This window comes from Vibrio sp. 10N.247.311.13, assembly GCF_041467595.1.
GTDB classification, from domain to species: Bacteria; Pseudomonadota; Gammaproteobacteria; order Enterobacterales; family Vibrionaceae; genus Vibrio; species Vibrio crassostreae_C.
In genome coordinates, this window is the sequence record NZ_JBFSUX010000038.1 from 1 (window position 1) to 44,842 (window position 44,842).

A 44,842-nucleotide genomic window follows, 5' to 3' on the forward strand; every position below is an offset into this window, starting at 1 on the left:
TGGTGAGAGATGAGCGCTAAACAGACCCAGCTTCGGCTGGGTTTTTTATTGCCTGCAATTTGGCGAAGGTGTATTTGAAAAAGTGCAATGTTGGTAAGCAGGAGCAAAAGCGAGATTCCCTATCGCGTTCGTTCCTCACTGTAGGGAATGACGGGGTTGGGTTGTGGAGACTGTATAGCTGCTTTGGCAAGGTTAGATCGAGTAAATAATTACTCAGATTCAAACAATAGTTTTCAATCGTCATTCCAGAATCGAGTAGAACGAGGTATCAGGAATCTAGTTTTTTGAGGAAGGAGTTTGTTTCGTTCTTATCTACCACTGTAAGGAATGAAGAGTGAACCATAAGCCAGTGAGGTAATTAACCGTCATCCCAGAATCGAGTAGAACGAGATATCAGGGATCGGCTTTGGTTTTTATGTGCAAGGCGACACTTATAAATGAGCGAGGATACGAAACTTTAGCGAATGTCGCCCTATTAATTGAAGCCCGATCACACTTTTCTTTGTTGTTGAAAAGAATACGAAAAAAATCGCATTTTTTATTAAAGCTTCTAATTAAGGGGCCGTTAAAGGGATTGAGAGAAATGATATGTACCAATGTAAGGTGAGAGAGACACTGGTGCATAAACAAATTGACATGTATTTGTGTGAGGTGAGAGTCACATAAGTGCATTAAAAAATGCCTAAAGGAGATCAACTATGGCGATTAATGTAAACACTAATGTGTCTGCAATGACGGCTCAGCGCTACCTGAATAGCGCGGCTGAAGGTACTCAAAAATCAATGGAGCGTTTGTCTTCGGGCTATAAAATCAATAGCGCAAAAGATGATGCTGCAGGCCTACAAATCTCTAACCGCTTAACGTCGCAAAGCCGTGGCCTAGATATGGCTGTGAAAAACGCGAATGATGGTATCTCTATTGCACAGACAGCTGAAGGTGCAATGAATGAGTCAACCAACATTCTGCAACGTATGCGTGACCTTTCTCTTCAATCTTCAAATGGTTCAAACAGCAAATCTGAACGTGTTGCGATCCAAGAAGAAGTCTCTGCTCTGAACAAAGAACTTAACCGTATTGCTGAAACAACTTCTTTTGGTGGTAACAGGCTTCTTAACGGAACTTACGGTAGTCAATCTTTCCAAATCGGTGCAGATTCTGGTGAGGCGGTAATGCTTTCTATGGGGAACATGCGCACCGACACTCAAGACATGGGTGGTAAGAGCTACGGCGTTACAGAAGGCAAAGATGCTTCTTGGCGTGTAGGTGCGGGTGCTGATTTAACAATCAAATACAACGATAAGTTTGGTGAAGCGCAAGAGCTATCTATCTCTGCTAAAGAAGGCAACGATATCGAAGAGCTAGCAACTTACATCAATGGTCAAAGCCAAGACGTTAAAGCGTCTGTGGGTGAAGGCGGTAAACTGCAACTTTTCGCTTCAAGCCAAAAAGTTGAAGGTGATGTTGAGTTTGGCGGCAGCCTTGCGGGCGAACTAGGTATCGGTGCTGGTAAAGACGTTACCGTTAACGATATCGACGTAACTTCTGTTGCAGGTGCAAACGAAGCAGTATCTATCATTGATGGTGCTCTAAAATCTGTTGATAGCCAACGTGCTTCTCTAGGTGCTTTCCAAAACCGTTTTGACCATGCAATCAGCAACTTAGACAACATCAACGAAAACGTTAATGCGTCTAAGAGCCGTATCAAAGATACCGATTACGCGAAAGAAACAACGGCAATGACGAAGTCTCAAATCCTACAACAGGCGAGTACTTCTATCCTAGCTCAAGCAAAACAGTCACCATCAGCAGCTCTAAGCTTATTGGGCTAAACTTACCTCGGTAAGTAGCGGTAAACTCTACTCTGGGTAGAGTTTTACTGTTTGGCTCATAAAGGAGGGAGGGAGAGTGTTATGGAAATATCATCCAACGCATCGAACATCCAGCCTTATGGCTCACCTAATGGCATTAAAATTGCAAGCGATGAAGGTAGTAGTGCGTCGAGTATTTCGCGACTAAAAGAAGCAACATCTTATGACAAGGTAGATAAATCGAAAGAGGAAGCTACCGAAGCGGCGATTCAATTAGCTCAACATAGACAAGAGTTAAATGATGAAGAGCGAGTCAAAATGGTGGAGAAGGTAAACGAGTTTATCTCCTCTCTCAATAAAGGTGTGGCTTTTAAGGTCGATGAAGAATCTGGGAGAGATGTGGTTACCATTTATGAGACCACAACCGGTGATATTATTCGCCAGATCCCTGATGAAGAAATGCTTGAAATTCTAAGACGCCTAGCAGCCCAAAACTCGAATAGTCGAATATTTGAGGTGAAGGTTTAAGTCGTATTATTGAGGTGATTTAATGAGTTTTGGCCCAATGGGGATTTCGTCTGGCATGGATATCAATTCCATGGTCAGCAAAATTGTTGATTCGGAGCGTGTACCTAAACAGCAACGAATCGACAATGAACGAACGCGAATCGATACCAGCATTAGTGCCTATGGAAGACTCAGAGAATCCCTTGATTCGATGAAAAACCTGATGACAAACTTTCGTCAGGAAAAAGCTTTTGCTGTGCGAACAGTGGAAAGTACCGATGAAGCGCTTGTCTCTGCAACCGCGACTACCGAAGCGATCGCTGGCAAATATGCCATCGATGTGTTGCAGCTTGCCCAAAGCCATAAAGTGGCTTCTGATGTACTGTCAGAGGACATGAAATTTGGCCCAGGTAAGCTGCAGGTTTCGCTTGGTGATGACAGCTTTGACGTGCAAGTTGGCGACAGATCGAGACTTATCGAAGTTGTTCGTGGTATCAACGGTGCAGATAGCAACCCAGGCGTTCGTGCATCTATTATCAACGATGTCGAAGGTCCAAGACTTATTATTGCCTCGAACCAGTCTGGTTCAGATCAGCAGATCAGCATTAATGTTGAGTCAGATGCTGCCAATCCCTTAAAAAAACTCGAATACAAAACGCTTGAAGAACGTGTTAAAGCGCTAGAGAAAGCGCGCGTTGCTGCTCAAGATATTCTAGCTCTAACCCCTGCAGGAAAAGCCGTTGAACTCATCGATGAAGTGATCGCTAGCGATGACCCAAATGCGAATGAAACACTCGATAAAGATGGCAATATCATCCCAGCAGCCCAAACCGATTCTACTTCAGATGTTGACGGAGACTCTAAAAGTCTCAGCTACGGTGAGCAAGCAGCCGCCGACGGCCAAGCCGCCCTAGACGCAGCTCAAGCGGCAAAGTCTGTGATGCCTGAAGATAATATCCCTGGCTGGACTGAAACCGCGTCAGGTACGCTTTTAGATTCTTACTACACACCAGAACTTGAGCTTGATGAAAAAGCGATAGAGAAGGCACCCGATGTGCCGGGGTGGTCAAATGCTGCCTCAGGTACTCTGACCGATTCATACGTGACACCGAAAGAAGCCCAACAAAAGCTTGAGGCTGAGCAAGCGCGTATCGAAGAGAAGATTTCACAAGAAAAAGCGGAGTTGGCTGAGAAAGTTCAAAAAGGCGAACTCACCGCAGAGCAAGCCAAGAAAATTGAGCGTGCCAAATTAGAACCCGAAGAGCGCGAGCTCTTAGAGAAGGTCGATAAAGCGCAAGCAGATCTTGAACAAGCACAGCAATCTTTTGATACCTATAGTGGAATGACTGAAGTTCAGGCTGGCCAAGATTCTATGGTTGTCCTAGATGGTGTTGCTCAACTCTCTAGTAATAACAATGTGATTGAAGATGCCATTGAAGGTATTGATATTACGGTGAAAGGAAAAACGCCAAAAGATAAGCCGCCGGCAGAAATTGGTGTGGAGTACGACCGTAACAGTGTTCGCCAAGATATCGAATCCTTTGTGAGCTCTTATAACCAGTTCTATCAAGTGTCGAAAGACCTCGCGGGTGTTGATCCAACGACTGGTCAAAAAGGCCCGCTCTCTGGTGACAGTACAGTGCGTAACGCCGACTCCCGATTGAAAGGGGTGTTCTCATCAAGTATCGAAGGTGCGCCAGACAATCTAAAGTCTTTGACTGAATTCGGTATCACCACCACAAGACAAGGCTCGCTAGAAATCAACTACGATATGCTTGACCGTCAACTCAACAATAACTTTGATAAGTTGGGTGAGTTCTTTGGTGGCAACAACGGTTTCGCCAAAAAAGTGGAAGATGCGATTCAAGGTATCACAGGTATCACGGGTTCAATCCGTACTAGAGAAAAGAGCTTGGTCGAGCAAAACTACCGTTTGGTTGATGACCAAAGCGCGCTCGACCGCCGCATGGACAGCCTAGAGAGCCGTACCCACTCTAAGTTCACAGCCATGCAAGATGCGACCAGTAAGATGCAATCTCAGCTGGGCAGTATGATGAATGCGTTGGGCTAATAGATGAATAGCCAGCTACAAGAGCTTTGTGAACTCGATCAACTAATTATCTCTAAACTGGAATTTAGTGAAATTAATGCTGAAGAAATAACGCAGCTTGTCGATAACAGAGAACAGTTATTGCAAAACGTGCTTCAAATAATCGACTCACATCCCGACGTTAAGCAAAGTTCTGAATGGTTTGAAGCCATTACCAGAACCAGAAAATTAGTCGAATTGATGCAGTCTGAGACGAGTCGAGTAGGTAAGACCCTACATAAATACCGTCACGGCGCTAAATCAGTTCAACAATACAAAAAGTTTTTATAGAAGAGGTTTACTATGCGCGGTTCTTTACAGGCATATAAAAAGGTATCAGTGGATAGTCAGCTAACGGCTGCCTCACCGCATAAGATTGTACAAATGCTAATGGCCGGTGCTATCGAGCGTTTGATTCAAGGCAAAGCGGCAATGCAAGCAGGCAACATCCCAGTGAAAGGTGAGCGACTTGGTAAGGCTCTAGATATCATTATTAGCCTACGTAGTTGCCTATCTATGGACGATGGTGGCGATATTGCGAAAAACCTAGATCAACTTTATGAGTTCATGATCACGCAAATTTCTGCGGCAAATCACAAAAATGACCCACAGCCTATTGATGATGTTATCGATATTATTCGCGAAATTAAGAGCGCTTGGGACCAAATTCCGAACGAATATCACAACTTGACGTCCGCTGACGTAGGTATTTAAAGAAAAATTGCAGTTTTAACCAATCTCATATCCCTTAATTGGTTGGTTGCCTTATTTTTTTAATCAAATAAAATAGAAGCCATTAGATAGCCTAATGGCTTTTTTCGTTGCTGATTTCCTAAATTTGTCCACGTAGACCATAATCATTGATACTTTTCTCTGTTTTATCGATTACGTCGCTCACCGTTTTTCTGCATCGCACCAAAATAAAGGCAATAATTCCTACTTATGCAAGGTTTGGCAAAACTGCTTGTCGTCGATGATAACGCTCAAGATCTTCACAATTTAAGCACAATATTAGAGTTTGTAGGAGAGAGCTGCGAAGTAATCAGCTCTGAACAAGCACGTAAAGTTGACTGGTCACTACAGTGGGCCGGCTGCATTATTGGTACCATTAAAGGTAAAGGCTTCAACGCATTACTGAATGAGAAGCTTGTTCACGCCAATCACATCCCTTTACTGGTGATTGGCAAAAACAATCACCCGGTTGACGAGTTGACTAACTATGTTGGTGAGCTTGAACTTCCTCTTAACTACCCGCAATTAAGTGATGCATTAAGACACTGTAAAGACTTCTTAGGCCGCAAAGGTGTTCAAGTTGTGTCTTCGGCACGCAAGAACACCCTGTTTCGCAGCCTAGTAGGACAAAGTGCTGGCATTCAAGAAGTACGTCACTTAATTGAACAAGTCTCTTCTACGGAAGCGAACGTGCTGATTCTTGGTGAATCTGGTACAGGCAAAGAAGTCGTAGCGCGTAACATTCACTATCACTCTAAACGTCGTTCAGGGCCTTTTGTTCCTGTAAACTGTGGCGCGATTCCACCTGATTTGCTTGAAAGTGAACTGTTTGGTCATGAGAAGGGCGCATTTACTGGGGCGATTACCGCACGTAAAGGCCGTTTTGAATTGGCTGAAGGTGGCACACTGTTTCTTGATGAAATTGGCGATATGCCGATGGCGATGCAAGTTAAGCTGCTACGAGTACTGCAAGAGCGATGCTTTGAGCGTGTAGGTGGCAATAGCACCATACAAGCTGATGTTAGAGTGATTGCGGCAACCCACCGCAACCTTGAAGATATGATCGACGATGATTCGTTCCGTGAAGATCTTTACTACCGCTTAAATGTATTCCCGATTGAAATGCCGGCGCTTCAAGATCGTAAAGAAGATATTCCACTGTTGCTTCAAGAGCTGATGACTCGAATGGAAGCGGAAGGCAGCATGCCTATCTGTTTCACGGCTCGTGCTATCAACTCTTTGATGGAGCATTACTGGCCAGGTAACGTTCGTGAACTAGCGAACCTGGTTGAACGAATGGTTATCTTGTATCCAAACAGCTTGGTTGATGTGAATCACCTGCCAACTAAATATCGATACAGCGATATCCCTGAGTTCCAGCCAGAGTTTAATAGCTTTGGATCTGAAGAGGAGCAAGAGCGTGATGCACTTGCTGACTTATTCTCAGAAGATTTCAGTTTTGATCAGCAAGATGATATTGCCGACAATGCTAATGCGCCTCAAGAGTTACCGCCAGAAGGGGTTAACTTGAAAGAGCTACTCGCGGATATGGAAGTGAACATGATTAACCAAGCCTTGGAAGCGCAGGGTGGCATTGTTGCCCGTGCTGCAGACATGCTTGGAATGCGCAGAACCACTCTGGTTGAAAAAATGCGGAAGTATAATCTACAGCGATAGAGCTCAGATTCGTGTTCAGCGATATCAAATTAAGACGGGTGTTGAGTTAAAGCATCGTTTTGGTTGAGAGAATAGAGAGGGCATAGTCGAGTTGTTGCTTGCTTAACTATGTGATAAATATAGCAAATAGCCTGACGCGTGTTTTACGTGTCAGGCTGTTTTAGTATTTGAGGCAAATTTTTGACATGCACGGATCTAACGAATCAGAAAATCAGTCACACCTAGATTCAGTTGAACAGCAGGTTGAGCGCTATAAGCAAGTGCTTGATGTGATGCCAGCAGGTGTCATCTTGTTAGATACTCATGGTGAAGTAAGGGAAGCGAACCCAGAAGCGCACCGAATTTTAGGTGTGGAACTGGTGGGCGAGAAGTGGTTTTCGGTGATTCAAAGTGCCTTTGACCCTAAAGACGATGATGGACATGAGATCTCACTGAAGAATGGGCGTAAGGTTCGTTTGGCTATTTCAGCTTCTACCACGGGTCAACTTATCTTGATTACCGACCTGACAGAAACTCGTCTTCTACAGTCTCGCGTGAGTGATCTTCAGCGCTTGTCGTCGTTAGGCAGAATGGTAGCCTCGTTGGCGCATCAGGTTCGTACGCCACTTTCTAGTGCGATGTTGTATGCATCAAACCTTGCCGCGCCGAACCTGCCGCCAGCAACAAAAACGCGCTTTCAATCTAAGCTTATGGATAGATTGCATGACTTAGAGAAGCAAGTGAACGACATGCTGTTGTTTGCCAAAGGTGGTGACAACAAAGTCGTTAAGCCATTTACTGTGGCTGAATTGATCACTGAATTTCACCCTATGGTGGAAGCGGCATTGAAAACTAACCAGATTGATTATTGCCAAGAAGTTGAGGGCGAACAGACTCAAATGTTCGGCAACGCCAATGCTATCGCCTCAGCGTTAAGCAACCTAGTGTTGAACGCGGTTCAAATTGCGGGTAAAGAATCGCAGATTGATGTTTTTTTTAGGCCCGTAAACGGCGAGCTTAAGATATCAGTGCAAGACAGTGGCCCCGGCGTACCGAAAGAGCTTCAAGGTAAAATTATGGAACCCTTCTTTACCACTCGTTCGCAAGGTACAGGTCTAGGTTTAGCCGTTGTACAAATGGTCTGTCGAGCACATGAAGGCCGACTGGAATTGATATCAGAAGAAGGGGACGGCGCATGCTTTACTATGTGTCTACCGCTGGAAAGAAGCGCTTCTTCTGAAGACTAATAAGTTTTAACTGAATTTACACTGGAGAATCCTATGGCTCAAAGCAAAGTGTTAATCGTCGAAGATGATGAAGGTCTACGCGAAGCCCTTGTCGATACTCTCGCGCTTGCTGGCTATGAATGGCTGGAAGCGGATTGTGCGGAAGATGCTCTGGTAAAATTAAAATCGAACTCCGTTGATATTGTCGTATCTGACGTGCAGATGGCGGGCATGGGTGGCTTGGCGTTATTGAGAAACATCAAGCAGCATTGGCCAAATCTACCAGTATTGTTGATGACAGCGTATGCCAACATTGAAGACGCCGTTGCCGCAATGAAAGAGGGCGCTATAGACTATATGGCAAAGCCATTTGCGCCTGAAGTACTGCTCAATATGGTGAGCCGTTATGCTCCGGTAAAATCGGATGATAATGGCGATGCCATCGTTGCCGATGAGAAAAGCATCAAGCTAATGATGTTGGCTGATAAGGTGGCTAAAACCGATGCTAACGTCATGGTGTTGGGGCCAAGTGGTTCTGGTAAAGAGGTCATGTCTCGCTATATTCACAACGCTTCGAGCCGTAAAGACGGTCCGTTTGTTGCGATTAACTGCGCCGCGATTCCAGATAACATGTTGGAAGCAACACTGTTTGGCTACGATAAAGGCGCGTTTACTGGTGCTATTCAAGCTTGTCCTGGTAAATTTGAGCAAGCTCAAGGCGGTACTATTTTGTTGGATGAGATCAGTGAAATGGATCTTAGCCTACAAGCAAAACTACTGCGCGTGTTGCAAGAGCGCGAAGTTGAACGTCTTGGTAGCCGTAAGAGTATCAAACTGGATGTTCGTGTTCTGGCAACCAGTAACCGCGACCTAAAGCAGTATGTTTCTGAAGGGAATTTCCGTGAGGATTTATACTACCGCCTGAATGTATTCCCAATTTCTTGGCCTCCATTGTGCGAGCGTAAAGGCGATATTGAGCCTTTAGCCAAGCACTTAGTTGAGCGCCACTGCACCAAACTTGGTATGCCTGTACCCGTTATGTCAGCACAAGCGATCAGCAAACTCGTCAATTATCCGTGGCCGGGCAATGTTCGCGAATTAGACAATGTGGTACAGCGTGCGCTAATATTGAGCGAACAAGAGAACATCTCTGGTGAGCATATCCTTCTTGAAGGTGTCGATTGGCAAGACGCAAGCAGCCTACAACAAATCGTCGAAGGCAGTGACGTAGCTGCGCCAGAAATTAAGCCTATTGCCGAAGCAAACCCAATCAATAAAATCGCGGCTAGCAGCGAAGGGTTAGGTAATGAGCTTAGAGATCAAGAGTATGCGATCATTCTTGAAACCCTGATTGCATGTAATGGCCGACGCAAAGATATGGCTGAAAAACTGGGCATTAGCCCTCGTACACTGCGTTACAAGTTGGCTAAAATGCGCGATGCTGGAATAGATATCCCAAACTGAGGATAGATTAGTAGTGTCAGCTTTCTGACTAGTGTAATACGATATCTAGTCAATTAAATGTGTGGCACGCTAATTGCTCTGTCAATAATATAGCTAAATAGATGGTCATAATTTTGACTCCTGAGGTAGTAGATGAGAATAGATGGTTTACAAGGCGAAATGCAGGCAATGATGGTCGAAGCTGCCAGCGCGCGTCCCGCAGCAACGGGGCAAGCGGTCGGTGCAGATTTTGGCAACATGCTGACTAATGCCATCAATAATGTGAACTCATTACAAAAGACCTCAGGTGATCTTCAAGCTCGTTTTGATAGTGGCGACCAAAGCGTATCCCTATCGGACGTGATGATTGCTCGTAATAAATCTAGTGTGGCTTTTGAGGCGACGATCCAAATTAGAAATAAATTGGTCGAATCGTACAAAGAGCTGATGAATATGCCGGTATAAATTGGGTAGTTAAATAGTGGCAGATAATAGTCAAACAACAGATTTAACCGTAAGCGATAGCAACGACCATGCACTTATTGCAGGCTCTGAGCTAGACGGAGAAGGGCAAAATCCCGATCTAGGTGAACGCAGTTCATCGAAGTTCGATATGGCTGTCGGTGATCTTGATTTACTTCGTCAGGTCGTCTTAGTCCTTTCTATCTCTATCTGTGTAGCGCTGATTGTGATGCTGTTTTTCTGGGTAAAAGAGCCAGAAATGCGTCCATTAGGGGCTTACGAAACAGAAGAATTGATCCCCGTTCTTGATTACTTGGATCTGCAAAAGATCCAGTACACGCTTGAAGGCAATACCATCTCAGTACCGGCGAGTGAGTACAACTCATTAAAGCTTAATATGGTACGAGCGGGTTTGAATCAAGAGCGAAACGCGGGTGATGACATCCTCATGCAAGACATGGGTTTTGGTGTATCACAACGTTTAGAACAAGAACGCCTTAAATTAAGCCGCGAAAGACAACTTGCCAAAGCCATTGAGCAGATGAAACAGGTGCGTAAAGCTCAGGTTTTATTGGCCCTGCCGAAGCAGAGTGTTTTTGTACGTCATAATCAAGAAGCCTCTGCTTCTGTATTCCTAACTCTAAAAACAGGTACTAACCTCAAGCAGCAAGAAGTTGATTCTGTTGTGGATATGGTGGCAAGTGCCGTTCCGGGAATGAAAACCTCACGTATTACGGTGACCGATCAGCATGGCCGATTGTTGAGCTCAGGCTCTCAAGACCCTATGTCAGCGGCGCGCCGTAAAGAACACGAGTTAGAGCGCAATCAAGAACAAGCGCTGCGTGAAAAAATTGACTCTATCCTTATTCCTATTCTTGGGTTTGGTAACTACACCGCTCAGGTTGATATTCAACTCGATTTCAGTGCTGTGGAGCAAACCAGAAAACGTTTTGATCCGAATACACCAGCGACTCGAAGTGAATACACCTTAGAAGATTACAACAACGGCAATACGGTGGCGGGTATTCCGGGTGCATTGAGTAACCAGCCTCCAGCGGATGCCTCAATTCCACAAGATGTGGCTCAGATGAAAGACGGCGCGATGACAGGTCAAGGCTCTGTTCATAAAGAAGCGACCCGAAACTTTGAGCTAGACACCACCATCAGTCATGAACGTAAACAGAGCGGCACGGTTAACCGCCAGACGGTTTCTGTTGCGATCAAAGACCGCCAATCCTTGAACCCAGATACGGGTGAAGTGGTTCATACTCCAATCCCGGCGAGCGAGATCAATGCGATTCGCCAAGTACTGATTGGCACGGTGGGCTTTGATGAAACTCGTGGTGATTTGCTCAACGTATTAAGCATGCAGTTTGCACCTCAAGTAACAGATGTTGTTGCTGATGTGCCAATCTGGGAGCATCCAAACTTCAATGATTGGGTTCGTTGGTTTGCAAGTGCCTTGGTTATCATTGTGGTGGTGTTGGTACTTGTTCGCCCTGCAATGAAGAAACTGCTTAACCCAGCAGCAGACAACGATGAACAGATGTACGGTCCTGATGGCATGCCAATTGGTGCCAACGGCGAAACCAGCTTAATTGGTGGTGATATTGAAGGTGGTGAGCTGTTTGAATTTGGTTCAAGTATCGACTTACCAAACCTTCATAAAGACGAGGACGTGCTGAAAGCAGTACGTGCACTTGTAGCGAATGAACCAGAGCTAGCAGCTCAAGTAGTTAAGAATTGGATGGTAGATGGCTAACGAAATAGTTCCACAACAAACTGAAGGCGGTGAAGTGCTTGATGTCTCTAGCGTGGATATCGGCTCTATCTCAGGCGATGAGCGCGCTGCGATCTTGTTGCTCAGTTTAAATGAAGAAGATGCTGCTGGTATTATTCGTCACCTAGAGCCAAAGCAGGTTCAGCGTGTGGGTAGTGCGATGGCGCGAGCTACAGACCTATCCCAAGAGAAAGTAGGCGCTGTGCACCGTGCTTTCTTAGATGATATTCAGAAGTACACCAACATTGGTATGGGCAGCGAAGACTTCATGCGTAATGCGTTAGTTGCTGCTCTGGGTGAAGACAAGGCGAATAACCTTGTTGACCAAATCCTTCTCGGCACAGGTTCGAAAGGTTTGGATTCGCTTAAGTGGATGGATCCTCGTCAGGTGGCGAGCATTATCATCAACGAGCACCCTCAAATTCAAACTATTGTGTTGTCGTACCTCGATGCCGATCAATCGGCTGAGATCCTGTCTCAGTTCCCAGAGCGAGTTCGTCTGGATCTGATGATGCGTATTGCCAACCTTGAAGAAGTTCAACCTTCGGCGCTTGCTGAACTGAATGAAATCATGGAGAAACAGTTCGCGGGTCAAGCGGGTGCTCAAGCTGCCAAAATTGGTGGCCTGAAAGCCGCGGCTGAGATCATGAACTACATGGACAACAACGTGGAAGGCGTCTTGATGGATCAAATCCGTGACCAAGACGAAGACATGGCAACACAGATTCAAGATCTGATGTTTGTCTTTGAAAACCTTATTGAAGTTGATGACCAAGGTGTTCAACGACTACTACGTGATGTTCCACAAGATATTCTACAGAAAGCACTTAAAGGTGCAGATGAAGGTCTACGTGAGAAGATCTTCAAGAACATGTCTAAACGTGCTGCCGATATGATGAGAGACGATATTGAGGCGATGCCGCCAGTCAAAGTCTCTGATGTTGAAGCGGCTCAGAAAGAGATTTTGGGTATCGCGAGGAAGATGGCAGACAGTGGCGAAATTATGCTGTCTGGTGGCGCCGACGAGTTCCTTTAATACAGAAATCTCAAAAGCCCCACACTGTTGGGGCTTTTCTTTATCCAATCTCGAACCACAGATTAACTCAGTTTAACTGCTTGAATTCACAATACAGTTAAGCCACTCATAGATAGGTACTGATATGTCAGGTGATAGAAAACGCGGCTTCCTTCGCCCTGAAGAAGATAATACGGTTGCCCAACCTCAGAAATGGGGGCTGCCTGACTACACCTCTGACGTGAGCAAACAAGCCAAAGAAACCGCTTTTAACTACGACCCTAGTTGGATGCCAACGGTTGAAGAAGCCATTGAAGATGAAGAGCTGGTTCTGACTGAAGAGCAAATCGAGCTGATTAAACAAGGCGCTTATCAGGAAGGGCTGCATCAAGGCCAAGAGGCGGGCTTTAAGCAAGGCTATGAAAAAGGCAAAGAAGAAGGTTTTGCTGCCGGTCACGAAGAAGGCAACGAAGCCGGCAAGCTTGAAGGCGTAACCGCGGGTCAAGAGTACATTCAACAGCAGGTGGCCGTCTTCATGGGGCTGGCAAACCAGTTCGCTCAACCATTAGAGTTGATGAACGCTCAGGTGGAGAAGCAATTGGTCGACATGGTGCTTACCATGGTCAAAGAAGTGGTTCATGTTGAAGTGCAAACCAACCCACAAATCATATTAGATACCGTTAAAGAATCGGTAGAGTCGTTGCCGATTTCTGGTCACGCAATCACATTGAAACTCAATCCGGAAGATGTGGCGATCATTCGCTCTGCGTATGGCGAGACTGAATTGGACTGCCGTAATTGGACGCTGGTCGCAGAGCCAGCACTCAACCGTGGTGATGTACAAATTGAAGCGGGTGAGTCGAGCGTTAACTACCGCATGGAAGATCGTGTAAAGAACGTTATTCAAAATTTCTGCGGCGCAAATCGTCACCAAGGTCATGAGTAATGCTTGAGTTAGCGAATCGTCTCAGTCAGTACAAAGTCGAGGGGCTAAAATCGCGACCAATTGCCTCTGGTAAATTAGTACGCGTTGTTGGCTTAACGCTTGAAGCGACCGGCTGTAAAGCGCCAATCGGCAGTTTGTGTTTAGTCGAAACCATGTCTGGTCAGATGGAAGCCGAAGTCGTCGGTTTCTCTGGCGATAACCTATTTTTGATGCCGAGTGAGCAAATCACCGGGATCTTACCTGGCGCTCGCGTCACGCCAATGACTACCGAAAGTGGTATCCCTGTTGGAATGGAACTGCTCGGTCGAGTGATCGACGGCGTAGGTAATCCACTCGACGGTTTAGGTCCAATCTATACAGAGCAACGCGCTTCATTTAATGCGGAGCCAATCAACCCGTTAGCTCGTAAACCGATTTCTGAACCACTCGATGTCGGCTTGAAAGCCATTAATGGTTTGCTAACCGTGGGTAAAGGGCAACGTATCGGTCTGTTTGCTGGCTCTGGTGTCGGTAAATCCGTAACTCTGGGCATGATGACTCGAGGCACAACTGCGCAAGTAGTGGTCGTAGGCCTAATCGGTGAGCGTGGACGAGAAGTTAAAGAATTTATTGAAGAGATTCTTGGTGAAGATGGCCGTAAGCGTTCGGTTGTTGTTGCCGCTCCTGCCGACTCATCACCATTGATGCGCTTAAAAGGCTGTCAAACCGCGTTGGCTGTCGCCGAGTACTTCCGCGACCAAGGCTTAGATGTTCTGCTACTCATGGATTCATTGACCCGTTTTGCTCAAGCTCAGCGTGAAATTGCTCTGTCTGTGGGTGAGCCGCCAGCAACCAAGGGCTATCCGCCATCAGTCTTCGCTAAGCTTCCTGCGCTGGTGGAACGAGCAGGTAACGGCAATGATGAACAAGGTTCTATCACGGCTTTCTTTACCGTGTTAACCGAAGGCGATGACTTACAAGATCCGATTGCGGATGCGTCGCGAGCAATTCTCGATGGTCACGTTGTGTTATCTCGTGAGATGGCCGATGCCGGTCACTACCCAGCGATTGACGTTGAGAAATCCGTCAGTCGTGTTATGCCGCAAATCACCACTGAAGAACATGTCTTGATGTCGAAAGCGGTAAGGCAAGTGCTGTCTATCTGCCGTAAAAACCAAGATTTGGTGTCGATTGGAGCTTACAAACCAGGAACGGATCCAGCAATCGATAGTGCCTTCACGTTGAAGCCAAAACTGGATGAGTATTTGCAGCAGAAGATGAAAGAGACCGTTCCATACGATATGTGCGTCAATATGTTGAAACATGTATTGGGTGGCTAACGGGTGAATAAGGTTAGTCATGGATAACGCATTAGAATTTTTGCTCGATCAAGCCAAAGATCAAGAGAACCAAGCGGTACTTGCGCTCAACAAAGCGAACTCTGAGCTGCAAGGTTACTATGAGCAAGTTGCGCAGATTGAAAAGTATCGACTGGATTACTGTCAGCAGCTCGTTGACCGCGGTAAGGCTGGCTTAACGGCGAGCCAATATGGTCACTTGAATCGCTTCTTAACTCAGTTGGATGAGACATTATCCAAGCAGAGAGAAGCCGAGCACCACTTTAAAAATCAAGTCGACAACTGCCAAAACTACTGGATGGAGTTACGCAAAAAACGTAAATCCTACGAGTGGTTGATGGAGAAAAAGCAGAAAGAGAAAGCAAAGCTGCAAGATCGAAGAGAACAAAAGCAAATGGATGAGTTTTCGACTCTGTTATACAGCCGAAAGAAGATGTGATCCTAAGCCACGAATGACGTCAGTGCTGTTCTCTATATTGTGAAAACCGAACTTATAGGCATGTTTCTTGCTCCGTTTTATATAAAATTGCGCGTTATGCCCACCAAAGGCATGAAAAGCATCCGACTTTCTTTTTGTTGCCTGATTCATGGCAGCAAAGCTAGTAGATAGAGCTTGTATATATGAATGTTAGTCTTTCCTCAAATTCAGCGACCAACAAAATGTCATCGTTGTTGGACACCGGTTCTGCCTCTTCCAAGGTAGAAGAAACCGGCGACTCTAAAGGTTTCTTTGAGTCCTTTAAAGAAGCGCTCGGCTTTGAAGAAAGTGACAGTAAAGTCGCAACAAAAGACACAGAAAGCACTGCGAAACCTGATACTAAACAGACATCTACCGAAGGTGAAGCGTCAGCCGAAGCGAACAAAGGTGATTCCGCTGAATCAAAGGCTACTGACGAAGTGAGCGAAGCGCAAAGCAAGCAAGCAGCTTCAGAAGTAGAAGGCGAGAAAGCTGCTGATAAAACATCAGCAGAGGCTGCGTCTGGATCTGAGGCTCAGCTCAAAGCCAATTCGGGCACTGATAGCACTGTCGCTGATAAGACTGTTGCAGATAAGGCAGATGGTAAAGATGCGCAGGATACGACTAACGAGTCTAAAGAACATATTGCTCAATCCCAAACTCAGGGTCCATCAGCGGTAGATGGTGCTACGCAGGCATCGCAAGCCAATGCAGCGATGAGCGAAGGCAATAAATTGCTTGGTCAATTGGATGAGGCAAACAAAACCCTAAATCAAGCGCCAAACGGCAAAGGCTTGCCTCAGCAAGGTCAGGTAGAACAAGCCCAAGGTAATATCACCGGTGCTTCTGTTGCAGGAGTTTCCGTTACGGATAAGGTGACACAACAAGCTAAGGCTGCAAATCAGGAGAAGAGCCTTGAAGTCGATTCTGAAATCGCTGTACTTACCGGAGGTAAGGGTGTTTCTCAGCTAACTGATACTGAAATTCGACAGTTGATGGATAAAGGCGTCACTCCAGAACAAATTGAAGCCAGTATGAGCCGAGAGCTGAGCCAAAAGAATGCAGCTAGTGCGGTTGCTGCCGAGCAGAGCCAAGCATTGTCAGCCGTGGATATTGAACTGGCAAAGCAAGTAGATGCCCATACCAAAGCGCTAAACCAATTGAATGGACAAATCGAATCAGAGCAGTCTGTTGTCGATAGCTTGCTTGATAAGCAACAAAGTGGCGCTAAGTTGACGGTTGATGAGCAAGCCGCTTTGGCTAAAGCGACCTCTAACCTAGACCTGTTGAATCAACAGCTCGCTAACGTTCAACAACAAGTAACAGCTTTGCTAAGTCAAGCTCCGGCTGCGAACAGTGCGTCTGGTGAACCCACTGCTATCGATTGGGATAATACGGATTCAAGCGAAACTAAAGCCTTAGCTGCGGCAGCATCAACAGCAGCTGTAGCGACGGCTACACAACAAGTGTCAGCGCAGGCCGCTTCTCAATCAGCAAACAATGCTCTTACGGACAAGGCGGCAATGCTGCACGCCAATAATGCACATGCAGCCCAACAGGCCGCAGCTCAACAAGCTAATGTGGCTTCACCTCAGCAGCAAGCAACGTTGGATCCAGCTTTAACCGCGCAAGGAATGGCGATGAATGCAACGCCAGCTGCCACAAAAGCAGGCTCGACTGATACGCTTCTTAAAGCGGGCGCCGGTGCAGCAGCACTGTCTGGTTTGGGTAAAGCGGGTGCTAAAGAAGATTCTAAAGATTCGACCTTTGCTCAGCAGATCGCTTCTGCGGCTGGTGCACAAGGTACGGCAACGGTGGGTTCAGCACCTACGCGAGCTGAAATTCAAGCTGCTCAACAAGCGCCCTTACAGCTCACCAAAGAGCTAGCCAATGAGCAAGTGGCTGAAAAAGTACAAATGATGATGTCTAAGAATCTTAAGAACTTGGACATTCGTCTCGACCCACCAGAATTGGGCCAAATGAAAATCCGCATGACCATGAATAATGACGTGGCAAACGTGCACTTTACCGTGAGTAATCAGCAAGCGAGAGATGTGATTGAACAAACCTTACCTCGCTTGAGAGAGATGCTTGCTCAGCAAGGTCTGCAGCTTGCCGATTCGTCTGTTCAACAACAGAACTCCGGTCAGGGACAAGATAGATACAACAATGGTGAGCAACAATCCGGCGCTAACCGCACAAATGATACGCAAGGTGATGAAAACCTTGATAGTGACAGCAATCTTGAATTGAATGTCGCATCAAAGCGTGATGGAATTAGTTATTATGCCTAATATCAGGCTAAGAACGCTTGGTTAATAGAAAAAACCAGTTAATAAAAAGAACCATCAGTTAATCGCAAGAACAGGAAGTTAGAGTAAGATATGGCCGAAGAACAAGATGCACCTAAAGGGAAGAGCAAGCTCCTTATAATTATTATTGCCGTAGTTGTGTTACTGCTTGGTATAGGTGGTGCGCTGTACTTTTTCTTAGGTTCTGACGATAGCGCCTCTGAATCTCAGTCTCAGCCAGCAACGGCTGTGGTCGCTGCAGAGCCGGTTATGTATGTTAATATTCCTCAGCCCTTCTTGTTTAATGTGACTGGTGACAAAAAAGATCGCCTAGTTCAGATAAAAGCACAGCTCATGGTACGTGGCAGTAAGAATGAAGACCTGGCTCGTTACCACTCTCCACTTGTAGAAAGTACACTACTGGCCACGTTCGCTTCGGCAACGGTTGATCAATTGCGCTCACCAACAGGCCGCGTGGAACTGCGTAATAAGGCAACAGAAGATATTAAAGCAAGCCTGGCTCAAGCTGTTGGCCAGCCTGTGATTGAAAAAGTGTTATTCACTGACTTCGTAATTCAATAGGTAATTTGTGACCGATTTATTAAGCCAAGACGAAATTGATGCGCTGTTACATGGCGTTGATGATGTTGAAGAAGTTGAAGATGTCTTAGAAACCGAAAATGACAATGCGGTCAATTTCGACTTCTCATCTCAAGATCGAATCGTCCGTGGTCGAATGCCGACCCTTGAACTTATTAACGAGCGCTTCGCACGTCATATGCGTATCAGCTTGTTTAATATGTTACGTAAAACGGCTGAAGTGTCGATCAACGGCGTACAGATGATGAAGTTTGGTGAGTACCAAAACACATTGTATGTACCCACCAGTTTAAACATGGTTCGTTTCCGTCCATTGAAAGGTACGGCACTCATCACCATGGAAGCTCGTCTGGTTTTCATTCTCGTAGAGAACTTTTTTGGCGGTGATGGTCGTTTCCACGCCAAGATTGAAGGTCGTGAATTCACGCCTACTGAAAGACGAATCATTCAGTTACTGCTGAAAATTGTTTTTGAAGATTACAAAGAAGCTTGGTCGCCAGTGATGGGGGTTGAGTTTGAATACTTGGATTCCGAAGTGAACCCAAGTATGGCGAACATTGTGAGCCCAACCGAAGTGATTGTTGTGAGTTCGTTCCACATTGAAGTGGATGGCGGTGGTGGTGACTTCCACGTTGTCATGCCTTACTCCATGGTTGAGCCGATCCGTGAACTGCTTGATGCGGGTGTTCAATCAGACAAGATGGAAACCGATGTTCGTTGGAGTACCGCACTGCGTGATGAGATCATGGATGTGCCCGTCAATTTCCGCGTGAATTTGCTAGAGCAAGATATTTCCCTTCGTGATCTGATGGAGCTGCGCCCTGGTGATGTTATCCCAATGAACATGCCTGAGCACGCAACCATGTTTGTCGAAGAACTGCCGACTTATCGTGTGAAAATGGGCCGTTCTGGTGAGAAGCTTGCAGTACAGATTTCGGAAAAAATTCAAAGACCACATGTGGTTAAAACTGATCTCGCTTTTCTAGGTAAAGACTTATTGTCTGAGCTCGAAAACAGTGATGATGACGACGAATAGTAAAATAGATAAAAGTATAGGAATTGGTAATGGAACCTAGTGAAGATCAAAAGCTAGCAGACGAATGGGCTGCAGCACTTGGTGAAGATCCTTCAGCGCCGTCAATTGATGTTGATGATGTGCTTGCGGCACCACTTGATGAGCTAACCGATTCATCATCTCCGATTTCTGAAGATGAGCGTCGTAAGCTGGATACCATTATGGATATTCCAGTGACTATTTCGATGGAAGTTGGTCGCTCTCAGATCAGTATCCGTAATTTACTTCAGTTGAACCAAGGTTCGGTTGTTGAGCTAGATAGAATTGCTGGTGAGTCACTGGATGTGATGGTAAACGGTACCTTGATTGCTCATGGTGAAGTGGTTGTGGTGAACGACAAGTTTGGTATTCGTTTGACTGACGTTATTAGCCAAACAGAACGAATTAAGAAGCTGCGTTAATGAGCTTTTTGTCTCAAAGACTTGCGGGCTCCTTTCTCGGAATGACAGGTTTGTTACGAGGAATCTTGGGAGTAGGGCTATTAACGGCTCCTTCCATTGCCTTTGCAGCAACACCGCCTTCTCTCGATTTAGCGACCACCTTTGGGTCGCTAATTTTCGTTATAGCCTTCATTTTATTTATTGCTTGGCTACTCAAGCGAATGCAAGTACCTGCGATGTCGAATCAACAAGGTTTGGCGATTGTTAGGCAAATCCCTGTTGGTACTAAAGAGCGTATCGCTATTGTGCAAGCGGGTGATGAACAGTTCTTGGTAGGGATTACCACACAATCGATTCAGCTGATCTCTAAGCTCGATAAACCTCTTACTCAGGAGATGCTGGAAAAAAGTACATTTTCAAGTCAGCTTTCCCAGCTAATAAAAAAAGATGCAAACAAGTAACGGACTTTTGAACTCCTCTTACTTTCACCAAGCCGGAGCTTTCCGAGCGGTGAAAGTGTGGTTGGTTCAGCTTATTCTCCTATGCTCAATCGTATTCAGTGTGTCGGTATTTGCACAAGCTGAAGACGGCACCGTCATTCCTGCGAATACCGCTGGCTCGGAATCGGTCACTATCAGCACGATGGAACAAGACCAAGCCAAATCGACAACCATGACCACGGGCAGCTTGACTGGCAATGGTGGCGGCATACCTGCCTTTACCATGACAACCAATGCCAATGGCGGTGAAGACTACTCGATTAACCTGCAAATTCTCGCGTTAATGACCATGCTTGGCTTCTTGCCGGCGATGGTGATTTTGATGACATCGTTCACTCGTATTGTGGTTGTGATGTCTATCTTGCGTCAGGCGATGGGTCTACAACAAACACCGTCTAACCAAGTCATTATTGGTATCGCGATATTCTTGACCTTCTTCATCATGTCGCCAGTGATTAATCAAGTTAACGAACAAGCAGTTCAGCCTTATCTTAATGAACAGATATCGGCACGACAGGCATTTGATGTTGCCCAAAAACCGATTAAATCCTTCATGCTCAAGCAGACTCGAATCAAAGATCTTGAAACCTTTGTTGAGATTTCTGGCGCGGAAGTGACTAACCCTGAAGATGTTTCGATGGCGGTTCTGATTCCAGCATTTATCACATCGGAATTAAAAACGGCTTTCCAAATCGGATTTATGCTGTTCTTGCCTTTCCTAATCATCGACTTGGTGGTGGCATCGGTATTGATGGCTATGGGTATGATGATGTTGTCACCGATGATTGTATCGCTGCCGTTTAAGTTGATGCTGTTTGTTCTTGTTGATGGCTGGAACTTGATACTCTCCACACTCGCCGGCAGTTTTGCCTTGTAGCTGGGGGAATAATGAATCCTGAAATATTCGTAGAGTTGTTCCGAGATGCCCTTTGGATGGTATTAATCATGGTTTGCGCCATCATTATTCCTAGCCTGCTGATCGGTTTGGTTGTGGCTGTTTTCCAAGCTGCGACCTCAATCAACGAACAAACCCTGAGTTTCCTGCCGCGTTTGATCGTAACTTTGTTGGCGTTGATGCTATTCGCACACTGGATGACCCAGATGATGATGGAGTTCTTTTTTGAGCTCATCGAACGCTTGCCGCAAGTTCTGTATTAAACCGATATGGAATACCCAACGAGCCTTGTACTAGAGTGGTTAGCCAATTATTTTTGGCCATACACTCGCATCTCAGCGATGCTGATGGTGATGACGGTAACAGGGGCACGCTTCGTGTCGCCGCGTATTCGTCTGTATTTAGGCTTGGCGATCACTTTTGCGGTGATGCCTGCGATTCCGGCCGTTCCCAAAGAGATTGAACTTCTGTCCTTTCAAGGCTTCCTGACTGTCTTCGAGCAAATTGTGATTGGCGTGGCCATGGGTTTTGTTACCCAGTTCATGATTCAAACCTTTGTTATGCTGGGTCAGATCCTCGGTATGCAATCGAGCTTGGGTTTTGCATCAATGGTCGACCCGGCTAACGGGCAAAACACGCCGGTACTTGGTCAGCTGTTCATGCTGCTAGCGACCATGTTTTTTTTGGCGACCGATGGTCACTTGAAAATGCTGCAGCTGGTGGTGTTTAGTTTTAAGACCTTGCCGATTGGCAGTGGCTCTCTAACCTCTGTGGATTTTCGAGAGCTCGCGTTGTGGCTCGGCATCATGTTCAAAACGGCATTAGCGATGTCATTGTCGGGGATTATTGCGCTGCTAACGATTAACCTTTCTTTTGGTGTAATGACGCGTGCGGCACCTCAATTAAACATCTTTTCTTTGGGTTTTGCATTTGCGCTACTCGTGGGTCTGTTACTTTGTTGGTACATCCTTGGCGGCTTGTATAGTCACTATGAGCTATTCTGGATGCAGGGCGAACAACAGATATGTCGTCTAATCCGGTTAGATTGCTAGGAGACTGAAATGGCAGAGTCAGACGGTCAAGAACGCACAGAAGACGCCACGCCCAAACGCTTGCAACAGGCCAAAGAGAAAGGGCAGGTTGCAAGGTCAAAAGAGCTAGCGTCAGCATCGGTATTAATTGTCGGTGCGATTGCTTTAATGTGGTTTGGCGAATCGATGGCGAAGGCTTTGTTCGAGGCGATGCAACGCCTGTTCTCTTTGAGTCGCGACGAGATCTTTGACACTAACAAACTCCTAGAAATCGCTGGTGGTGCACTGGTGAACCTGCTGTTCCCGCTGTTTTTGATACTGATAACTTTGTTTGTTGCTGCCGTCATCGGCGCTGCGGGTGTCGGTGGGATTAACTTCTCAATGCAAGCGGCGATGCCAAAGGCGTCTAAGCTCAACCCACTCAGTGGTATCAAGCGTATGTTTGGCCTGCAAAGTTGGGTTGAACTGCTCAAGTCTATTCTTAAAGTAGCGCTCGTATCGGGGATGGCGATTTATCTGATTCAAGCCTCTCAGCATGATTTAATGCAGCTGAGTATGGATGTGTACCCGCAGAACATCTTTCATGCCTTGGATATCTTGCTCAATTTCATCCTGTTGATCAGCTGCTCACTGCTGATTGTGGTGGCGATTGATATCCCGTTCCAGATCTGGCAACACGCCGATCAATTGAAGATGACCAAACAAGAAGTCAAAGACGAATTCAAAGACACCGAGGGTAAGCCTGAGGTGAAAGGTCGAATTCGCATGTTGCAAAGGGAGGCGGCTCAGCGTCGTATGATGGCCGATGTGCCGCAAGCGGACGTGATAGTCACCAACCCAGAGCACTTCTCAGTGGCGCTGCGCTACAAGCAGAATCAAGACAAAGCACCAATTGTGGTTGCTAAAGGTGTCGACCACATGGCGATGAAGATCCGAGAGATTGCGCGTGAAAATGACATCTATATCGTTCCAGCGCCGCCATTGGCGAGGGCGCTTTATCATACCACTGAGCTAGAACAACAAATTCCTGACGGTCTGTTTACAGCAGTTGCACAAGTGCTTGCATATGTTTTCCAGCTTAAACAGTACCGAAAACGAGGTGGTGAGCGACCAAAGCTGCAAGATTCTAATATGCCGATCCCACCTGATTTACGTCATTAGATCAATTGCTTGAGCTCTGCGTGATGAACCCTGATAATAGCGAGCTAGCTAATCTTCCTTTTATAGAGGTGATGGCGATAATTTGACGTGAGATGTTGGTACAGTGTTTGCTGTAGTAGCCTGAACATTATAAGCCCATAGCAAACAGCCCTGACTAAGACCTAATCCACTTGTTCAGAGAGCTACAACATAGCGAAACTGTCTAGATTTATGAAATTCTCCCTGCCTTTTGTGGACAAGCTACCTAAAATCCCTAACCGTGCCATGCCTGCGATTGGTGCACCTATTATGGTACTTGCAACGCTTGCTATGGTGGTGTTGCCCATTCCAGCTTTCTTGTTGGATATGTTCTTCACCTTCAACATTGCACTGTCTATGGTTGTGCTACTGGTCTCGGTATATACCCGCAGGCCTTTAGACTTCGCTGCATTCCCGACCGTCCTGCTGATTGCGACTCTACTTCGATTGGCCTTGAACGTTGCTTCGACACGTGTGGTATTGCTCCATGGTCACGAAGGTGGCGACGCGGCAGGTAACGTGATTGAAGCCTTCGGTAACGTGGTTATCGGTGGTAACTATGCGGTAGGTCTAGTGGTGTTCTTGATTCTTATGATCATCAACTTCATGGTTGTAACCAAAGGTGCGGGTCGTATCTCGGAAGTAAGCGCGCGTTTCACGTTAGACGCCTTACCGGGTAAACAGATGGCAATCGATGCCGACTTGAACGCAGGTTTGATCGACCAAGACCAAGCGCGTCTGAGACGTTTTGAAGTCACCAAAGAAGCTGACTTCTACGGTTCGATGGACGGTGCTTCTAAGTTTGTTAAAGGCGATGCGATCGCTGGTATCTTAATCTTATTCATCAACATCATTGGTGGCTTGAGCATTGGTATGGCTCAGTTTGATCTTGGTTTTGGTGAAGCAATCGAAATCTACACGCTACTGACTATCGGTGATGGTCTGGTTGCACAAATTCCATCTCTATTACTGTCTATTGCAGCTGCTATGATGGTAACGCGCCAAAATACTGATGAAGATATGGGTGAGCAACTTGTCTTCCAGATGTTCGACAATCCAAAAGCCTTGATGATCACCGCCGCCATCCTTGGCATCATGGGTATTGTTCCGGGTATGCCACATTTCTCGTTCTTGAGCCTTGCCATCGTTGCAGGCGCGGGGGCGTATTACATCGATAAAAAGAACAAGAAGAAGGCGGAAGAGCCTAACCTTCCGGCGACAGTTGAAGCGAATGGAGAAGTAGGCTCTCAGAAGGAGCTCTCTTGGGATGATGTTCAACCTGTCGATATTATTGGTTTAGAAGTGGGTTACCGTTTAATTCCTTTGGTTGATAGAGACCAAGGTGGTGAATTGCTTGAACGCGTTAAAGGTGTGCGTAAAAAGCTGTCTCAAGACTTTGGTTTCTTGATCCCAGCGGTACACATTCGCGATAACCTAGAACTGACACCAAACAGCTACCGTATTACCCTGATGGGTGTTGCTGTGGGTGAAGCTGAGATTAAGCCAGACATGGAGCTCGCGATTAACCCGGGCCAAGTCTATGGCATGATCGATGGCGAGCCGACGATTGACCCTGCCTTTGGCCTTGAAGCGGTTTGGATTCGTGAAGAGCAGCGTGAACACGCACAAGCTCTAGGTTATACCGTTGTAGATTCTTCTACAGTACTGGCGACACACCTTAGCCAGCTGCTAACCAACAACGCATCGCAGCTCATTGGCCACGAAGAAGTTCAGAACTTACTTGAGATGCTCAGCCGCTCAACACCTAAGCTGGTGGAAGGTTTTGTACCGGATCAATTGCAGTTGGGTGTGGTTGTGAAAGTGCTACAGAACCTGCTGAATGAAGCGATTCCAATTCGTGACATTCGAACCATAGTCCAAACTTTGTCGGAGTATTCAGGTAAGAGTCAAGAACCTGACATACTTACTGCGGCGGTTCGCATCTCATTGAAACGATTAATTGTTCAGGAAATCAATGGTATAGATCCCGAGTTACCAGTGATAACCTTGATTCCTGAGCTGGAACAAATCTTGCATCAAACCATGCAGGCATCCGGCGGAGAATCTGCTGGTATTGAACCTGGTTTAGCCGAACGTTTACAGACCTCTCTCAGCCACGCTACACAAGAGCAAGAGCTGAAAGGTGAGCCCGCGGTACTATTGACCTCTGGCGTGTTGCGTTCGACTCTGGCTAAGTTCGTGAAGAACACGATCCCAAGCTTGCGAGTCTTGTCTTACCAAGAAATACCGGACGAAAAGCAGATACGTATAGTACAAGCTGTTGGTAATTAAGTCGCCTAATTAGAACGGACAATCGAATTGAAAATTAAACGATTTTTTGCAAAAGATATGCGAACGGCTCTGCTCCAAGTTAAAGAAGAACTTGGTTCAGAAGCGGTGATCATGTCTAACAAAAAGGTCGCAGGTGGCGTGGAAATTGTTGCCGCTATTGATGGCGAATCCAGCCCGTCGACAGCGAGCCAGAGATTAAATAAACCTCAGCAGCCTGCACAAAGCCAATATACGCAAATGGCCGCGCCCGCAGCTCCTGCTGGGCGACGTCAACTAGACGATGACAAGGTTAGCCTACAGTCGAATGTTGAAGGTGGACGCTCAATGACTAAGCGCTTTGCGAATATGCTTAAGCAATACAGTCATGGCGCCGATGATGAGCCACAGCATCGTGCAGAAAATGAAGATTCATTGTCAGCATTGCTCAATCGCCAATCAAGCACGGGCCATAAGCCTCATAGTCATCAGACTCAAAGCAATTTGCAGTCTCATGGCCATCAGCAATCTCACGGTAACCAACAGTCTCACGGAAATCTTGATTCTGCATTTGCTCGTGAAACGGGTTTGTCTAAGTTGATTGCTGAAGACCGCAGAGTAGAGCGCCCGACACCTCGCTTGGATCCTACCCGTTATGATCGTGGTCGAGAGAACACTCAGTCCAAAGGTTCTGATACTGAAATGGAAACGATGCGCGAAGAGATGACCTCAATTCGTCGTCTGTTAGAGCATCAAGTTTCTGGGTTGATGTGGCAAGAAGTTGAGCGCCGTGAACCACTGAGAGCCATGCTTATTAAGCGCCTTGAACGTATGGGTGTATCTGCAGAGCTTGCCGATCAAATGGCTTGCTACATTCCTGAAGATACTAAACCTGCACGTGCATGGAAGGCTCTGTTAGCTCTGGTTGCTGACCAAATCTCCGTTACACAAAAAGATATTTTAAAACGCGGCGGTATTGTGGCTCTACTTGGCCCAACCGGCGTGGGTAAAACAACGACTGTTGCAAAGCTAGCTGCACGTGCTGCCATGGAATATGGCGCTGATAACGTCGCACTAGTGACAACTGACACATATCGTATAGGTGCACATGAGCAGTTATCGATCTACGGCCGAATTATGGGTTGTCCTGTAAGAGTTGCTAAAGATTCTAGCGAACTGGCCGATGTAATATATCAGTTACGTAATCGTCGCCTGATTCTGGTCGATACTGCAGGCATGGGACAACGAGATGTTCGCCTATCTGAGCAGTTAGACACATTGATGCAAGAGAGTGGTTCCGTTATCAATAGCTACCTTGTGTTGCCTGCAACCGCGCAACGCAAAGTGCTGCAAGAAACAATTGAACACTTTAGAAGAATCCCGTTGTCGGGATGCATCATGACTAAGCTGGATGAATCCCTAAGTCTAGGTGAATTCATCAGTGTCGTAATACAAAATGCATTACCAGTTGCTTACATAGCAAATGGTCAACGAGTTCCTGAAGATATCGTTATAGCTCAGCCAAAGTACATGATTGCTAAGGCTAATGAGCTATTAGAAAAATCTACAGAGAATGAACCTCATTACTGGAATAGCGATTCTGAAGGGCTCTAGGCGGCGGATAAATATGAATGAAAATATGATACATGACCAAGCTAGCGGCCTCCGTCGCTTAACCAAGCCTTCACTCACAAAAGTTATCGCTGTAACCGGTGGTAAGGGAGGCGTTGGTAAATCTAATGTGACGTTAGGTATGGCTATTTGCATGGCGCGCCAAGGCAAAAAAGTCATGGTGCTAGATGCCGATTTAGGACTAGCGAACGTCGATATCATGCTAGGTATTCGTTCTAAACGAAACCTTGGGCATGTGTTGGCTGGCGAATGTGAACTTAAGGATGCGATTGTCGAAGGGCCGCACGGAATTAAAATTATTCCAGCGACATCGGGCACTCAAAGCATGACTGAACTATCACACGCACAGCATGCTGGTTTGATTCGCGCATTCGGTTCGCTTGAAGACGAGATGGATATCTTGTTGGTTGATACCGCAGCCGGTATTTCGGACATGGTGATCAGCTTCTCAAGAGCGGCGCAAGACGTGGTTGTCGTGGTATGTGATGAACCTACCTCGATCACGGATGCATATGCTTTGATTAAGCTTTTAAGCAGAGAACACCAAGTTCAGCGATTCAAAGTTGTTGCAAATATGGTCAGAAGCTACCGCGAAGGCCGAGAATTATTTGCAAAGTTGACTTTGGTCACAGAGCGCTTCTTGAATGTGAGCCTCGAACTCGTAGCATGTATTCCTTTAGATGATAAAGTACGTCAATCAGTCAAGAGACAGAAAATCGTAGTCGATGCGTTTCCTCGCTCTCCAGCTGCATTGGCAATCAGCTCTTTGGCTAACAAAGCCTTGACCTGGCCAATACCAAAAACACCGAGCGGACACTTGGAGTTCTTTGTTGAAAGGCTGCTGAATCGTACTGAATTTATAGAGGAACCATTTGGTGAATAAAGCGCTTACTTACGACCAACACGCTAATCACAATAGCCAACAGGCTTTTTTTGAGAAGTACTCTGTGTTGGTTAAACGTATCGCTCATCACTTGTTGGGGCGATTACCGCCTAATGTATTGGTTGATGACTTAATTCAAGCTGGCATGATCGGCTTGATTGAAGCGCAACAAAACTATGATGGTACCAAAGGCGCAAGCTTTGAGACGTATGCTGGTATTCGGATTCGCGGGGCAATGTTGGATGACATTCGCCGTGGGGACTGGGTGCCGAGATCGGTTCATAAGAACAATCGAGAAATCAGCAGTGCAATTGCGGAATTAGAGGGTATCCTCAACCGCGACCCGAGTGATGCCGAAGTGGCAAAACACATGGGGCTCAGTTTAGAGCAGTATCACAGTGCTTTAACTGACATTAATTGCTCAAGACTGGTTGGAATTGAAGATTTAGGCGTCTCAGATGATGTAATATCTCCGAATGAAGACTCTCAAGATAATACGCCTTTTCAAGGGGTTGCTGATGAGTCATTCCGCCAAGCTTTGATCGATTCGATAAAACAACTTCCGGAAAGGGAAGGCCTTGTGCTTTCGCTTTATTACGACGAAGAGCTCAATTTAAAAGAGATTGGGGAAGTGTTAGGTGTCAGCGAATCTCGTGTCAGCCAAATACTGAGCCAATCTATGCAGCGTTTACGCACTAAGTTAAGTGCTTGGACACAGAACGACTAACAACACTGATCCTATTCAGTGGAGGCTAATTTGAACAAAAACATGAAAATTCTCATTGTTGATGATTTTTCAACGATGCGCCGAATTGTTAAAAACCTACTTCGCGATTTAGGTTTCAACAACACTCAAGAAGCAGATGATGGCTTGACCGCGTTACCTATGCTGAAAAAAGGCGAATTTGATTTCGTGGTAACTGACTGGAACATGCCAGGCATGCAAGGGATTGACCTGCTTAAACACATTCGCGCAGACGCAGAACTTAAGCACCTTCCAGTGCTTATGATCACAGCTGAAGCGAAGCGTGAGCAGATCATCGAAGCTGCGCAAGCGGGTGTTAATGGTTACATTGTGAAGCCTTTCACTGCCGCAACGCTGAAAGAGAAACTTGATAAGATTTTTGATCGCTTATAAGCATCAATAAATTTAGGCACTTCTAGGTAAACACTGACTGATAAGTTATCTGTTTATCTCGATAGCCTAAGCGCACAAAGTATGCGGAGTAAGGCCGAATTCAGGATGATTTCATTAGAACAAGCAAAAAAATTAGTAGAGCTGCTTGAGAACGATGAGCAGCAAAATGCTGATTCTCTTGTGAGAAGCATTTATGAAGATAACTTTAGTCTTCAAGACAATCCAATGCTTCAAGAAATAGGAAGTCTGACACGCGACCTCCACGACTCTTTGACTCAATTCAATTTCGATGAACGCATCAGCGTTATCGCAAATGACGAAATCCCTGATGCAAGGGATCGCCTTCAGTATGTCATTGATAAAACGGAAGTTGCGGCAAATAAGACGATGGACGCTGTCGATCGCTGTATGCCAATCGCAGACAACCTACACGAGTGTTTACTTCAAGTAAGGCCTCAATGGAATGAACTGATGCATGGCCGCATTGAGCTGGCACAATTTAAAGCTTTATGTCACCGCATTGATGGATTGCTTGTCCAAGTAGAAGGCGACAGTACTGAACTACGCGGACAATTGACTGAAATCTTGATGGCTCAGGATTTCCAAGATTTAACTGGGCAGATAATCAGCAAAGTTATTACCTTGGTGAATGAGGTGGAAGGACGTTTGGTCGAGATTCTCACGGTATTCGGTGCGAATCAAAAAGAGCCAACTCCAGAGTCAGAGAAGAAAGCATCGATTGCGCCTGAAGGTCCAATTATGAACCCAGAAGAGCGCGAAGACGCTGTCGCATCTCAAGATGAAGTCGACGATTTGTTATCCAGTCTTGGATTTTAAAGGTAACGTATGAGCTACGATTTAGACGAAGATATTCTTCAGGACTTTTTAGTCGAAGCAGGAGAGATCCTTGAACTCCTATCAGAACAACTGGTAGAGCTTGAGAATAACCCTGACGACAAAGACCTATTAAATGCTATTTTCCGTGGTTTCCATACAGTAAAAGGTGGTGCTGGTTTCCTAGCATTAACTGAGCTGGTGGATACTTGTCATGGTGCTGAGAATGTGTTCGACATTCTGCGAAACGGCCAACGCAGCGTAACATCAGGTTTGATGGATACCATGCTGCAGGCGCTAGATACAGTCAATGTACAGTTTCGCGCCGTGCAAGATCAGGAACCTTTAGTGCCAGCCGACCAATCTTTATTGGATGAACTTCACCGTCTCTGTAAACCAGAGTCTGCGGATGAAGTGGCACCAGTAAAAGCGCCTGCACCTATTATCCCTGAACCTGTTGTTGCAGCGCCTGAGCCTGTTATTGCTCCGGAACCTACTGCTGAAAGCTCAAACATCAATGCATCTTCAGTCGATGATATCTCTGAAGATGAGTTTGAACGCTTGCTTGATGAGCTTCACGGTAAAGGTGGTTCACCAACAGCGCCTTCTGCACCAACACCGCCGCCAGCACCCGCTGCACCTCAGTCTGTTGCTGACAGTGGTGATATTACTGATGACGAATTTGAAAAGTTATTAGATGAATTGCACGGTGCGGGTAAGAGCCCGACAGCGGCAAGTTCAACGCCTCCTCCACCGCCAACGCCGCCAGCAGCACCTGTTTCGGCGATGTCTGAAGGCGATGATCTGATGACTGACGAAGAGTTCGAGAAGTTACTTGACCAACTACATGGCTCAGGTAATGGACCTTCGATTGAAGAATTGGATGCCGCGACTAAGCCAGCAGAAGTTAAGGCAGTAGCACCTCAAGCTGCGCCTAAACCTGCTGCGCCAGTTGCCGTTAAAGCTGAGCCCAAACCGAGCGCTCCAGCAAAAGCTGAAGTTAAAGTGCCGGCTAAGAAGCAACAAGCTGAAGCGACAGTTCGTGTTGATACATCAACACTGGACACCATCATGAACATGGTGGGTGAACTGGTATTGGTGCGTAACCGACTAGTCAGCCTAGGCCTCAACAGCAACGACGAAGAAATGTCGAAAGCTGTCTCTAACTTAGATGTTGTTACTGCAGACCTTCAAGGTGCGGTAATGAAGACTCGTATGCAGCCGATCAAGAAAGTATTTGGTCGCTTCCCACGAGTTGTCCGTGACCTTGCTCGTAGCTTGAAGAAAGACATCGTTCTTGAAATGCGTGGCGAAGAAACGGACCTTGATAAAAACTTAGTAGAAGCACTTGCTGATCCCCTGATTCACTTGGTGAGAAACTCTGTCGATCATGGTATTGAAATGCCAAACGACCGTATTGCTGCGGGTAAATCACAAACGGGTAAAGTGATTCTGTCTGCCTCTCAAGAAGGTGACCACATTGAACTGGCTATCGTTGATGACGGTGGCGGTATGGACCCTGATAAGCTTCGTGCTATCGCGGTTAAACGTGGCCTGATGGATGAAGATGCAGCGTCTCGTTTATCGAATAAAGAGTGTTTCAACCTGATTTTTGCTCCTGGCTTCTCAAGCAAAGAGCAGATCTCGGATATCTCTGGTCGTGGTGTGGGTATGGACGTTGTGAAAACAGCGATCAACACACTGAACGGCTCTATTGATATTGATTCAGAAATGGGACAGGGCACCAAGATCACCATCAAGGTTCCACTAACCCTAGCGATTCTACCAACCTTGATGGTCGGTGTTGCAGGTCACCCATTTGCATTGCCATTGGCATCGGTTAACGAGATTTTCCACCTAGATTTAAGCCGCACAAACGTGGTTGATGGTCAGCTGACGATCATCGTTCGCGATAAGTCTATTCCGTTGTTCTACTTGCAAAACTGGCTTGCACCTAAAGCGGGTATTGTTGAACTGCGCAAAGGACACGGCCATGTTGTTATCGTGCAACTTGGTAGCCAACGTGTTGGTTTTGTTGTCGATACGCTGATCGGTCAAGAAGAAGTAGTCATCAAGCCGCTTGATAAGCTTCTGCAAGGCACGCCAGGAATGGCAGGCGCGACAATTACAAGTGACGGACACATTGCATTGATTCTAGATGTGCCGGACTTGTTGAAGCAGTACGCAGCAGCGTCAAGAATTTAATTTAAGGATAAATATGGCGATTAAAGTATTAGTCGTTGATGATTCGAGTTTTTTTCGTCGTCGCGTTAGCGAGATCATCAACTCAGAGGCTCGCCTAGAAGTCATTGATGTTGCAGTAAACGGTAAAGAAGCCGTTGAAAAAGCGAAACAGCTAAGACCTGACGTAATCACGATGGATATTGAAATGCCTGTCATGGACGGTATCACTGCCGTTCGTGAAATCATGGCCGCGTCTCCAACGCCTATTTTGATGTTTTCATCGTTAACGCATGATGGAGCGAGAGCAACGTTAGATGCGTTAGATGCAGGTGCTCTCGACTTCCTTCCTAAGAAGTTTGAAGACATTGCACGTAACCGCGACGATGCAGTTGCATTGCTTCAACAGCGTGTGATTCAGATTGCAGCGAAGCGTGCATTTATGCGTCGTGCTCCTATTGCGCCGAGAGCGACTGCGACGACTTCAACATCTACGCTATTGCGCCAGCCGATTTCAACAGCAGCTTCGACTTCGACAGCGAAGCCTGCGGTTGCATCAACGGCGAAATTCAGAGCGTCAGGTAAGAAGTATCAATTAACAGCCATTGGTACTTCGACTGGCGGCCCTGTTGCTCTACAGAAGATTTTGACTCGCATCCCTGCACACTACCCACATCCAATTGTGTTAGTTCAGCATATGCCAGCAACATTCACAGCGGCTTTTGCTAGTCGCTTGAACACCTTGTGTAAGATTGAAGTTCGCGAAGCGCAAGACGGTGATGTGTTAAAACCTGGCGTGGCGTATCTTGCTCCAGGTGGTAAACAGATGATGGTTGATGGCCGCGCAGGGTCTGCACGTCTAAGAATTATCGATGGCGGCGACCGCATGAACTACAAGCCTTGTGTGGATGTCACATTCGGCTCTGCAGCGAAGATCTACGGCGACAAAGTGTTGTCTATGATACTGACCGGTATGGGCGCAGATGGTCGAGAAGGTTCGCGTATGTTGAAAACTGCGGGCTCGACGATTTGGGCACAAGACGAAGATAGTTGTGTTGTATATGGTATGCCTCAAGCTGTAGCAAAAGCTGGCATTTCTACTGAAGACCTCCCTCTAGACCGCATCGCGGAAAGGATCTTGGTTGAAGTTGGGTTAGCTTAGGTAAATCGAAATGATTGTTTGGAGTGTTGCAAACCAAAAAGGTGGTGTTGGTAAAACGACCTCGACCGTGACCCTAGCAGGTTTACTTGCGTTGAAGGGGCACCGTGTTCTGTTGGTTGATACTGACCCGCATGCATCACTAACCACCTATCTGGGTTACGACTCAGATACGGTGGAATCGAGTCTGTTTGATCTATTTCAGTTGCGTGAGTTTAGCGCGCCGACAGTAAGACCTTTGATTTTACAAACGGAAGTCGAAGGTATCGATATTATTCCCGCGCACATGTCTTTGGCAACATTAGACCGTGTGATGGGAAATCGAAGCGGTATGGGGTTGATCTTGAAGCGTGCTTTGGCCGCTTTGAAAGACGACTATGACTATGTGCTTATCGATTGTCCGCCGATTTTGGGCGTGATGATGGTCAACGCATTGGCTGCCAGTGACCGTATTTTGATTCCGGTACAGACTGAGTTTTTGGCAATGAAGGGCTTAGAGCGCATGATTCGCACTTTGGCTATCATGCAGAAGTCTCGCAAAACACCGTTTAAGGTGACGATTGTCCCGACGATGTACGACAAGCGAACTAAAGCATCACTGCAAACATTAACTCAGCTAAAAGAAGATTATCCAAATCAAGTTTGGACATCCGCTGTGCCGATAGACACTAAGTTTCGAGATGCTAGCCTAAAGCGCTTACCAGCATCTCATTTTGCATCGGGTAGTCGTGGTGTATTTGCTTACAAGCAGCTGCTTATTTATCTCGAAAGGCTGGCGATAAATGAGCGCGAATAAAGAATCAACAATGGCGCGATCAAGTTTATCAAGTGAACAAGCACTTGATGATTACTTTACTGCGCTGTTAGGTGATGAAATGCTGGATTCTGACGAATTTTTTGTTGACGAGACCAGCGATGAGTCATCATCTGCAGAGCCAGAGCCAGAGCCAGAGCCAGAGCCAGAGCCAGAGCCAGAGCCCAAATATTCGAGTTACTCGACCTATGCCGAGTTGCGAGAAGCTGAATTTGAAGTGCCCAATCTGGAAGATGTTCAAAAATTACTGAGCCGCTTAGAAGCGACGAACGTGGTTGATGAACTGAACCTTGATGAATTAATGGATCAGAACACGCAGAAAATTGCTCAGCAAGCAGACATGCAAATATTTGATGCTGCGGTGGAATCCGTTCAGCTTTCTGTAGAGCCTGAGATTCAAGATTGGAACCTCCCAGAGTCAGATTCATCAATGGTTGTTGATCGACCTGTTGAACGACCAATTGAGCAGCAAGCTGAGTCACCAATAGCTGAAGAGTCTCCAATAGCTGAAGAGTCGCACGTTGAAGCTCAGCAAGACGGAACTCACACTGAAGAGTCAGAAATTGAATCTATCAGTGAGCCCGAGGTTGAGCTTGAAACTCAATCTGGCGGTATTGAGCGGTTTACCTCTTGGGAAACTACGGCTCGAACAGAAGATTTTCAGGTACTGTATTTTGACGTCAACGGGGTAACATTTGCTGTTCCTCTTGATGAGCTTGGTGGTATTCATCGCCTTGAAGAGCTAAGCCATTTGATTGGTAAGCCTGCTTGGTATTTAGGTTTGCAAACAAATCGAGATAGTCAGTTAGATGTGGTCGACACCGCAAAGTGGGTGATGCCTGAGAAACTAACGAATGATGAATACAAAGAAAACTATCAATATATAGTGATGCTGGGCGAAAGCTTATGGGGGCTTGCGGGTACTGAACTTAAAGGTACCGAGCTTCTTAATACAGATAAAGTTCGTTGGCGAGAAATGGCAGGTAAACGCCCATGGCTCGCTGGTATGGTAAAAGAAAAAATGTGTGCTTTGATTCATGTTGAAGCATTGATCGCCATGCTAAACGCAGGGCTAGATGTAAAAGCATTAAGCTAGTAATAAGCATTAGGCTAACAATAAACGCATCAAGTTAATAATAGTGGTCGGTAACGACGGCAAGAGGATTAAATATGTCTCATATGAGTGAAATTGAAGTAAGAAAAGACCCAACCAATGATGAAGTACTTCAATGGGTGACATTCCAGCTAGAAGAAGAAACTTACGGCATTAATGTCATGCAGGTACGTGAAGTACTTCGCTACAGTGAAATTGCTCCAGTACCGGGTGCTCCAGATTACGTTCTAGGTATTATTAACCTGCGTGGTAACGTTGTTACTGTTATCGACACTCGTTCTCGCTTTGGTTTGATGCAAGGTGAAATCACAGACAACACTCGTATCATCGTTATTGAATCTGAGCGTCAAGTCATTGGCATTCTAGTAGACAGCGTTGCTGAAGTGGTTTACCTACGTTCTTCTGAAATCGACACTACTCCAAGTGTTGGTACTGATGAAAGTGCTAAGTTCATCCAAGGTGTAAGTAACCGTGATGGCAAGCTGCTTATCTTAGTAGATCTAAACAAACTACTAAGCGAAGACGAATGGGATGAGATGGCTCACCTGTAATGTTTGAAGCGCTTCCTTTAAGCCCTGTTGCTCTGATTACCGGAGTCGGGGTTTTTACGTTATTCATCGTGATTTTGATTAGCAAAGTAAAACGTGCGATTAAAAAACAGCTCGATCAGTCACGCCTGCAAGTTCGTAACTTGGACAAAGAGCTTCAAAAATCGAGCAAGCAATTGCTTGAGGTTCGCTCTGTCGTGGTTGGCCTTGGTCAGAAAGTGACGGAACAGCAAGATCTAATAAAGCACTTGAATGAACGCATTGTAGAGCTGGAACATGTTGATACCGATGGGCGCTTGTACACGCGTGCAACGAAAATGGTTCAGCTTGGCGCTGGGATTAACGAGTTAATTGAAGAATGTGAATTACCCAAAGCAGAAGCTGAGCTGATGATGTCTCTGCAGAACAAGCTTGCTGGTAAAGAGAAAATTCCTTCATTACGAAGCGACCCTTCATCGTACGATCAGCAACCCGATGCCTCTCGCGATCGCAGAGACCCGCCTCGACGTCGTTAAATTGAGCGCTTAATTCGTATTGAGCAATTGATGTTTATTACGTATCCCTCTTAAAAGAAGCTTCGGCTTCTTTTTTATGCCTGTCCGATCTATATAGAACGATGTTTATAAGTGCTTGTATCTACGACAATATCTTGTTTGTTGATGAAAATGTGTAAATTGTGATGAGGTGGTAACAGTTTCTTACCGACTTTGTTCTATCGAAAACGCCTAGTCCTGTTTTGTCACCATGTTGGTGTGCTACTATAGCGCTCTCATTACTCGACTAAATTTACCTATGCTAGAAGTCTCAAATTTAACTGCTATTCGTGACGACAGGATTCTGTTTGAATCGTTGTCTTTTCAATTGAAACCAGGTGAGCTGGTTCAAGTTGAAGGTCGTAACGGTACCGGGAAAACGACACTCCTTAGGATTATTACTGGCTTAGGCGATCGCGATGACGGCACTATCTCTTGGGACGGTGAGTCTATTGAATCGAGTCGAGATGTTTATCATCAAAATTTACTTTTTCTTGGTCACCAAACAGGCGTAAAGCGCGAGCTTAGTGCTTATGAGAATCTGAGCTTTTATCAGTCGATTCACAGTGGCGGTACCAGCAAAGAAGAGCTTTATCACGCGCTGGCTCAAGTCGGGCTTGCGGGCAGAGAAGACGTACCTGCGGGGCAACTTTCAGCAGGCCAACAACGCCGAGTTGCGTTGGCTCGCCTTTGGTTGAGCAAGCAAATGTTGTGGATTCTTGATGAGCCGCTGACTGCCATTGATAAGCAGGGCGTGAAAGTTCTCGAATCTCTTTTTTCTCAGCATGCAGACAACGGTGGCATTGTGTTGTTAACCACACACCAAGATATGTTTGCTGATAGCCCGAAACTAAGAAAAATAAAGTTGGGTGAGTAATATGATCTCTTCAATGACCACGATTATCCGACGCGAACTGCTTATCGCGTTTCGACGTCAAGCGGATATCTTTAACCCTTTGTGGTTCTTCATCATTGTTATCACGCTTTTCCCTTTGAGTATTGGCCCAGAGCCAAACCTACTTGCGCGTATTGCTGCGGGTATTGTTTGGGTGGCCGCTTTGCTCTCTGCATTGCTCTCTTTAGAGCGTCTTTTCCGTGATGATTTTCAAGATGGCGCCCTTGAACAGATGATGCTGATGCCAATCCCGTTGCAGTTGGTAGTATTGTCCAAAGTCATAGCACACTGGTTGTTGACCGGGTTACCATTGATTTTAATCAGCCCATTATTGGCTGTTTTGTTGTCTTTAGATTTTGATACATGGCTCTCAGTTGTGTTGACCTTGCTGGTAGGAACACCCGCATTGAGTTTTATTGGTGCGATTGGTGTTGCGTTAACCGTTGGGTTACAGAAGGGCGGAGTCCTGTTAAGCCTGTTAATCTTGCCGCTTTACATCCCCATTTTAATCTTCGCGACGTCAGCAATTGACGCTGCGGCTTTGGGCGTTGCATACAACGGTCAATTGGCGGTGCTTGGGGCAATGTTAATGGGTGCGATGACTATGACGCCTTTTGCGATCAGTGCCGCACTTAGAGTAAGTGTGAACTGATTGGGGTTCCGTTATCGTATAGCCAATGTGAACCAAATGTGTCGATTGGACTCATAGAGTCAATAAAACTGAAAGCAAGACAAATAAAATTATTATAATTATAGCTTTAATAGCTGTAAGCAATATGAAGTAAGAGTGAGATTACAACATGTGGAAATGGCTCCATCCCTATGCCAAAGCAGAAACCTCTTATCAGCTTGCTGGTAAACTTTTGCCATGGTTTTCGATCCTAGCGCTATTGTGTCTATCCGTCGGTACCGTGTGGGGGCTTGCATTTGCGCCTTCTGATTACCAACAAGGCGATAGCTTCCGTATCATCTACATCCATGTTCCGTCTGCAATCTGGTCGATGGGCGTTTACATGTCGATGGCGATTGCTGCCTTTATCGGTTTGGTATGGCAGGTAAGGCTATCAGACATGGCCGCACTGGCGATGGCACCGATTGGCGCTGTGTTTACCTTCATTGCGTTACTAACTGGCGCAGTTTGGGGTAAACCAATGTGGGGTGCTTGGTGGGTTTGGGATGCGCGTTTAACCTCAGAGCTGATTCTTCTATTCCTATACTTGGGTGTGATTGCACTACACCACGCTTTTGACGACCAAAAAACAGCAGCGAAAGCGGCAGGCATTTTGGCTATCGTTGGTGTCATCAACCTACCTATCATTCACTTTTCAGTAGAGTGGTGGAATACACTTCATCAAGGCGCGACCATTACTAAGTTCGCAAAACCTTCGATCTCAAGTGACATGCTATGGCCGCTTCTTCTTAACATCTTCGGCTTCGCTTTCTTCTTTGGCGCTTTAACCATGATTCGTTTCCGTAACGAAATCATCAGTAAAGAAAGTCACCGTCCATGGGTTCGCAAGCTTGCGGCTGAAAAAGCGTAGTAGGGTAGGTAATTATGTATTTTGAATCTTTGAGTGATTTCTTAGCCATGGGAGGTTATGCCTCGTATGTCTGGAGTGCATTTGGAATCACATTCCTCGCGATGATCATTTTACTGGTCGTAAGCGTTCGTCGTGGTAAGCAATTACTAAATGAAGTACAAGCTAAGATTGATCGTCAAGCTCGTATCGATGCAGCAAAAAATATGGAGAACACTCTATGAACCCAAGACGTAAAAAGAGGCTGGGCATTGTCTTAGCGATCTTTTTTGGTATCAGTGCGACTGTTGGATTGATGGTTTACGCACTTAACCAGAACATGGATCTGTTCTACACACCAACTGAGCTGGTCAACGGCAAAGATGGTAAGAAACCTGAAGTTGGTCAACGCCTACGTATTGGTGGCATGGTCGTAGTCGGCTCTGTAAGCCGTGACAATGAATCACTACGTGTAAGCTTTGATTTGCAAGATGTAGGCCCTAAAGTAACAATTCTATACGATGGCATCCTTCCTGATCTTTTCCGTGAAGGCCAAGGTATTGTTGCTCAGGGTGTTCTTAAAAATGCAACGACAATCGAAGCGTTTGAGGTGTTGGCAAAGCACGATGAAGAGTACATGCCTTCTGAAGTTGCGGAAGCAATGAAGAAAACCCATGAGCCTTTGCAATACACGACTGAACAAAAAGAAGGAAATGCTCAATGATAGCCGAGATCGGCCATTTTGCGATGATCCTGTCCTTGGGACTTGCATTGCTGCTAAGCGTGCTCCCACTGTATGGAGCCGCTCGAAATAACACATTATTGATGAACAGCGCACGACCGTTGTCGTGGGGTATGTTCGGATTCTTAGCGATTTCGTTCTTTATCCTGTGTTACGCGTTCTACACCAATGATTTTACGATTCAATACGTAGCAAGTAACTCGAATAGCCAACTGCCTTGGTACTACCGAATTACGGCGGTTTGGGGCGCTCACGAAGGTTCATTACTGCTTTGGGTTCTTATCCAAGCGGGTTGGACGGTTGCTGTAGCGACGTTTAGTCGTGGTATGCCTCAAGAGTCTGTGGCTCGCGTACTGGCTATCATGGGTTTGATTACTGTCGGCTTCTTGCTGTTCATTATCGTAACGTCTAACCCGTTCCTACGTACATTGCCTTTCTTCCCTGTAGATGGCCGTGACTTGAACCCACTACTGCAAGACCCGGGTTTGATTATTCACCCGCCAATGCTTTACATGGGTTATGTAGGTTTCTCTGTTGCGTTCTCTTTTGCAATCGCTTCTCTAATGAGTGGTCGTCTTGATACGGCATGGGCTCGTTGGTCGCGTCCTTGGACAATCGCAGCTTGGTTATTCCTAACGGTAGGTATCGCACTAGGTTCATGGTGGGCTTACTACGAACTTGGCTGGGGTGGCTGGTGGTTCTGGGATCCAGTAGAAAACGCTTCATTCATGCCTTGGTTGGCTGGTACTGCTCTAATGCACTCACTAGCGGTAACTGAGAAGCGTGGCACATTTAAAGCTTGGACAGTACTGCTGGCTATCTCTGCATTCTCGCTAAGCTTACTAGGGACATTCTTAGTTCGTTCGGGCATCTTGGTATCGGTTCACGCATTCGCGTCGGATCCTGCTCGTGGTATGTTTATTCTAGGTTTCCTAGTCTTTGTTATCGGTGGTTCACTGCTGTTGTTTGCTATTAAAGGCGCATCGGTTCGTGTTCGCGGTAACTTCGATCTGGTTTCTCGTGAAAACGCACTGCTTGGTAACAACATCTTATTGATTGCAGCGCTTGTCGTTGTATTAGTCGGTACGCTACTGCCATTAGTTCACAAACAGTTAGGCTTGGGCTCGGTATCTATCGGTGCACCATTCTTTGACATGTTGTTCTTTTGGTTAATGATCCCGTTCTCGTTCCTGCTTGGTATCGGTCCTCTGATCCGCTGGAAACGTGACAACCTATCTAAGCTTGTTAAACCAATTCTGATTTCAGGTGCATTCTCACTTGGCTTGAGTGCGCTAATGGTTGCTCTATTGGCCGACCGCTTCAGTGGTACTGCGTTTGCTGGTTGGGTAATGGCGTTCTGGATTATCTTCATGCACGGCTTTGAGTTGCATGAACGTGCGACTCACCGTCACACATTCCTGAAAGGTCTAACTAAGCTACCTCGAAGCCACTGGGCAATGATGTGTGGTCACATTGGTTTAGCCGTGACAGTGATTGGTATCGCGATGGTGCAAAACTACAGCATCGAACGTGATGTGCGTCTGGCGCCAGGTGAAAGCTACCAGCTTGAAGAATACAGCTTCCTGTTTACAGGGGTTCGTGACAAAGATGGTCCTAACTACGATGGTTACATTGCTGACTTTGAAATTACTAAAGAAGGCAAATACATCAACACGCTCCACGCTGAAAAACGTTTCTACACCACAGCTAAGTCTATGATGACAGAAGCAGCGATTGACCGTGGCGTAACGCGCGACCTTTACATTGCAATGGGTGAACGTTTAGACGACAACAAATCTTGGGCTGTACGTATCTACTACAAACCATTTGTACGTTGGATCTGGGCTGGTTCTTTGATCATGTCGATTGGTGGCGCTATTGCTATCAGTGACCGTCGTTACCGTTTCCGTAAGCCAACAAAAAAGTCGGCTGAAGAGCAGGAGGCTTAATTCGAATGAACAAGAAGATTTTATTCATTCCATTGATTGCGTTCATGGTTCTAGCTGGAATCTTTGCAACGCAATTAATGCGCAACCAGTCGGGTGATGACCCGACTAAGCTTGAATCAGTATTGATTGGTAAGCCTGTTCCTGAGTTCGGTCTAGAAGACTTAGAACAACCAGGTAAGTTTCATGATCAAGCGATCTTTAAAGGTGAGCCACTGCTTCTTAACGTGTGGGCGACTTGGTGTCCTACTTGTTATGCAGAGCACTCTTACCTGAACAAGCTTGCGGATCAAGGTGTTAAGATCATTGGTCTTAACTACAAAGATGATCGCAACAAAGCGGTTGGTTGGTTAAAAGAACTGGGTAACCCTTACTTAATCAGCCTGTTTGATGGCAATGGCATGCTAGGTCTTGACCTCGGCGTGTATGGCGCGCCTGAAACTTTCCTAATTGATGCTAACGGCGTGGTTCGCTACCGCCATGTTGGTGACGTGAACCCAACCAACTGGGCATCGACGCTTGAGCCGATGTATCAAGAGTTGCTGGAGGAATCGAAATGATTAGAAAGGCACTGATTGCTCTATTCGCTACGTTCGCAATTTCAGCGACAGTTTCTGCTGCGCCTATCGAGTTCCATGAATTTGAAACCGTGGATCAAGAACAGCAGTTTAAAGAGTTGAGTAATACGCTGCGTTGTCCTAAATGTCAGAACAACACGATTGGTGATTCGAATGCTGAGCTAGCGGTCGACTTACGCCAAAAAGTGTACGAGATGACAAAAGACGGCAAGTCGAAGCAAGATATCATTGATTACATGATTGCTCGCTACGGTAACTTTGTGACTTACAATCCACCACTGACACTAGCTACATCGATCCTTTGGATTGGTCCGTTTGCGGTGGTTGTGTTTGGATTTGGTTTGATTATTTTACGAAGCAGAAAGTCAAAATCAAAAGCAGCAGTAGAGTCGGATAAAGACTGGGATGCAGACAAAGAAGCTCGCTTAAAAGCGTTACTCGATGAAGAGAACGACGGAGATAAGAAGTAATGACTCTATTTTGGATTTCTACCATTATCCTTTCGCTAGCGGCAATTTTATTAATTGTTCTGCCTTTCATTAACAAGAAGGCAAACAATGACGAAATGCTTCGCGACGAGTTGAACAAAGCATTCTATAAAGACCGTCTTGTCGAGTTAGAAGTAGAAGCAGAAGAAGGTCTTGTTGATAACCAACAAGAACTGATCGCTGATTTGAAACAGTCTCTGCTTGATGATGTTCCTGCACAAGAAGAGATGAAGAAGACTCAAATCTCTACGCTTGGTGTGGTTGTGCCGTCGATCATTCTTGTCGTCGTTGTGACTTATGGTATGTACTTTAAGTTCGGTGCATTGGACAAAGTTCAGCACTGGCAAGAAGTGAGCTCGAACCTTCCTGAATTGTCTAAAAAGCTAATGTCATCGGAAGGTGGTGCACTAACGGATGATGAACTGGAAGATTTGACTCTAGCGCTTCGTACTCGTCTGCATTACCAACCAAAAGATTCAACAGGTTGGTTACTACTCGGTCGTATTGCACTGGCTAACCGTGATGCTGAAACAGCAAAAGATTCTATGGAGCGAGCTTACAAGCTTGAACCTAAGAATGAAGATGTTCAGTTAGGTTTCGCACAAGCACTGATGCTTTCACCTGATGAAGCGGATCAAAACCAAGCTCGTTTGATTTTGAGCCGTTTGATTCAAAACGATTACGTCGACCTTCGTGTGTTCTCACTGCTAGCGTTCGATGCATTTGAGCGTCAAGACTACCCGGGTGCTGTGAAGTACTGGAGCATCATGCAACAGATGATTGGTTCACAAGACAGTCGCTATGAAATGCTTTCGCGCAGTATTGAAAGTGCTCAGAAGAAAATGGGTGACACTATGGGTGTCGACCAAGGCAAGACTGTTGCTGTAACGCTCGATCTATCTGCAGACGTGAATGCTGACCCTAACTCAGTGTTAATTGTGTCAGTACACAGAGCGGATGGTTCTCCAATGCCTATCGCAGCCGCTCGTTACCCACTAGGGACTTTCCCTCGTACTGTTGTGCTAGATGACGGCAACAGCATGCTGGAAGGACAAAAGCTGTCTAGCCTTGAAACTCTGATGGTTAGAGCTAGGCTTGATACAGACGGCAACGTTTCAACTCGCGAAGGTGATTGGTACGGTGAAAGTGAAGTGGTTGAATTGGGCGCTCCAGTTACCATTGATATCAATAAGCAATATTAATCATCACTTTGCATAGGTGTTATCTATTCCGATTTGCAGATAAACGGTATAGACTTAGCCAAACAATTGAGGCCAGCGATTGCTGGCCTTTTTTATTATTTGAATTCCTTATGGAAAAGGTGATATGTCTGTCAGTGTTTTAAGACTCTCGAGTTTACTTTTTATCGCAAGCTTAACGGTTGGGTGTTCAAGCGCGCCGGACGAAAGTGTTGACGATGATAACCTCGAAACCTCTGAATACGTCGAAGAGTCCCACTCCAATGATCCTTTTGAAGGTTTCAACCGAGCGATGTGGGATATCAACTACGAATATCTAGATCCTTACTTAGTTCGCCCTGTTTCCCTCGCTTATGTTGACTACACCCCTGTGCCAGTGCGTTCTGGTATCTCCAATTTCCTAGCCAACTTAGACGAACCATCAAGCATGGTGAATAACCTTATTATGGGCAATGGTGAAAAAGCACTCGACCATTTCAATCGTTTTTGGATTAACTCAACGATTGGTTTGTTAGGCTTAATCGATATTGCTAGCGAAGCTGGGATCACCAAGTACGATGATAAGTCGTTCTCTGATGCGATTGGTCATTACGGGGTAGGAAATGGTCCGTACTTCATGGTGCCGGGTTATGGTCCACTAACAACTCGAGAAGTGACTGAAACCGTCGATGGTATGTATGTGCCTCTGTCGTTCTTGAATTTCTGGGCTAGCTTAGGCAAGTGGGCATTTGAAGGCATGGAAACACGTGCTCAGTTAGTATCACAAGAAGCGCTGTTGGATAGCTCTCCTGATCCATATGCATTAACGCGTGATGTTTACATTCAACGTCGTGATTTCAAAGCCGAGATTGAACCTGAAGAGGTCGACCTTGAAGAAGAAGATTTCATCGATGGTTATCTAGAAGATTACTAGGGCGTGTTGATCTTTGCTGTACATTTCGCGTTCAACAATACATCGGTAGCC

Annotated in this window: 45 protein-coding genes; all 45 read left to right on the plus strand. The window is 46.0% G+C overall.

The window, feature by feature from the left end:
• Positions 1-698: 698 nt before the first annotated feature.
• The 45 genes from AB6E52_RS15170 to AB6E52_RS15390 all read left to right on the plus strand — a co-directional run bounded on the left by AB6E52_RS15170 (position 699) and on the right by AB6E52_RS15390 (position 44,791).
• Positions 699-1,829 carry a flagellin gene (locus tag AB6E52_RS15170; RefSeq protein WP_102321179.1) on the plus strand — a complete coding sequence of 377 codons (1,131 nt, stop codon included), beginning with the start codon at positions 699-701 and terminating at the stop codon, positions 1,827-1,829.
• A gap of 81 nt (positions 1,830-1,910) precedes the next feature.
• A complete protein-coding gene (flaG, locus tag AB6E52_RS15175) occupies positions 1,911-2,336 on the plus strand; it encodes a flagellar protein FlaG (protein WP_102321178.1) in 426 nt (141 codons plus the stop codon).
• A 22-nt stretch (positions 2,337-2,358) separates the two neighbouring features.
• Positions 2,359-4,386 (plus strand): flagellar filament capping protein FliD, encoded by a 2,028-nt coding sequence (gene fliD, locus AB6E52_RS15180; protein WP_017066379.1) that lies wholly within the window; start codon positions 2,359-2,361, stop codon positions 4,384-4,386.
• 3 nt (positions 4,387-4,389) lie between these two features.
• The gene (locus AB6E52_RS15185; protein WP_017060688.1) at positions 4,390-4,695 is read left to right on the plus strand and encodes a flagellar protein FliT; all 306 of its coding nucleotides are present in this window, start codon (positions 4,390-4,392) and stop codon (positions 4,693-4,695) included.
• A gap of 12 nt (positions 4,696-4,707) precedes the next feature.
• Positions 4,708-5,118, plus strand: a complete 411-nt coding sequence (gene fliS / locus AB6E52_RS15190) for a flagellar export chaperone FliS (protein WP_004736194.1) — start codon at positions 4,708-4,710, stop codon at positions 5,116-5,118.
• Positions 5,119-5,346: 228 nt separating this feature from the next.
• On the plus strand, positions 5,347-6,813 hold the full coding sequence (locus AB6E52_RS15195) for a sigma-54 dependent transcriptional regulator (RefSeq protein ID WP_102321177.1): 1,467 nt from the start codon (positions 5,347-5,349) through the stop codon (positions 6,811-6,813).
• 185 nt (positions 6,814-6,998) lie between these two features.
• Complete coding sequence (locus AB6E52_RS15200) at positions 6,999-8,039, plus strand: PAS domain-containing sensor histidine kinase (protein ID WP_102321176.1); 1,041 nt, start codon at positions 6,999-7,001, stop codon at positions 8,037-8,039.
• 33 nt (positions 8,040-8,072) lie between these two features.
• Positions 8,073-9,482, plus strand: coding sequence for a sigma-54 dependent transcriptional regulator (locus tag AB6E52_RS15205; protein WP_102321175.1), 1,410 nt, complete (start codon positions 8,073-8,075; stop codon positions 9,480-9,482).
• 132 nt (positions 9,483-9,614) lie between these two features.
• Positions 9,615-9,926 carry a flagellar hook-basal body complex protein FliE gene (fliE, locus tag AB6E52_RS15210; RefSeq protein WP_017060684.1) on the plus strand — a complete coding sequence of 104 codons (312 nt, stop codon included), beginning with the start codon at positions 9,615-9,617 and terminating at the stop codon, positions 9,924-9,926.
• A gap of 16 nt (positions 9,927-9,942) precedes the next feature.
• Complete coding sequence (gene fliF, locus AB6E52_RS15215; protein ID WP_102321174.1) at positions 9,943-11,685, plus strand: flagellar basal-body MS-ring/collar protein FliF; 1,743 nt, start codon at positions 9,943-9,945, stop codon at positions 11,683-11,685.
• Positions 11,678-12,739 (plus strand): flagellar motor switch protein FliG, encoded by a 1,062-nt coding sequence (fliG, locus tag AB6E52_RS15220; protein WP_017060682.1) that lies wholly within the window; start codon positions 11,678-11,680, stop codon positions 12,737-12,739. The genes fliF and fliG overlap by 8 nt, the downstream gene beginning before the upstream one ends.
• 124 nt (positions 12,740-12,863) lie before the next feature.
• Complete coding sequence (gene fliH / locus AB6E52_RS15225) at positions 12,864-13,664, plus strand: flagellar assembly protein FliH (protein WP_017060681.1); 801 nt, start codon at positions 12,864-12,866, stop codon at positions 13,662-13,664.
• A complete protein-coding gene (gene fliI / locus AB6E52_RS15230) occupies positions 13,664-14,983 on the plus strand; it encodes a flagellar protein export ATPase FliI (RefSeq protein ID WP_017060680.1) in 1,320 nt (439 codons plus the stop codon). The genes fliH and fliI overlap by 1 nt, the downstream gene beginning before the upstream one ends.
• A 19-nt stretch (positions 14,984-15,002) precedes the next feature.
• Entirely contained in the window at positions 15,003-15,440 is a 438-nt protein-coding gene (gene fliJ / locus AB6E52_RS15235) for a flagellar export protein FliJ (protein ID WP_102321173.1), read from the plus strand.
• Positions 15,441-15,622: 182 nt separating this feature from the next.
• Complete coding sequence (locus AB6E52_RS15240; protein ID WP_102321172.1) at positions 15,623-17,752, plus strand: flagellar hook-length control protein FliK; 2,130 nt, start codon at positions 15,623-15,625, stop codon at positions 17,750-17,752.
• Positions 17,753-17,842: 90 nt separating this feature from the next.
• A complete protein-coding gene (fliL, locus tag AB6E52_RS15245) occupies positions 17,843-18,331 on the plus strand; it encodes a flagellar basal body-associated protein FliL (protein WP_017060677.1) in 489 nt (162 codons plus the stop codon).
• A 7-nt stretch (positions 18,332-18,338) separates the two neighbouring features.
• Complete coding sequence (fliM, locus tag AB6E52_RS15250) at positions 18,339-19,385, plus strand: flagellar motor switch protein FliM (RefSeq protein ID WP_017060676.1); 1,047 nt, start codon at positions 18,339-18,341, stop codon at positions 19,383-19,385.
• A 29-nt stretch (positions 19,386-19,414) separates the two neighbouring features.
• Positions 19,415-19,825 (plus strand): flagellar motor switch protein FliN, encoded by a 411-nt coding sequence (gene fliN, locus AB6E52_RS15255; protein ID WP_004739851.1) that lies wholly within the window; start codon positions 19,415-19,417, stop codon positions 19,823-19,825.
• Positions 19,825-20,265 (plus strand): flagellar biosynthetic protein FliO, encoded by a 441-nt coding sequence (gene fliO, locus AB6E52_RS15260; RefSeq protein WP_017060675.1) that lies wholly within the window; start codon positions 19,825-19,827, stop codon positions 20,263-20,265. The genes fliN and fliO overlap by 1 nt, the downstream gene beginning before the upstream one ends.
• Positions 20,252-21,181 carry a flagellar type III secretion system pore protein FliP gene (fliP, locus tag AB6E52_RS15265; RefSeq protein ID WP_017064117.1) on the plus strand — a complete coding sequence of 310 codons (930 nt, stop codon included), beginning with the start codon at positions 20,252-20,254 and terminating at the stop codon, positions 21,179-21,181. The genes fliO and fliP overlap by 14 nt, the downstream gene beginning before the upstream one ends.
• Positions 21,182-21,192: 11 nt before the next feature.
• A complete protein-coding gene (fliQ, locus tag AB6E52_RS15270; protein ID WP_029235191.1) occupies positions 21,193-21,462 on the plus strand; it encodes a flagellar biosynthesis protein FliQ in 270 nt (89 codons plus the stop codon).
• 6 nt (positions 21,463-21,468) lie between these two features.
• Positions 21,469-22,251, plus strand: coding sequence for a flagellar biosynthetic protein FliR (gene fliR / locus AB6E52_RS15275; protein ID WP_017060672.1), 783 nt, complete (start codon positions 21,469-21,471; stop codon positions 22,249-22,251).
• A gap of 9 nt (positions 22,252-22,260) precedes the next feature.
• Positions 22,261-23,391, plus strand: coding sequence for a flagellar biosynthesis protein FlhB (gene flhB, locus AB6E52_RS15280; protein WP_017064116.1), 1,131 nt, complete (start codon positions 22,261-22,263; stop codon positions 23,389-23,391).
• 210 nt (positions 23,392-23,601) lie between these two features.
• On the plus strand, positions 23,602-25,701 hold the full coding sequence (gene flhA, locus AB6E52_RS15285) for a flagellar biosynthesis protein FlhA (protein WP_102321171.1): 2,100 nt from the start codon (positions 23,602-23,604) through the stop codon (positions 25,699-25,701).
• A gap of 27 nt (positions 25,702-25,728) precedes the next feature.
• Positions 25,729-27,291, plus strand: coding sequence for a flagellar biosynthesis protein FlhF (gene flhF / locus AB6E52_RS15290; protein ID WP_029235190.1), 1,563 nt, complete (start codon positions 25,729-25,731; stop codon positions 27,289-27,291).
• A gap of 13 nt (positions 27,292-27,304) precedes the next feature.
• Complete coding sequence (locus AB6E52_RS15295; RefSeq protein ID WP_017060668.1) at positions 27,305-28,192, plus strand: MinD/ParA family protein; 888 nt, start codon at positions 27,305-27,307, stop codon at positions 28,190-28,192.
• Positions 28,185-28,919, plus strand: a complete 735-nt coding sequence (locus AB6E52_RS15300) for an RNA polymerase sigma factor FliA (protein WP_017060667.1) — start codon at positions 28,185-28,187, stop codon at positions 28,917-28,919. The genes AB6E52_RS15295 and AB6E52_RS15300 overlap by 8 nt, the downstream gene beginning before the upstream one ends.
• 42 nt (positions 28,920-28,961) lie before the next feature.
• Positions 28,962-29,330, plus strand: coding sequence for a chemotaxis response regulator CheY (cheY, locus tag AB6E52_RS15305; RefSeq protein ID WP_016767062.1), 369 nt, complete (start codon positions 28,962-28,964; stop codon positions 29,328-29,330).
• A 105-nt stretch (positions 29,331-29,435) separates the two neighbouring features.
• A complete protein-coding gene (locus AB6E52_RS15310; RefSeq protein ID WP_017064113.1) occupies positions 29,436-30,167 on the plus strand; it encodes a protein phosphatase CheZ in 732 nt (243 codons plus the stop codon).
• A gap of 9 nt (positions 30,168-30,176) precedes the next feature.
• Positions 30,177-32,369 carry a chemotaxis protein CheA gene (locus tag AB6E52_RS15315; RefSeq protein WP_102321170.1) on the plus strand — a complete coding sequence of 731 codons (2,193 nt, stop codon included), beginning with the start codon at positions 30,177-30,179 and terminating at the stop codon, positions 32,367-32,369.
• 13 nt (positions 32,370-32,382) lie between these two features.
• On the plus strand, positions 32,383-33,507 hold the full coding sequence (locus AB6E52_RS15320) for a chemotaxis response regulator protein-glutamate methylesterase (RefSeq protein ID WP_102321169.1): 1,125 nt from the start codon (positions 32,383-32,385) through the stop codon (positions 33,505-33,507).
• 10 nt (positions 33,508-33,517) lie between these two features.
• On the plus strand, positions 33,518-34,300 hold the full coding sequence (locus tag AB6E52_RS15325) for a ParA family protein (RefSeq protein WP_004736223.1): 783 nt from the start codon (positions 33,518-33,520) through the stop codon (positions 34,298-34,300).
• Positions 34,287-35,414: a chemotaxis protein CheW gene (locus AB6E52_RS15330; protein ID WP_372134494.1), complete on the plus strand. Its 1,128-nt coding sequence runs from the start codon at positions 34,287-34,289 to the stop codon at positions 35,412-35,414. The genes AB6E52_RS15325 and AB6E52_RS15330 overlap by 14 nt, the downstream gene beginning before the upstream one ends.
• A 74-nt stretch (positions 35,415-35,488) precedes the next feature.
• Positions 35,489-35,983 carry a chemotaxis protein CheW gene (locus tag AB6E52_RS15335; protein WP_004736225.1) on the plus strand — a complete coding sequence of 165 codons (495 nt, stop codon included), beginning with the start codon at positions 35,489-35,491 and terminating at the stop codon, positions 35,981-35,983.
• Complete coding sequence (locus AB6E52_RS15340; RefSeq protein WP_102321167.1) at positions 35,983-36,495, plus strand: DUF2802 domain-containing protein; 513 nt, start codon at positions 35,983-35,985, stop codon at positions 36,493-36,495. The genes AB6E52_RS15335 and AB6E52_RS15340 overlap by 1 nt, the downstream gene beginning before the upstream one ends.
• 277 nt (positions 36,496-36,772) lie before the next feature.
• On the plus strand, positions 36,773-37,390 hold the full coding sequence (gene ccmA, locus AB6E52_RS15345; protein ID WP_017060659.1) for a cytochrome c biogenesis heme-transporting ATPase CcmA: 618 nt from the start codon (positions 36,773-36,775) through the stop codon (positions 37,388-37,390).
• Between the two features lies 1 nt (position 37,391).
• Complete coding sequence (gene ccmB / locus AB6E52_RS15350) at positions 37,392-38,060, plus strand: heme exporter protein CcmB (RefSeq protein ID WP_017060658.1); 669 nt, start codon at positions 37,392-37,394, stop codon at positions 38,058-38,060.
• Between the two features lie 148 nt (positions 38,061-38,208).
• Positions 38,209-38,949, plus strand: coding sequence for a heme ABC transporter permease (locus AB6E52_RS15355; protein WP_017068974.1), 741 nt, complete (start codon positions 38,209-38,211; stop codon positions 38,947-38,949).
• Between the two features lie 14 nt (positions 38,950-38,963).
• Complete coding sequence (ccmD, locus tag AB6E52_RS15360; RefSeq protein ID WP_017060656.1) at positions 38,964-39,170, plus strand: heme exporter protein CcmD; 207 nt, start codon at positions 38,964-38,966, stop codon at positions 39,168-39,170.
• Positions 39,167-39,649, plus strand: coding sequence for a cytochrome c maturation protein CcmE (gene ccmE / locus AB6E52_RS15365; RefSeq protein WP_017064106.1), 483 nt, complete (start codon positions 39,167-39,169; stop codon positions 39,647-39,649). The genes ccmD and ccmE overlap by 4 nt, the downstream gene beginning before the upstream one ends.
• Entirely contained in the window at positions 39,646-41,616 is a 1,971-nt protein-coding gene (locus tag AB6E52_RS15370; protein ID WP_102321166.1) for a heme lyase CcmF/NrfE family subunit, read from the plus strand. The genes ccmE and AB6E52_RS15370 overlap by 4 nt, the downstream gene beginning before the upstream one ends.
• 5 nt (positions 41,617-41,621) lie before the next feature.
• Positions 41,622-42,173, plus strand: a complete 552-nt coding sequence (locus AB6E52_RS15375) for a DsbE family thiol:disulfide interchange protein (RefSeq protein ID WP_017060653.1) — start codon at positions 41,622-41,624, stop codon at positions 42,171-42,173.
• Positions 42,170-42,661: a cytochrome c-type biogenesis protein gene (locus AB6E52_RS15380; protein ID WP_102321165.1), complete on the plus strand. Its 492-nt coding sequence runs from the start codon at positions 42,170-42,172 to the stop codon at positions 42,659-42,661. The genes AB6E52_RS15375 and AB6E52_RS15380 overlap by 4 nt, the downstream gene beginning before the upstream one ends.
• Entirely contained in the window at positions 42,661-43,881 is a 1,221-nt protein-coding gene (gene ccmI, locus AB6E52_RS15385) for a c-type cytochrome biogenesis protein CcmI (RefSeq protein ID WP_102321164.1), read from the plus strand. Before AB6E52_RS15380 ends, ccmI begins: the two co-directional genes overlap by 1 nt.
• A gap of 124 nt (positions 43,882-44,005) precedes the next feature.
• Positions 44,006-44,791: a VacJ family lipoprotein gene (locus AB6E52_RS15390; RefSeq protein WP_017071951.1), complete on the plus strand. Its 786-nt coding sequence runs from the start codon at positions 44,006-44,008 to the stop codon at positions 44,789-44,791.
• Positions 44,792-44,842 lie beyond the last annotated feature (51 nt).

Coding starts and splice junctions, on each gene's coding strand:
- AB6E52_RS15170 (WP_102321179.1), top strand. CDS start 699: ATGGCGATTAATGTAAACACTAATGTGTCTGCAATGACGGCTCAGCGC.
- flaG (WP_102321178.1), top strand. CDS start 1,911: ATGGAAATATCATCCAACGCATCGAACATCCAGCCTTATGGCTCACCT.
- fliD (WP_017066379.1), top strand. CDS start 2,359: ATGAGTTTTGGCCCAATGGGGATTTCGTCTGGCATGGATATCAATTCC.
- AB6E52_RS15185 (WP_017060688.1), top strand. CDS start 4,390: ATGAATAGCCAGCTACAAGAGCTTTGTGAACTCGATCAACTAATTATC.
- fliS (WP_004736194.1), top strand. CDS start 4,708: ATGCGCGGTTCTTTACAGGCATATAAAAAGGTATCAGTGGATAGTCAG.
- AB6E52_RS15195 (WP_102321177.1), top strand. CDS start 5,347: ATGCAAGGTTTGGCAAAACTGCTTGTCGTCGATGATAACGCTCAAGAT.
- AB6E52_RS15200 (WP_102321176.1), top strand. CDS start 6,999: ATGCACGGATCTAACGAATCAGAAAATCAGTCACACCTAGATTCAGTT.
- AB6E52_RS15205 (WP_102321175.1), top strand. CDS start 8,073: ATGGCTCAAAGCAAAGTGTTAATCGTCGAAGATGATGAAGGTCTACGC.
- fliE (WP_017060684.1), top strand. CDS start 9,615: ATGAGAATAGATGGTTTACAAGGCGAAATGCAGGCAATGATGGTCGAA.
- fliG (WP_017060682.1), top strand. CDS start 11,678: ATGGCTAACGAAATAGTTCCACAACAAACTGAAGGCGGTGAAGTGCTT.
- fliH (WP_017060681.1), top strand. CDS start 12,864: ATGTCAGGTGATAGAAAACGCGGCTTCCTTCGCCCTGAAGAAGATAAT.
- fliI (WP_017060680.1), top strand. CDS start 13,664: ATGCTTGAGTTAGCGAATCGTCTCAGTCAGTACAAAGTCGAGGGGCTA.
- fliJ (WP_102321173.1), top strand. CDS start 15,003: ATGGATAACGCATTAGAATTTTTGCTCGATCAAGCCAAAGATCAAGAG.
- AB6E52_RS15240 (WP_102321172.1), top strand. CDS start 15,623: ATGAATGTTAGTCTTTCCTCAAATTCAGCGACCAACAAAATGTCATCG.
- fliL (WP_017060677.1), top strand. CDS start 17,843: ATGGCCGAAGAACAAGATGCACCTAAAGGGAAGAGCAAGCTCCTTATA.
- fliN (WP_004739851.1), top strand. CDS start 19,415: ATGGAACCTAGTGAAGATCAAAAGCTAGCAGACGAATGGGCTGCAGCA.
- fliO (WP_017060675.1), top strand. CDS start 19,825: ATGAGCTTTTTGTCTCAAAGACTTGCGGGCTCCTTTCTCGGAATGACA.
- fliP (WP_017064117.1), top strand. CDS start 20,252: ATGCAAACAAGTAACGGACTTTTGAACTCCTCTTACTTTCACCAAGCC.
- fliQ (WP_029235191.1), top strand. CDS start 21,193: ATGAATCCTGAAATATTCGTAGAGTTGTTCCGAGATGCCCTTTGGATG.
- fliR (WP_017060672.1), top strand. CDS start 21,469: ATGGAATACCCAACGAGCCTTGTACTAGAGTGGTTAGCCAATTATTTT.
- flhB (WP_017064116.1), top strand. CDS start 22,261: ATGGCAGAGTCAGACGGTCAAGAACGCACAGAAGACGCCACGCCCAAA.
- flhA (WP_102321171.1), top strand. CDS start 23,602: ATGAAATTCTCCCTGCCTTTTGTGGACAAGCTACCTAAAATCCCTAAC.
- AB6E52_RS15295 (WP_017060668.1), top strand. CDS start 27,305: ATGAATGAAAATATGATACATGACCAAGCTAGCGGCCTCCGTCGCTTA.
- cheY (WP_016767062.1), top strand. CDS start 28,962: ATGAAAATTCTCATTGTTGATGATTTTTCAACGATGCGCCGAATTGTT.
- AB6E52_RS15310 (WP_017064113.1), top strand. CDS start 29,436: ATGATTTCATTAGAACAAGCAAAAAAATTAGTAGAGCTGCTTGAGAAC.
- AB6E52_RS15315 (WP_102321170.1), top strand. CDS start 30,177: ATGAGCTACGATTTAGACGAAGATATTCTTCAGGACTTTTTAGTCGAA.
- AB6E52_RS15320 (WP_102321169.1), top strand. CDS start 32,383: ATGGCGATTAAAGTATTAGTCGTTGATGATTCGAGTTTTTTTCGTCGT.
- AB6E52_RS15325 (WP_004736223.1), top strand. CDS start 33,518: ATGATTGTTTGGAGTGTTGCAAACCAAAAAGGTGGTGTTGGTAAAACG.
- AB6E52_RS15330 (WP_372134494.1), top strand. CDS start 34,287: ATGAGCGCGAATAAAGAATCAACAATGGCGCGATCAAGTTTATCAAGT.
- AB6E52_RS15335 (WP_004736225.1), top strand. CDS start 35,489: ATGTCTCATATGAGTGAAATTGAAGTAAGAAAAGACCCAACCAATGAT.
- AB6E52_RS15340 (WP_102321167.1), top strand. CDS start 35,983: ATGTTTGAAGCGCTTCCTTTAAGCCCTGTTGCTCTGATTACCGGAGTC.
- ccmA (WP_017060659.1), top strand. CDS start 36,773: ATGCTAGAAGTCTCAAATTTAACTGCTATTCGTGACGACAGGATTCTG.
- ccmB (WP_017060658.1), top strand. CDS start 37,392: ATGATCTCTTCAATGACCACGATTATCCGACGCGAACTGCTTATCGCG.
- AB6E52_RS15355 (WP_017068974.1), top strand. CDS start 38,209: ATGTGGAAATGGCTCCATCCCTATGCCAAAGCAGAAACCTCTTATCAG.
- ccmD (WP_017060656.1), top strand. CDS start 38,964: ATGTATTTTGAATCTTTGAGTGATTTCTTAGCCATGGGAGGTTATGCC.
- ccmE (WP_017064106.1), top strand. CDS start 39,167: ATGAACCCAAGACGTAAAAAGAGGCTGGGCATTGTCTTAGCGATCTTT.
- AB6E52_RS15370 (WP_102321166.1), top strand. CDS start 39,646: ATGATAGCCGAGATCGGCCATTTTGCGATGATCCTGTCCTTGGGACTT.
- AB6E52_RS15375 (WP_017060653.1), top strand. CDS start 41,622: ATGAACAAGAAGATTTTATTCATTCCATTGATTGCGTTCATGGTTCTA.
- AB6E52_RS15380 (WP_102321165.1), top strand. CDS start 42,170: ATGATTAGAAAGGCACTGATTGCTCTATTCGCTACGTTCGCAATTTCA.
- ccmI (WP_102321164.1), top strand. CDS start 42,661: ATGACTCTATTTTGGATTTCTACCATTATCCTTTCGCTAGCGGCAATT.
- AB6E52_RS15390 (WP_017071951.1), top strand. CDS start 44,006: ATGTCTGTCAGTGTTTTAAGACTCTCGAGTTTACTTTTTATCGCAAGC.